Source organism: Natrinema hispanicum (genome assembly GCF_004217335.1).
Taxonomy (GTDB): domain Archaea; phylum Halobacteriota; class Halobacteria; order Halobacteriales; family Natrialbaceae; genus Natrinema; species Natrinema hispanicum.
This window is the reverse complement of record NZ_SHMP01000005.1, coordinates 223,588-279,054: the sequence shown is the minus strand read 5'-3', so window position 1 is coordinate 279,054 and position 55,467 is coordinate 223,588. Positions and strand designations below refer to the sequence as shown.

The 55,467-nt window shown below is 62.9% G+C and carries 60 protein-coding genes and 1 pseudogene (2 of these 61 cut by a window edge); 43 read left to right on the top strand and 18 right to left on the bottom strand.

The annotated features are described in order from the left end of the window. Together BDK88_RS13500 and BDK88_RS13495 are read left to right on the top strand one after the other, a co-directional pair. A protein-coding gene (locus BDK88_RS13500; protein WP_130500878.1) for an HTTM domain-containing protein crosses the window boundary here: on the top strand, positions 1-918 show its 3' portion. The gene continues 678 nt to the left of window position 1, outside the view; the window shows 918 of its 1,596 coding nt (coding positions 679-1,596); its start codon lies beyond the left edge, outside the window; its stop codon occupies positions 916-918. A 3-nt stretch (positions 919-921) separates the two neighbouring features. Continuing rightward, positions 922-1,344, top strand: a complete 423-nt coding sequence (locus BDK88_RS13495) for a thiol-disulfide oxidoreductase DCC family protein (RefSeq protein ID WP_130500877.1) — start codon at positions 922-924, stop codon at positions 1,342-1,344. Between the two features lie 95 nt (positions 1,345-1,439). On the opposite strand, the gene BDK88_RS13490 is transcribed toward BDK88_RS13495, so the two are convergent. Continuing rightward, on the bottom strand, positions 1,440-2,741 hold the full coding sequence (locus tag BDK88_RS13490) for a hypothetical protein (protein ID WP_130500876.1): 1,302 nt from the start codon (positions 2,739-2,741) through the stop codon (positions 1,440-1,442). 134 nt (positions 2,742-2,875) lie between these two features. On the opposite strand from BDK88_RS13490, the gene BDK88_RS13485 reads away from it, so the two are divergent. The 3 genes from BDK88_RS13485 to BDK88_RS13475 all read left to right on the top strand — a co-directional run bounded on the left by BDK88_RS13485 (position 2,876) and on the right by BDK88_RS13475 (position 5,410). After that, on the top strand, positions 2,876-3,610 hold the full coding sequence (locus BDK88_RS13485; RefSeq protein WP_130500875.1) for a hypothetical protein: 735 nt from the start codon (positions 2,876-2,878) through the stop codon (positions 3,608-3,610). 140 nt (positions 3,611-3,750) lie between these two features. Further along, a complete protein-coding gene (locus tag BDK88_RS13480) occupies positions 3,751-4,545 on the top strand; it encodes a class I fructose-bisphosphate aldolase (protein ID WP_130500874.1) in 795 nt (264 codons plus the stop codon). Position 4,546: 1 nt separating this feature from the next. After that, complete coding sequence (locus tag BDK88_RS13475; protein WP_130500873.1) at positions 4,547-5,410, top strand: class 1 fructose-bisphosphatase; 864 nt, start codon at positions 4,547-4,549, stop codon at positions 5,408-5,410. On the opposite strand, the gene ppsA is transcribed toward BDK88_RS13475, so the two are convergent. After that, entirely contained in the window at positions 5,407-7,680 is a 2,274-nt protein-coding gene (gene ppsA / locus BDK88_RS13470) for a pyruvate, water dikinase (protein ID WP_130500872.1), read from the bottom strand. The two genes, BDK88_RS13475 and ppsA, sit on opposite strands and share 4 nt — an antisense overlap. 105 nt (positions 7,681-7,785) lie before the next feature. Between ppsA and BDK88_RS13465 the strand changes: the two genes are divergently transcribed. Further along, positions 7,786-9,159: an ADP-dependent glucokinase/phosphofructokinase gene (locus BDK88_RS13465; RefSeq protein WP_130500871.1), complete on the top strand. Its 1,374-nt coding sequence runs from the start codon at positions 7,786-7,788 to the stop codon at positions 9,157-9,159. A gap of 12 nt (positions 9,160-9,171) precedes the next feature. Here the strand turns inward: BDK88_RS13465 and BDK88_RS13460 are convergent, their stop codons facing one another. Beyond that, complete coding sequence (locus BDK88_RS13460) at positions 9,172-10,065, bottom strand: universal stress protein (protein ID WP_130500870.1); 894 nt, start codon at positions 10,063-10,065, stop codon at positions 9,172-9,174. Positions 10,066-10,137: 72 nt separating this feature from the next. After that, complete coding sequence (locus BDK88_RS13455) at positions 10,138-11,382, bottom strand: glycosyltransferase (RefSeq protein ID WP_130500869.1); 1,245 nt, start codon at positions 11,380-11,382, stop codon at positions 10,138-10,140. Positions 11,383-11,524: 142 nt separating this feature from the next. Between BDK88_RS13455 and gap the strand changes: the two genes are divergently transcribed. Further along, a complete protein-coding gene (gene gap / locus BDK88_RS13450) occupies positions 11,525-12,598 on the top strand; it encodes a type I glyceraldehyde-3-phosphate dehydrogenase (protein WP_130500868.1) in 1,074 nt (357 codons plus the stop codon). Positions 12,599-12,678: 80 nt separating this feature from the next. Then, positions 12,679-13,659, top strand: a complete 981-nt coding sequence (locus BDK88_RS13445; RefSeq protein WP_130500867.1) for a sugar phosphate nucleotidyltransferase — start codon at positions 12,679-12,681, stop codon at positions 13,657-13,659. Positions 13,660-13,757: 98 nt separating this feature from the next. Here BDK88_RS13445 and BDK88_RS13440 read toward each other — a convergent pair whose 3' ends face one another. Both BDK88_RS13440 and BDK88_RS13435 read right to left on the bottom strand, forming a co-directional pair. After that, positions 13,758-13,985 (bottom strand): hypothetical protein, encoded by a 228-nt coding sequence (locus BDK88_RS13440; protein ID WP_130500866.1) that lies wholly within the window; start codon positions 13,983-13,985, stop codon positions 13,758-13,760. Between the two features lie 23 nt (positions 13,986-14,008). Further along, complete coding sequence (locus BDK88_RS13435) at positions 14,009-15,181, bottom strand: hypothetical protein (protein ID WP_130500865.1); 1,173 nt, start codon at positions 15,179-15,181, stop codon at positions 14,009-14,011. A gap of 276 nt (positions 15,182-15,457) precedes the next feature. On the opposite strand from BDK88_RS13435, the gene BDK88_RS13430 reads away from it, so the two are divergent. Further along, positions 15,458-15,808 (top strand): DUF5658 family protein, encoded by a 351-nt coding sequence (locus tag BDK88_RS13430; RefSeq protein WP_130500864.1) that lies wholly within the window; start codon positions 15,458-15,460, stop codon positions 15,806-15,808. 145 nt (positions 15,809-15,953) lie between these two features. After that, complete coding sequence (locus BDK88_RS13425; RefSeq protein WP_130500863.1) at positions 15,954-16,181, top strand: hypothetical protein; 228 nt, start codon at positions 15,954-15,956, stop codon at positions 16,179-16,181. Positions 16,182-16,329: 148 nt separating this feature from the next. Here the strand turns inward: BDK88_RS13425 and BDK88_RS13420 are convergent, their stop codons facing one another. Then, on the bottom strand, positions 16,330-17,616 hold the full coding sequence (locus BDK88_RS13420) for a Cdc6/Cdc18 family protein (protein ID WP_008009794.1): 1,287 nt from the start codon (positions 17,614-17,616) through the stop codon (positions 16,330-16,332). Positions 17,617-18,618: 1,002 nt separating this feature from the next. Between BDK88_RS13420 and BDK88_RS13415 the strand changes: the two genes are divergently transcribed. Together BDK88_RS13415 and BDK88_RS13410 are read left to right on the top strand one after the other, a co-directional pair. Next, complete coding sequence (locus BDK88_RS13415) at positions 18,619-19,875, top strand: Glu/Leu/Phe/Val family dehydrogenase (RefSeq protein WP_130500862.1); 1,257 nt, start codon at positions 18,619-18,621, stop codon at positions 19,873-19,875. 109 nt (positions 19,876-19,984) lie between these two features. Then, the gene (locus BDK88_RS13410; RefSeq protein ID WP_130500861.1) at positions 19,985-20,776 is read left to right on the top strand and encodes a DUF6517 family protein; all 792 of its coding nucleotides are present in this window, start codon (positions 19,985-19,987) and stop codon (positions 20,774-20,776) included. Between the two features lie 24 nt (positions 20,777-20,800). Here the strand turns inward: BDK88_RS13410 and BDK88_RS13405 are convergent, their stop codons facing one another. Next, entirely contained in the window at positions 20,801-21,946 is a 1,146-nt protein-coding gene (locus BDK88_RS13405; protein WP_130500860.1) for a DUF7544 domain-containing protein, read from the bottom strand. Positions 21,947-22,219: 273 nt separating this feature from the next. Between BDK88_RS13405 and BDK88_RS13400 the strand changes: the two genes are divergently transcribed. Both BDK88_RS13400 and BDK88_RS13395 read left to right on the top strand, forming a co-directional pair. Beyond that, positions 22,220-23,029 carry an RIO1 family regulatory kinase/ATPase domain-containing protein gene (locus BDK88_RS13400; protein WP_130501053.1) on the top strand — a complete coding sequence of 270 codons (810 nt, stop codon included), beginning with the start codon at positions 22,220-22,222 and terminating at the stop codon, positions 23,027-23,029. A 212-nt stretch (positions 23,030-23,241) separates the two neighbouring features. Next, complete coding sequence (locus BDK88_RS13395) at positions 23,242-24,882, top strand: aldehyde dehydrogenase family protein (protein ID WP_130500859.1); 1,641 nt, start codon at positions 23,242-23,244, stop codon at positions 24,880-24,882. Positions 24,883-25,024: 142 nt separating this feature from the next. Here BDK88_RS13395 and BDK88_RS21810 read toward each other — a convergent pair whose 3' ends face one another. Further along, entirely contained in the window at positions 25,025-25,609 is a 585-nt protein-coding gene (locus BDK88_RS21810) for a hypothetical protein (protein ID WP_242611672.1), read from the bottom strand. A 55-nt stretch (positions 25,610-25,664) separates the two neighbouring features. Here BDK88_RS21810 and BDK88_RS13385 point away from each other — a divergent pair. Further along, a pseudogene (locus BDK88_RS13385) lies at positions 25,665-26,068 on the top strand (integrase core domain-containing protein); the annotation flags it as partial. Between the two features lie 202 nt (positions 26,069-26,270). Continuing rightward, positions 26,271-27,461 carry a bifunctional sugar-1-phosphate nucleotidylyltransferase/acetyltransferase gene (gene glmU, locus BDK88_RS13380; RefSeq protein WP_130500858.1) on the top strand — a complete coding sequence of 397 codons (1,191 nt, stop codon included), beginning with the start codon at positions 26,271-26,273 and terminating at the stop codon, positions 27,459-27,461. A 333-nt stretch (positions 27,462-27,794) separates the two neighbouring features. On the opposite strand, the gene BDK88_RS13375 is transcribed toward glmU, so the two are convergent. The 4 genes from BDK88_RS13375 to BDK88_RS21235 all read right to left on the bottom strand — a co-directional run bounded on the left by BDK88_RS13375 (position 27,795) and on the right by BDK88_RS21235 (position 29,718). Continuing rightward, positions 27,795-28,640 carry a carbon-nitrogen family hydrolase gene (locus BDK88_RS13375; RefSeq protein WP_130500857.1) on the bottom strand — a complete coding sequence of 282 codons (846 nt, stop codon included), beginning with the start codon at positions 28,638-28,640 and terminating at the stop codon, positions 27,795-27,797. Positions 28,641-28,667: 27 nt separating this feature from the next. Next, the gene (locus tag BDK88_RS13370) at positions 28,668-29,102 is read right to left on the bottom strand and encodes an SRPBCC family protein (protein ID WP_130500856.1); all 435 of its coding nucleotides are present in this window, start codon (positions 29,100-29,102) and stop codon (positions 28,668-28,670) included. 108 nt (positions 29,103-29,210) lie between these two features. Then, complete coding sequence (locus tag BDK88_RS13365) at positions 29,211-29,435, bottom strand: DUF7123 family protein (RefSeq protein WP_008009774.1); 225 nt, start codon at positions 29,433-29,435, stop codon at positions 29,211-29,213. A 106-nt stretch (positions 29,436-29,541) separates the two neighbouring features. Then, positions 29,542-29,718 carry a DUF7525 family protein gene (locus BDK88_RS21235; protein WP_165396967.1) on the bottom strand — a complete coding sequence of 59 codons (177 nt, stop codon included), beginning with the start codon at positions 29,716-29,718 and terminating at the stop codon, positions 29,542-29,544. Positions 29,719-29,850: 132 nt separating this feature from the next. On the opposite strand from BDK88_RS21235, the gene BDK88_RS13360 reads away from it, so the two are divergent. Then, positions 29,851-30,222, top strand: a complete 372-nt coding sequence (locus tag BDK88_RS13360; protein WP_130500855.1) for a hypothetical protein — start codon at positions 29,851-29,853, stop codon at positions 30,220-30,222. Positions 30,223-30,282: 60 nt separating this feature from the next. Here the strand turns inward: BDK88_RS13360 and BDK88_RS13355 are convergent, their stop codons facing one another. After that, the gene (locus BDK88_RS13355; RefSeq protein ID WP_130500854.1) at positions 30,283-31,314 is read right to left on the bottom strand and encodes a phosphate signaling complex PhoU family protein; all 1,032 of its coding nucleotides are present in this window, start codon (positions 31,312-31,314) and stop codon (positions 30,283-30,285) included. Positions 31,315-31,469: 155 nt separating this feature from the next. Further along, positions 31,470-32,690, bottom strand: coding sequence for an ATP-NAD kinase family protein (locus tag BDK88_RS13350; protein ID WP_130500853.1), 1,221 nt, complete (start codon positions 32,688-32,690; stop codon positions 31,470-31,472). Between the two features lie 149 nt (positions 32,691-32,839). Between BDK88_RS13350 and BDK88_RS22115 the strand changes: the two genes are divergently transcribed. Next, the gene (locus BDK88_RS22115; RefSeq protein ID WP_277613481.1) at positions 32,840-32,968 is read left to right on the top strand and encodes a hypothetical protein; all 129 of its coding nucleotides are present in this window, start codon (positions 32,840-32,842) and stop codon (positions 32,966-32,968) included. A gap of 10 nt (positions 32,969-32,978) precedes the next feature. Here BDK88_RS22115 and BDK88_RS13345 read toward each other — a convergent pair whose 3' ends face one another. Continuing rightward, the gene (locus BDK88_RS13345; protein WP_130500852.1) at positions 32,979-33,662 is read right to left on the bottom strand and encodes a competence/damage-inducible protein A; all 684 of its coding nucleotides are present in this window, start codon (positions 33,660-33,662) and stop codon (positions 32,979-32,981) included. A 134-nt stretch (positions 33,663-33,796) separates the two neighbouring features. Here BDK88_RS13345 and BDK88_RS21805 point away from each other — a divergent pair, with 134 nt between their 5' ends. From BDK88_RS21805 to queC, 4 genes are all read left to right on the top strand, one after another. Next, a complete protein-coding gene (locus BDK88_RS21805) occupies positions 33,797-34,153 on the top strand; it encodes a winged helix-turn-helix domain-containing protein (RefSeq protein ID WP_130500851.1) in 357 nt (118 codons plus the stop codon). Positions 34,154-34,277: 124 nt separating this feature from the next. Continuing rightward, positions 34,278-34,757, top strand: a complete 480-nt coding sequence (locus tag BDK88_RS13335; RefSeq protein WP_130500850.1) for a 6-pyruvoyl trahydropterin synthase family protein — start codon at positions 34,278-34,280, stop codon at positions 34,755-34,757. Between the two features lies 1 nt (position 34,758). Then, entirely contained in the window at positions 34,759-35,541 is a 783-nt protein-coding gene (locus BDK88_RS13330; RefSeq protein WP_130500849.1) for a 7-carboxy-7-deazaguanine synthase QueE, read from the top strand. A 15-nt stretch (positions 35,542-35,556) separates the two neighbouring features. Next, positions 35,557-36,288 carry a 7-cyano-7-deazaguanine synthase QueC gene (gene queC, locus BDK88_RS13325; RefSeq protein WP_130500848.1) on the top strand — a complete coding sequence of 244 codons (732 nt, stop codon included), beginning with the start codon at positions 35,557-35,559 and terminating at the stop codon, positions 36,286-36,288. Positions 36,289-36,662: 374 nt separating this feature from the next. Here queC and BDK88_RS21230 read toward each other — a convergent pair whose 3' ends face one another. After that, on the bottom strand, positions 36,663-36,830 hold the full coding sequence (locus tag BDK88_RS21230; RefSeq protein WP_165396966.1) for a hypothetical protein: 168 nt from the start codon (positions 36,828-36,830) through the stop codon (positions 36,663-36,665). Between the two features lie 59 nt (positions 36,831-36,889). Then, positions 36,890-37,450: a DUF1802 family protein gene (locus BDK88_RS13320; RefSeq protein WP_130500847.1), complete on the bottom strand. Its 561-nt coding sequence runs from the start codon at positions 37,448-37,450 to the stop codon at positions 36,890-36,892. Positions 37,451-37,621: 171 nt separating this feature from the next. Here BDK88_RS13320 and BDK88_RS13315 point away from each other — a divergent pair, with 171 nt between their 5' ends. The 21 genes from BDK88_RS13315 to BDK88_RS13215 all read left to right on the top strand — a co-directional run. Continuing rightward, positions 37,622-38,929 (top strand): cobyrinic acid a,c-diamide synthase, encoded by a 1,308-nt coding sequence (locus BDK88_RS13315; RefSeq protein WP_130500846.1) that lies wholly within the window; start codon positions 37,622-37,624, stop codon positions 38,927-38,929. 80 nt (positions 38,930-39,009) lie between these two features. Continuing rightward, entirely contained in the window at positions 39,010-39,792 is a 783-nt protein-coding gene (locus tag BDK88_RS13310) for a beta-ketoacyl-ACP reductase (RefSeq protein WP_130500845.1), read from the top strand. A gap of 226 nt (positions 39,793-40,018) precedes the next feature. Further along, a complete protein-coding gene (gene cbiT / locus BDK88_RS13305; RefSeq protein WP_130500844.1) occupies positions 40,019-40,594 on the top strand; it encodes a precorrin-6Y C5,15-methyltransferase (decarboxylating) subunit CbiT in 576 nt (191 codons plus the stop codon). After that, on the top strand, positions 40,591-41,331 hold the full coding sequence (locus BDK88_RS13300) for a cobalt-factor II C(20)-methyltransferase (RefSeq protein ID WP_130500843.1): 741 nt from the start codon (positions 40,591-40,593) through the stop codon (positions 41,329-41,331). Before cbiT ends, BDK88_RS13300 begins: the two co-directional genes overlap by 4 nt. Further along, positions 41,324-42,211, top strand: coding sequence for a cobalt-precorrin-4/precorrin-4 C(11)-methyltransferase (locus tag BDK88_RS13295; protein WP_130500842.1), 888 nt, complete (start codon positions 41,324-41,326; stop codon positions 42,209-42,211). The genes BDK88_RS13300 and BDK88_RS13295 overlap by 8 nt, the downstream gene beginning before the upstream one ends. 2 nt (positions 42,212-42,213) lie before the next feature. Continuing rightward, a complete protein-coding gene (gene cbiG / locus BDK88_RS13290) occupies positions 42,214-43,191 on the top strand; it encodes a cobalt-precorrin 5A hydrolase (RefSeq protein ID WP_130500841.1) in 978 nt (325 codons plus the stop codon). Then, on the top strand, positions 43,188-44,060 hold the full coding sequence (locus BDK88_RS13285) for a precorrin-3B C(17)-methyltransferase (RefSeq protein ID WP_130500840.1): 873 nt from the start codon (positions 43,188-43,190) through the stop codon (positions 44,058-44,060). The genes cbiG and BDK88_RS13285 overlap by 4 nt, the downstream gene beginning before the upstream one ends. A 5-nt stretch (positions 44,061-44,065) precedes the next feature. Beyond that, positions 44,066-45,040 carry a precorrin-3B C(17)-methyltransferase gene (cobJ, locus tag BDK88_RS13280; protein ID WP_130500839.1) on the top strand — a complete coding sequence of 325 codons (975 nt, stop codon included), beginning with the start codon at positions 44,066-44,068 and terminating at the stop codon, positions 45,038-45,040. A gap of 1 nt (position 45,041) precedes the next feature. Then, a complete protein-coding gene (locus BDK88_RS13275) occupies positions 45,042-45,308 on the top strand; it encodes a ferredoxin (RefSeq protein ID WP_130500838.1) in 267 nt (88 codons plus the stop codon). Then, on the top strand, positions 45,305-46,060 hold the full coding sequence (locus BDK88_RS13270) for a cobalamin biosynthesis protein (RefSeq protein ID WP_130500837.1): 756 nt from the start codon (positions 45,305-45,307) through the stop codon (positions 46,058-46,060). The genes BDK88_RS13275 and BDK88_RS13270 overlap by 4 nt, the downstream gene beginning before the upstream one ends. A gap of 13 nt (positions 46,061-46,073) precedes the next feature. After that, positions 46,074-47,306, top strand: coding sequence for a CbiX/SirB N-terminal domain-containing protein (locus BDK88_RS13265; RefSeq protein ID WP_130500836.1), 1,233 nt, complete (start codon positions 46,074-46,076; stop codon positions 47,304-47,306). A 53-nt stretch (positions 47,307-47,359) separates the two neighbouring features. Further along, a complete protein-coding gene (locus BDK88_RS13260) occupies positions 47,360-47,731 on the top strand; it encodes a DUF3209 family protein (RefSeq protein WP_008009735.1) in 372 nt (123 codons plus the stop codon). Positions 47,732-47,733: 2 nt separating this feature from the next. Next, a complete protein-coding gene (locus tag BDK88_RS13255; RefSeq protein ID WP_130500835.1) occupies positions 47,734-49,008 on the top strand; it encodes an outer membrane protein assembly factor BamB family protein in 1,275 nt (424 codons plus the stop codon). Between the two features lie 116 nt (positions 49,009-49,124). Then, positions 49,125-49,961, top strand: coding sequence for a hypothetical protein (locus tag BDK88_RS13250; protein ID WP_130500834.1), 837 nt, complete (start codon positions 49,125-49,127; stop codon positions 49,959-49,961). Next, entirely contained in the window at positions 49,958-50,431 is a 474-nt protein-coding gene (locus BDK88_RS13245; RefSeq protein WP_130500833.1) for a hypothetical protein, read from the top strand. The genes BDK88_RS13250 and BDK88_RS13245 overlap by 4 nt, the downstream gene beginning before the upstream one ends. Positions 50,432-50,490: 59 nt before the next feature. Next, positions 50,491-51,336: a hypothetical protein gene (locus tag BDK88_RS13240; protein WP_449406707.1), complete on the top strand. Its 846-nt coding sequence runs from the start codon at positions 50,491-50,493 to the stop codon at positions 51,334-51,336. Between the two features lie 80 nt (positions 51,337-51,416). Further along, entirely contained in the window at positions 51,417-52,220 is an 804-nt protein-coding gene (locus BDK88_RS13235) for a hypothetical protein (RefSeq protein WP_130500831.1), read from the top strand. Between the two features lie 199 nt (positions 52,221-52,419). Next, the gene (locus BDK88_RS13230) at positions 52,420-53,343 is read left to right on the top strand and encodes a substrate-binding domain-containing protein (protein WP_130500830.1); all 924 of its coding nucleotides are present in this window, start codon (positions 52,420-52,422) and stop codon (positions 53,341-53,343) included. A gap of 43 nt (positions 53,344-53,386) precedes the next feature. Beyond that, positions 53,387-54,058 (top strand): ABC transporter permease, encoded by a 672-nt coding sequence (locus BDK88_RS13225; protein WP_130500829.1) that lies wholly within the window; start codon positions 53,387-53,389, stop codon positions 54,056-54,058. Positions 54,059-54,125: 67 nt separating this feature from the next. After that, positions 54,126-54,929, top strand: coding sequence for an amino acid ABC transporter ATP-binding protein (locus tag BDK88_RS13220; RefSeq protein WP_130500828.1), 804 nt, complete (start codon positions 54,126-54,128; stop codon positions 54,927-54,929). A gap of 41 nt (positions 54,930-54,970) precedes the next feature. Further along, positions 54,971-55,467, top strand: partial view of a TOBE domain-containing protein gene (locus BDK88_RS13215; RefSeq protein ID WP_130501051.1) — the 5' portion only. The gene runs 241 nt beyond the window's last position; the window shows 497 of its 738 coding nt (coding positions 1-497); its start codon is at positions 54,971-54,973; the stop codon falls past the right edge of the window.

Here is a 55,467-nt window from a genome sequence, read left to right as displayed (position 1 = left end):
CTAGATCACCTGACCATCCTGCTCGGTGATATCGTTGTGAACTATCCGCTCGCGCTCGAGGCCGGCACCTACGTCTGGACGGGGCTGGTGACCGGCGCGCCGCTATTGCTCTTGCTCACTGGTCGTCTCCGGATCGCGTACGTCTCGGCATTCATCGCCGCGGTCATCGGGTTGGCATTCTCGATGGCCGTTGGCCTCTTTCCGGCCGTCTTGGTCGGTGCATTCCTCCTGTTTCTCCCGCCGCGAGTCTGGGACACCCTCGAGCACGCCACTGCTATTGCATTCAACCGGGTTGACGTACTCGAACGCAGCATATCGGTGATTCGAGGCGCGGCCGACCGCGTGAGCCAACCGTCTACTGTCGAGTCAGTACTCTCGCCAGCGACCCGTCGTCGAGCGCAACAATGCTGGTCACTCGTCCTCATCTGTGTGCTGGCTGTCGTCGTTCTGTGGAATGGTGCGCTACTCGGTGAGGTAAACGGGATCGAGCCGGTCGACTCGACGGTGCCCGATGAGTACCAATGGCGGATGTTCGCACCCGACCCGAGTACGAGCTACGGCTGGTACGTGGTCACCGGTCACGTCGGCGACGGGGAGGACATCGACGTGCTTCGCGGATCGACCTACCGGGCCGATCGACCGCCGGATGCGTCCGATGCGTTTCCCGGCTTCCGCTGGCGCAAGTATCTGCATTCGCTGTTCGACAGCGATGTGCGGGCCGAGCGATTCTCCGTCGTCATGTGCGAGCACGCGACCGCACAGACCGATGCGTCCGTCGCGAACGTCACCGTGACCTACACCGAGCAGCCAATCACACTCGAGGGAGAGACGCCACCCCCGGAGACGAGCACAGTAGTCAAGCGGTCGTGTTCACGCGACCGGAACGCTGAACTACGGACGGTTACAACCAGCAGGTGACCGATGAGCGATGCGAACCCGGACGATCACCCAGTCGTCCTCTTCGACGGCGTCTGCAATCTCTGTAACGGGTTCGTCCAGTTTATCCTCCCGCGGGACACGAACGGGCGCTTTCGCTTTGCATCCCTCCAGTCCGCTGTCGGGCAGGAGCTGTTAGCCGAACACGGCCTCCCGACGGACGAACTCGAGTCGGTGATCCTCATCGAGGGTGACGACTGCTACACCAAGTCGGACGCGGTCATCCGCATCGCGGAACTCCTCGGCGGTGTCTACGCTCTGCTCGGCCCGTTTCGATTCCTGCCGCGTCGTCTCCGTGACTGGGCGTACGACTTCGTCGCCGCCCGTCGCTACCGCTGGTTTGGGAAGAAAGACCAGTGTGCGATGCCACCGAGCGACGTCAGCGTCGGCGAGCGATTTCTCGAGTGACGACGTGCTGAGCGGTGAGTGTGTGGCCATACTGTCGGCTTGGAGTCGTCAGTGTTGCTCGGCCGATCAATTTTCGAGTCGTCCTATCGACAGTATTAGTCGTCGAGCGCGAGGTGCCGTCCCAGTAACGCGAGCGGATAGCCGAACGTGGCGACGCTGACTGCCCACGGCAGGAACAATAGACTGAACAAAGCTACCCCGTACCCGGATACCGGATGCGGAGACGTGGCTGCAATCGCGGCAATCGGTGCGAGCGCAGCGACAGTGATGAGCGTGATTGGCGTCCGCCCACGGGCGAACGCATGACCGATCGGCAGACAGAGTGCGGTCGCCAAGCCGAGGAAGAACGGAGACGCGTATACTGGCGGGCCGACGAGTAGCACGGAGACTCCTGCCGTGGTAATCGCTGCGAGCACCGCCAGGCCAGCCAGCCCGCGGGTCCCGAGTCGGCTCCCGAGTCGACGCGCCGCGATTCCCAGCAGCGCATAGCCGGCTCCGAGCGAGGCCAGCGCGACGGCACCCGGTGCGAGGCCAGCGCCGGTTGAAACCGCGCTGGTGACGAGGAGGATACATGCACCGATCACACCGACGGTTACGATTAGCTGCTCGAGCGTCGCCGCATCGAAGCGAGCATACCCGCGTTCAGTACGACCGATCACGACGCCGACGAACGCGATCGACACTGCAGGGATGAGCCCGCCGCGGACCCCGTGTGCGAGCGCCGTCGGCCCGATCTCGAGACCGATCGTGGCGTAGCCTCTTGCAGTATCGAGGAGGCCGTCGCTGCCGTAGGTAATGTACGTCTGATCGTCGAAATCGCTGTCCAATTCGTCTCCGTTTTCGTTCGTCCACGTCGCCGTATTGCCGTCGACCGTGGCAGCGGGGATGTTATTCGTGATTTCCGTTCCGTCGGGCGTATGTACCGTCATGCGGTCGGCCACGAGCTGGTAGCGTGTGGGCGACGTGCCGGTCGCGAAGTACTCGACGATCCAGGTGTCGTCGACGCCGCGTCTGGCGACGCCTTCGACCGTGTAGTTCACGACGACAGTGTCACCCTCGAGCGTCGTCTCGACGGCCTGGACATCACCATCGGTGACGTGGTATCGCGCCCAGGCATCGTTGACTGCGACCTCGAGTGCGGTTGCGTTGGTCCGGTATCGGTCGGCGGCCGCGGCGGTGACGGGAACGCGGGCGTGCCACCGCGAATCGCCGGTCTCGTTGATATATATATCGAGCGTTCCGTGACCTGTCGCACCGTCGATCTGGGCATTGGTCGCGATACCGGGGCCACAGACCCCACAGAGCTGCGACGGTGGTGGCGCGCCAGCAACGGCGGGAACGCTGGCCAAGCCAACGCTGACACAACAGAGGGTGAGGACGAGATAGGCGGTTCGCATTATCTCGATACTCGAGTGTCAATTACAAATAATTTTGCTGTGCAAAGCTGTTTTCTTCCGGCGATTGGCCGTTCGACAGCCGAGGACAAGTTTCAAGACGAGACAGTGTGAGCTATGGATGACTGGTGAACCGCGTGAGCAAGAACGATGTCGTTCCTGACTCGAGTGAGGGGGGAACCGAGAGTGAGGGCGGCGGACCCCACGTCGTCGATATCGGCATCACCGTTGACGTCGGGGCCGCCACCGAGGATGACGGTACGACTGATATCGAACTCGAGTTCGACGAAGACGACCTCCTCGAAGCGGCCGAGTCCGGAGCAGAGACCACTATCGGGACGGAACCGGTGTCTGAAGCCGGACTGGACGCCGCGGAACGCGAGGCGCTCGAGGACGCCGGGATCGACCCCGACACAGTCCTCGAGCGGGAGTGTTCGTACTGTCGATTGCGTGATGAAGGCGTCCCCGAACCGATCGCGGACGCCCTCCGCAGACGGTTGTCGCTGCCGTGGTCGTTCGAGACCGACGGCGATCTCGATCGGCGCTCGACGGCGGTTCGCGGACTCGGCGAGGCCGAACGCGAGTGGATCGAAGTCAGCAGCGACGAGACGTGGCAGGCCTTCGAGTACGACCACACGGAACCGATTTCGGTCGCTCGAGACCAGCCGACGGAGCGACCGTACCCGAAGCCGACGCCGGTGACGGCAGTAACGGGTGTCGGCCCCGCTGACGCCGACACGCTGGCCGAGGCCGGTATCCAGTCGGCAGAGCGGCTCGCGACGATCGACGCGATGACCGTCGCCGATCTGCTGGATCTAAACGTATTACACGTCCGGATGTGGCGACACAACGCCCGGGAACTGCTCGAGTAATCTCGCGGGTGCGCTTTGTTCACCCCAGGCCCGAACCGGCACCCATCCGCCGTTGCCACTATTTTTAACTACGACCGTACTCAACACTCGGTGCATCGGATCATCAGAGATTTATAGCGGCCTGTTGGACCGTCTAACAGATGATTCCGATCGACGACTCTCCGATCGTTCGCGACGGCAAGTCACTGATTCTGGCGATGGACCACGGACTCGAGCACGGCCCCGTCGACTTCGAGGATGTACCGGAGAAACTCGACCCGTCGACGGTCTTCGAGACGGCGACCCACGACGCCGTCACCGCGATGGCAGTCCAGAAGGGGATCGCCGAGGGCTACTACCCCAGCTACGAGGACGACGTCAACCTACTGCTGAAGCTAAACGGCACGTCGAACCTCTGGATGGGCGAGCCCGACTCGGCGGTCAACTGCTCGGTCGACTACGCCGCGGAACTGGGTGCCGACGCGCTCGGCTTTACCGTCTACGGCGGCTCGAATCACGAGATCGAGATGGTCGAGGAGTTCCGCGACGCCCAGGAGAAAGGCCGCGAGTACGACCTCCCGATGGTCATGTGGTCGTACCCACGTGGACAGGGCCTGAAAAACGACACCAAGCCCTCGACGATCTCCTATGCGTCCCGGCTGGCCCTCGAGTTGGGTGCCGACATCGCGAAAGTCAAATACCCCGGCAGCAAGGACGCGATGGCCCACGCCGTCAAGTGTGCCGGCGACATGAAAGTCGTCATGTCCGGCGGCTCGAAGACCTCTGACTACGAGTTCCTCTCGACCGTCGAAGCCGTCATCGACGCCGGTGCGAAAGGTCTGGCCGTCGGCCGCAACGTCTGGCAGCGCGAGGACCCCACCCGGCTGCTTGATGCCCTCGAGAAAGTCATTTACGAGGAAGAGACGGCCGACGCCGCGCTCGAGGCGACCGAATAGGATGACCGCTTCCGATCCCGATCCGGTCGACGACATCGTCGCCACGATCGCCCGCTCGGCGGCCGAGATACGCCAGGGCCTGGTCGGTCGCCGGGGGAAAGCCGACGAGGAGAACCCCAGCGGCGAGACACAGGCCGAGGCCGACATCTGGGCCGACGAACTGCTCGCCGACCGGCTGTCGTCGATCGATGGCGTCGGCCAGTACGCAAGCGAGGAACGGTCCGAGATCATCGATGCCGGCGACGATCAGGTCTACATCGCCGTCGATCCCCTCGATGGCTCGTCGAACCTGAAATCGAACAACACGATGGGGACGGTGTTTGGCATCTACGACGAACCCCTCCCCGCGCCAGGCTCCGCGCTCGTCGCGTCCGGCTGGATCCTTTATGGCCCGATTACGACGATGGCGTGTGCCCGGGACGGCTCGGTCACGAAGTACGAACTCACCGGCGGCGGGCGAACGGTCGTCGAGGAAGACGTCACCTTGCCCGACGAGCCGCTCGTCTACGGCTTCGGCGGCCGGGTTCCCCACTGGCACGACGACTTCCGGGAGTACGTCCGCGAGATCGAGTCAGATCCCGGTCACAAACTCCGGTACGGTGGTGCAATGATCGGCGACGTCAACCAGGTGCTGACCTACGGCGGCATCTTCGCCTACCCCGCCCTCGAGGACAGCCCCCGTGGCAAACTCCGCCTGCAGTTCGAGGGGAACCCGATCGCGTACCTCATCGAATCGGCCGGCGGTCGCTCCTCCGACGGGAGCCAATCGATACTCGAAGTCGAACCCACCGACCTCCACGACAGGGTGCCACTACACGTCGGAAACACCGGGTTTATCGATCAACTCGAGGCCGCGCTCGCTTAGGATTCGAACTCCGCCACCGACAGGATCGTCTCCACCACGACGTCCGGCGAGACCGAGATCGAATCGATATCGGCCTCGAGCAGGAACGCGGTGTACTCCGGAATCGTCGAGGGTGCGTCGCCACAGATTCCGACCGGACGGTCGTGGCGGTGGGCCTCCTCGATCAACGACGTTATCGACCGCGTCACTGACTCGTTGGTCTCGTCGAACAGCGGCGCGAGTTTCTCCGAGTTGCGATCCACGCCGAGGGTGAGCTGTGTGAGGTCGTTCGAGCCGATGGAGAACCCATCGAACAGCTCCGAGAACTGATCTGCGAGCACGATGTTCGCGGGCAGTTCCGCCATCACGTAGACGTCCATCTCCTCGCGCGAGAGGCCGTAGTCGGCCATCAGTTCGAGGACGCGCTCGCCCTCCTCGGGCGTCCGACAGAACGGGACCATCACGATCACGTTGTCCAGTCCGACCTCCTCGCGAACCTGGCGAAGCGCCTCACACTCGAGCCGAAACGCGTCCCGAAACACCTCGTCGTAGTACCGGGAGGCCCCACGCCAGCCGAGCATTGGATTCGCCTCCTCGGGTTCGTACTTCCAGCCGCCCTCGAGATTGCGATACTCGTCGGTCTTGAAGTCACTGAGCCGGAAGATGACCTCGTTCGGGTAGAACGCAGCGCCGATCTTCGCGATTCCCGTCCGGAGGGCGTCGATGAACCGCTCTTCCTCGCCGCGCTCGAGCAACTCGAGCGGGTGGGAGCCGACGTGAGCGGTGACGATGAACTCCTCGCGCGCCAGGCCAACGCCGTCGACGGGGAGGGTCGCAAGCGAAAACGCTCGGCCGGGGTCGCCGAGAATCAGTTTGACGTCGGTGTCGGTCTCGGGAAGGTCGTCGACGACCTCCTCGTCGACCGTGTACTCGAGTTCGCCCTCGTAGACGTGGCCGGTGTCGGCAGCACAGTCGACCGTCACGTGGTCACCGTCGGCCAGCGTTTCGGTCGCCGCCCCTGTACGAACGATCGCGGGAATACCCAGTTCCCGGGCGACGATCGCCGCGTGTGACGTTTTGCCACCTTTGTCGGTGACGATAGCGCTCGCCCGCTTCATGACCGGGACCCAGTCGGGGTCGGTAATCTCGGTGACGAGCACGTCGCCTTCCTCGACCTGCTCCATCTCCCGCTGGTCGGAGAGAACGCGAACGGTCCCGCTCGCGATCGCGTTCCCGATCGCGACGCCCTCGAGCAGTGACTCGGCGGTTTCCGCGAGACTGTACGTGCGAAGGACGGTCCCCTCGGCCGCCCCGTGGACCGTCTCGGGTCTGGCCTGGACGACGAACAACTCATCGAGGTCGCCGTCGACGAGCCACTCGATGTCCTGTGGCGTCTCGAAATGGTCCTCGATCCGGGTCGCGTACGTCGCCAGTTCTTTGATCCGGTCGTCCGAGAGCGCGAACTGCTCTCGATCCGCTTCCGGCACCGCCTCGAGTTTGGTCCCACCGTTTCGGCGGACCATCCGCTGGGACTTCCCGCCGCGTTCCTTCTCGACGATCCCGGTGGTGGGTTTGAAAACGACGTACCGGTCGGGATCGACGACGCCTTGCACGATCGGTTCGCCGAACCCGTAGGCGGCTTCGATCGTGACGACCTTCTCGAACCCGGTATCCGGATCGAGCGTGAACAGGACACCCGAGGATGCCAGGTCCGCCCGCCCCATCTTCTGGACGGTACAGGCCAGTTTGACGTCGAAGTGGTCGAAGTCGTTGTTCTCCCGGTAGGCGATCGCACGGTCGGTAAACAGCGACGCGAAGCAATGTTTGATCGACTTGATCAACGCCGTCTCACCAGCGACGTTCAGGAACGTCTCCTGCTGACCGGCGAACGACGCTTGGGGAAGGTCCTCGGCCGTCGCGGAACTCCTGACGGCAACCTCCGGGTCGTCGATTCCGAGTTCGTCCCCCAGCTCGGCGTACTGCTCGAGGATCGCCGACTCGAGTTGCGACGGCATCGACGCCTCCGAGATCGTGCGCCTGATTCGCTCCCCGCGGCGCTGGAGGTCCGCGACGTCGTCGACATCGAGTCCATCGAGTTCCGACTCGATTGCCGCGTGGATGCCGGTCTCTTCGACGTAGTAGTCGTACGCCGACGCAGTCGTCGTGAAGCCGGGAAGGACGGGCACGTCGAGGTCCGCGAGTTCGCCGAGGTTCGCACTCTTGCCACCGACGGCATCCGTATCGTCGCCGCTTACGGTCTCTAACCGCCGGACGAACGTCTCTCGTGACATCGGTCCGTCACTCGGACGACGCGCACGGCAATAAGTTCGCAGGGGGACGACGGCCGGCACGGGCACCCCAGGATTATCCCGCTGCGGCTGGGAGAGAGCCGTGCCATGCAGGACGCCCACGCCCAACTGGAGGCGGACATCGCCATGCTCGAGGCGCTGCCAGTGTTCATCGCGTACAACGCGAACGTCGACGCGATCGTTCGGGTCAACGAGGAACTGGAGTCGTTTCTCGAGCGACCGGCCGATCCTGGGACGGACGTCCCCCCGAGTCCGCTGGCATCGAAACGAGAGCTCGCGGCGGCGATCGCACACACGATGGCGACCGGCCAGGGCGACGAAATCGCGATGACCGATTCGTTCGCGGCGCTCCTCGAGTCCGAACTTCCCCCGGACAGACAGCAGATGGGCGGCCAGGCAGGGATCATGACCAACCTGCTCACCGCGCTGGGGACAGCGCCGATCACGTACACGTACCTGCTGTCCGAGCGACAGGTGTCGATGTTCGAACACCCCGAGACGGTTCGGTATCCGACCGTCGAGGACGGCCGGGTGAGCTACGTCCCACTGCCCGAGGCCATCAACACGGATCGAACGAAGATCAACTGGGTGTTCGAGTTCAGGGAAGGCGACGAGTGCTTCGGCGTGACTGCGACGGAAGATACCCGCTTTATTGCCGCCTCGAGACCACCGGAGTTCGACCTGACTGCCGGCGATCTCGATGAGACGATCGATCAGGTCGGCGAGGACGTCGACGGAGCCCTCCTCGCAGGGTATCACAACCTCACGCCCGACCACGTCAAAGACGGGTACGAGGAGACACACCGCCACGCACGCGAGGTCATCCGCCGACTCCGGTCAGGAGGCGACGTCGATGTCCACATCGAGTACGCCGTCACCCACGACGACGACCTCAGAGCGAGTATGTACGAGTGGATCTTGCCGGCGGCGAACGTCGTGGGTGCTGACACGCACGAGTTGACGATGCTCCACGACGACGCGAACCTGGGGGTGGTGGCGGATCCACCATCGGAGGCGACGCCGTTCGAAGCGGACGAGATACTCGATCACTACCGGATGCTCGAGGCGGTTCGCGAGGAACTCGGCGTCGACTGCGTTCAGTTACACGCCATGGAGTATCACCTCGCCGTGATGGAGTCATCTCACTCGCCGGAAGCCGTTCGACGGGGGCTCGAGTTCGCCGCCGTCAACGCTGCGGCCAAAGCGGCCCGCGGGGCGATCACGTCGCCCGACGACCTCGAGACCGGGCTGGCGTACGAGCCCTCGACGATTGGCCACGAGGCGATCGAACTGCTGGCGGATCACATAGACGAGGCAGCCGAGGACGGGGTCCTCGAGACCCCCACGGTCGCCGCCTGCCCCAATCGCGTCGTCGACGAGCCCGCGGGGACGGTCGGCATCGGCGATATCGTCTCGTCATCGAGTTTTATCCTGGAACTCGCCGTGGCCACCGACCGGTAGTCGGCGACGACATCACGGCGATTCGGCGCTCACCGGCACGCAAAACACCGGGACATCCGTCTGACGGGCGACGTTTTCGGTGACGCTCCCGAGGAACCACTGTCCGATCCCCGTCCAGCCGTGGGTTCCCATGACGATCAGGTCGACATCGTGCTCGCTCGCGTACGCGGTGATCTCGACCACGGGGGAGCCGGTCACGATCGAGTCGGAGACGCTCACGGCAGCCTCCTCGCCGCGTTCTCGTACTGCATCGATCGCTTCTTCGCCGCTCTGCTCGAGAGCGTCGAGGACCTCGTCACGCTCTCGTGTGTCGATGAACGGACTCGTATCGATCGAGTAGAGTGTGTGGACCGACGACTCGAGCCGGGCCGCGAGTGCGATTCCCCACTCGGTCGCGATCGCCGCTCCGTCGCTACCGTCCGTAGGCAAGAGCAGTCGGTCGAAGCGGACGTCGTCGATCCCGGCTTCGACGGCGTTTGGGGGGACGGCGAGGACGGGTTTTCGTGCCGTTCGGAGGACGTTCTCGGTGACGCTCCCGAGGAAGACATTGTCGAGGTCCGTGTGGCCTTTCGTCCCCATCGCGATGACGTCGATCTCACGCCGGTTGGCATACTCCCTGATCGACTGAAACGGCGTCCCCTCTCTGACCCTCGTCGTGACGTCGAGGTCGTCGTCGTACGCCGCAGCCAGCCCTGCGATTTCCTCGACTGCTTCCGTGGCCCGCTCCTCGAGCGGTGGCTGTTCTACCTCGTCGAAATCCGCAATCGAGAGTCGGGGTTTGACGACCGACAGGACGTGGAGGTCCGCAGCCGTCAGCGATGCGAGCGCGATTCCGCGTTTCGCACCTGCAAGCGCCCCATCGCTGCCGTCGGTCGGTATCAGTATCGATTCGATGAACCGGCTCATTGGAGAGTCCTGTATTGCTTCACCGACTCGGTGGTTAATTGTATGGGGGTGGGTGGCTGGGAGGCGTCGCTATTAGCTGTCACGGTTGAGCGTCTCGGCGAAAACCTCGAGGAGATCGACGAGCTGCCGAGGGAGCAAGAACCGTTTGCGAACGTGTTCGTGGGCGTTCGCGCCGAACGCAGTTCGGCGCTCGTCGTCTTCAAGGAGCGCGACGATCCGGTCGCCGGCGGCTGCCGTGTCGTCCGGCTCGACGAGGTAGCCGTTTCGGCCGTCCTCGACCTGCAGCGGGATCCCGCCAACCGTCGATCCGACGACCGGCGTACGCTTCCAGAGTGCCTCCGAGACGACGATTCCGAACCCCTCGCGCAGGGATTTCTGGACGACAACGTCCGATAGCCGCTGGAGGGCATTCACCGTCGTGTCTGGGAGATCCGTCAGGACGTGGACGTTCGGATCGTCGACCGCCTCGCCGGCGACCTGCTCGTACAGCACCAGCCCCTCCGGATCGTCGCCAGCCATCCCACCAGCAAGCACCAACTGGAGCTCCGGGATGTGCTCCCGGGCACGCCGATACGCCTCGAGCGTTCCGAACTGATCCTTCCAGGGATCGAAACGCGACACCTGCGTTATGACTGGCGCGTCGAACGAGAGCGGATCCAGTCGGTCCTGTTCGGTCGCCAACTCTTCCTCGTCGAGTGATCGGTTCTTCGCCGTTACCGGATCGATCGACGGGTAGACGATGCTCGTCTCCAGACCGTCGATCGCTGCCGCGTACGCAGAGCGGCTGAAAATCCCGTGATCGATCCACTCTGCGTACGCCGAGACGAACGCACGGTACTCCGCAACCGGGTCGGTGAGATCGACGTGACACCGCCAGACGATCGGCGCATCCGGAAACCGCTCCGTGAGCCGCTCGAGCATGCCGAGTGGCTGTGGATCGTGAGCGACGACGAGATCGTATTCGTCCTCGATCTCGGCTGCGTTCCGTGCTGTCACCGCTTGATAAGTTGCTTTCATCTCGTCGGTCAGCGGCTCGCCGCTCCCCTGGAGACCGTTGTGGACTGCCTTCGTGACCTCGAAGAAGTCGTCAGCAGCGTCCATGACGAGCCAGTCGGTGTCGATACCGAGATCGTTGCAGACCGGCACGATCGAACGGAGCAGTTCCGCGACCCCGCCGCCGGTCGCCGTCGAATTGACGTGGAGGACCCGGACGTCCGAAAGCGCCTCGGCGATCGAACGAAGTCGCTCGAGGCGGTCGCGTTCCGTCACACCGGCGTACGCGTCGATCGAGCGGTTCGGTAACGAGGGAGCGTGCATCGTCCGTACCCGTTCTGACGACGACGACGCTCGTATCAGTTGGGGATGTCTTCGGAGCTGAACAGTAGTTAGAAGCCCCGTAACTCTCGATTCTTGACGTTCCGAGGGGAACAAATTTACCCCGACGTGGTGACATCCAATCATGAGATTTGCTACCAATAGCGGCGGTTCAGGAGGCGAGGAACCGCTTCGGATCGGGCTCAACGGCTTCGGACGAGTCGGCCGGAGCCTCCTGCGTGCGTCACTGACCCACGACGATGTCGACATCGTGGCGATCAACGACGTGATGGACGACGACGACATGGCGTATCTGCTCCGATACGACTCGGTCCACGGCCGGCTCGATGGGGTGTCCCGTCGCGGCGACACCCTCTTGATCAATGATCAGGAGTTCCAGCTTCTCTCCGAGCACGAGCCGTCGGAGATTCCTTGGGACGACCTCGAGGTCGACGTCGCCGTCGAAGCGACCGGGCTGTTCCGGACCCGCGACGAGGCCGCCCAGCACCTCGAGGCCGGTGCCGACACGGTGATCATCTCGGCACCGCCGAAAGGCGAGACGGAGGTCCCGATGTTCGTCTACGGCGTCAACCACGAGGAGTACGACGGGGACGACGTCATCTCGAACGCCTCCTGTACGACGAACTCCGTCGCACCGGTTCTGCAGGTCCTCGACGACGAGTTCAACGTCGTCTCCGGCCTCCTGATGACCGTCCACGCCTACACCGGCAGTCAGGGTCTCGTGGACGGCCCGATGGACAAACGACGGCGCGGCCGTGCCGCCGCCGAGAACATCGTCCCGACGACGACCGGAGCCGCGGGCGCGACAAGCAAGGTCCTGCCCGCCTTCGAAGGGAAACTCGAGGGGATGGCGATGCGGGTTCCAGTTCCGAACGGCTCGATCACCGACATCACCGTCAACATCGAAGAGGAGATCGAGCGAGACGACGTACTCGACGCGATCCGAGCAGCGGCCGATGGGAGGCTGGCCGGCGTCCTCGGCTACACCGACGACGAGATCGTCTCACGCGACATCGTCGGCCTGCCGTTTGCCTCGTACGTCGATCTCGAGTCTGTGATGGTCGCGGCCAACGATACGGTGAAAGTGCTGGCCTGGTACGACAACGAGTACGGCTTCTCGAATCAGTTGCTCGAACTCGCAAAGCACGTCGCGAGAGAATCAGAGAACATCGACGCCGGACGGACCGTCGTCCACTGACGGAACCGAGACACGTGAGCCCCAGCACTCCACCATGACCATGTTTCGACCCATCGACGTACTCGAAGGCAATCACTGAGATGACTGGACCCACTACAGCCGTCGTCCTGGCCGGCGGCTACGCGACCCGACTGTGGCCGATCACGCGGTATCGACCCAAGATGTTCCTTCCGCTCGGTGAGACGACCGTTATCGATCGGATCTACGCCGAACTCGAGGGCATCGATCGGATCGACGAGGTCTATGTGAGTACGAACGAACGGTTCGCCGCCGATTTCGAGGCCCACCTCGAGGACACGGCATACGACAAGCCCCGTCTGTCTGTCGAGGAAACGACACACGAGGACGAGAAACTCGGCGTCGTCGGGGCGCTCGCGCAGTTGATCGACCGGGAAGGGCTCGACGAGGAGCTGCTGGTGATCGCGGGGGACAACCGCTTCGACTTCGCCATCGAGGACTTCCTCCACTATTTCGACCGACGAGATGGGCCGGCGATCGCCGCCTACGACGTCGGCTCCCGAGAGCGGGCAACGTCATACGGCGTGATCGAACTGGACGACGAGCGTGTCGTCGACTTTCAGGAAAAGCCCGCCGAACCGGAGAGTTCCCTCGTCTCGATCGGCTGCTATGCGTTCCCCCGGGAGACGCTGTCACTGTTCACCCCATACCTCGACGCGGGGAACGATCCGGACGAACCCGGCTGGTTCGTCCAGTGGCTCCAGGACCGGGAATCGACCTACGCCTACACATTCGAAACCGCGTGGTTCGACATCGGCACCAGGGAGAGCTACCTCGACGCCGTTTCTTGGTCTCTCGACGGCGACTCGCTGATCGCCGATTCGGCGACCGTTCGGGAGAGCGCCATCGGCGATGACGTCCACGTGATGCCAGGTGCGACCCTTATTGACGCTGACGTCGAACGGTCGGTGATCTTCCCGGACGCGGACCTCGAGTCGACGACCGTTCGCGACTCTCTCGTCGATGAAGGAGCCAGAATCAGCGGCTTCGACCTCGAGCGCGCCCTGATCGGTGCCTACACTCGGATTCCGGACGATCGGTGAGGGTCGAGGTCCCAGTTATGACTTCTGGGGACTGCTCTTTCCGCGTCACCGTCGGCGGTCGTCGACGCCTGCCTTCAACAGCGAGAGAGTCCCGCCGTTCACGACCAGCCGCTTGTGATCGACACGTAGACGCCGACGCCGAGTAGCAGTGCTCCGTAAAACGCCCAGCGTGGCCAGGCGGTCTCGAGGAACAACACCGTCAGAAACAGGACCCACAGCGAAATGACGAGGACGTCACCGAGCACTCGGAGGGTGCCGCTTGTGACGGCGCTGAACGTGGGTCGAGCACGGTCGGTTCGTGAACTGCGGGGGGGATCGTTACTCATGTGAATGTGTGGTCAGCCGGTGGTTAGAAGTGATAGCCGTGTTGTTCTGTCAGTCGATAGGCACTGACGCCCCAGACGTAGCTTTGGCCGGGCCACCACGTCCGGGCGTTGTTAAAGCCCGCAATGAGGACATCGTTGTCGTCACCGTCGGGGTCGCGGTGATAGCTCACGGAGCCGCTGTCGCCGTCCGTGAGATCCATTTCGCCACCCCAGCGAATCTGTCCACGGCGACAGAAGTCATCGGTAAAGCAGGTCACTGCGTCGATCCCCTGAATCTTTCCAGTCGTATGACCAGTCAGTGCGCCGACTTTCTCGAGTTCGGCGTCCTGTGCGACGAGCGTCGCGAGGCCGAACTTGGTGAACTGGCCGCGAACCCGGGGTCGTGACGGTGCGTCGATGCGGCTCGCGGGTTCGATCTCACCAGTGGGTTCGATGGCCGCAACGTCCTCGATAGGATGGTAGTCGGCGACGGTTCCCACCTCGACCGTGTCACTGTCCTCGCGTGGAAGCAGCAGGGTCCCGTCGGTCGCGTCGTGATTTTCCATGAACGCGTGCTCGGCCGTCACGAAGAACCGTCGCTTCCCATCGGGATGATACAGCGCCGGGCCGAGCGTCGCCATACTCGAGGGGGTTTCGCAGGCGACGCCGCTGGGGACCCGTTCGTTCACAAGCGCGTCGACGAGCTGGGGCTCTCGGTGTACCGGCCCGTTCTGGATCTCGTCGACATCGATGATCGTCTCCGAATTGAGATCGATGCCCTCTGCGAATTCGTTGACCATCTCGGGGATCGAGTGGCCGTCGCTCGAGAGGCCGACGGAGATGGAAGCGGTCCCACTTTTCTGGTCGCCGGGGACGACTGCGCTGCCGAGATAGCCGGTAAAGCCGAGTTGGGCCAGCCGCTCGTTTACTTCGAGGGCCTCCTTGACCGCGGCGTACCACTCGGCGGGGACCGTTCGCGTTCGTTTCTGGATCGACCACGGATCGGCAGGATCGTCCCTGACGAGCGCGGTGACGACGGGGACCTCGTCGTCGTCAGCTGCGAGAAAGTCGTCGACACCGAGCCAGGCGGCCATTCCAACGGCGTAGCCGCCGCTGACGAGCGTTCGCAGGAACGCACGCCGGTCCATTCCCTGCTCGAGCCGGTCTCGAAGCATCGCGAGTCGGTGGGCTGATTGTTCAGTCTCTGTCTCCGGCATGTCGAACTCCTGCCAGCGCTGGCTCCCGTTTCGCCACTGTCTCCCGCCGCGAAACGGTGTCGGTAACCGTCGAATTGAACGTCGAAATCGACAAAAGGGGTTCTGCCTGCAGGTGCCGCGGGGGACGAGTTCGATCGGTAGCACCCCGTTTCGAGCTGTTAGACGTGGTTACTGTGACCTGCCACCACGCTACGCCTGTCATAACAATACCTCGCGTGATGGAATCGGCGCGTGCTCCCGGTGGCACGATGCTGGTTCGACTCCGGCGGGGAGGCTATGAGGTCCGAGGGCGCGGTTCCATATCGCCACCTGCCGGGTGATGTCACACCCGGGACGCTCGAGCGACTGCTCTGGGTCGTCGTCGTGCTTGCCCTGATTGCGGACGTCGCGACGACGTTCGTCGGCCTTGAACTGGGGCTCTCCGAGTCGAACCCGGCTGCACGTGGCGCGATCGAGGGCTACGGAATGGCCGGTATGCTCGCCCTGAAGGCGGTTGCAGTCACCGTCGGCTTCGTCTGTCGGCCGCTTCTCGAGCGGCCATATCGCCCGATCGTCCCGGTCGGACTCGCGGTGCCGTGGCTGGTGGCTGCGGCCCTAAATGCCTACATAATTTTGACCGTTCTCTAGACGACAGTCACACAGAGAGACTATGTGAAAAGTTCGTTGTCAAATTTCATTATAGCGCTGTCACACTCCCTTAGAGACGCGTTCGATCCATCACGAACGATCGTGTCGCACAATCCCTATTTCGCTCGAGTGGCTAGCCAGCGTAATGACAACGCCTCCAACACACGACGATTCGCCACCCCCTCTCGAAACGCAAAAGACGGTCCTCTTCTGTCCGGACTGTGGCCACCGAAGTCCGATCACCGGCGACTGGGATGTCACGACGACCGGCGGCGAACGATTGCTCGTCTGTACTGACTGTGGGTCCGTTATCGACCGCCGCTCAGTCCGCCGGTCAGATTCCATCGAAACACCAGAAGGCCTGCCGACATGATCACGTCACTGTCGGTTGTCCAGCACTGACACTCATAGCGTTTGCCCCTGTCGATCGGCCGGTCTCACGGGCACCCACACCCCTCGTTCAGAGTGAAATGCGATTCGAGCGAGGAGGGGGTCGCAGCAAATATCAGAAAGCAGACGATTCACGAAAAGGAATCGAGATCGAGCTCTCGGTTCGTCGCCGACGGGCTGGTTTCGTGGAGTTGGTCGTACGTCGGGAGTTCCTCGAGCGAGGAATCGCGCCGAACGGCCTTGACGATGTGTTTCGGATCGGTAACGAGCCGATGCAGGAGATAACTTCCCTGTGATCGGCCGCCGCCAGTCTTCTCGGACTCGATAACGCCGAGAAACGCCTGTTCTTTGAGTTGGCGATAGAGTCCGTTTTCGGTGATCGGATCGTTCGCGACCAGTTCACAGATCCCGACGTAGCGCTCGTAGATCTCCCGTGTCTTGTACGTCTCTCGTCCGCCCGTAATGATGCGGCTCGCGAGCGCGTAGAGGGCGAGTTTCGCGTGGACGGTTGCCCCGCTTGTGAGTTCTTCGATCCGGTTAATCTCGGCAACCTCCTGTGCTTGCTTGATGTGGGCTTCGGAGACAGTCTCACTGCCGGTCCGGCGTGCGAGTTCGCCGGCCTCTTTGAGGATTTCGATCGCCTTCCGGGCGTCGCCGTGTTTCTTGGCCGCGAGGGCTGCACAGAGTTCGATCGTCCCACCTTCCAAGACCTCCGGCTGGAACGCGTCCTCACGATTGCGCATGATTTCACGGAGTTGCGAGGCGTCGTAGGGATGAAAGAACAGTTCGCGGTGGCCGAAACTACTGTCGATCCGTTCGTCGAGGGTCTCCCGATACTGGACCTTGTTACTGATCCCGATGACGCCAATGTAGGTGTCGGTCTTCTGTGCCTCACGCGCACGCGAGAGTTGCATTAATATATTGCTGTTGTCCAGTTTGTCGATCTCGTCTAAAATGACGATGACCGCGTCGAAACAATCCTCGAGAATCTCCCAGATGTGCTGGTAATACTCCATCGTCCCGACGCCCCGAAGCGGGATGTTTTGCTGATACCCAGTCTGCTCTTTCAAATTGAGCGCCAACTGTCGCGTGGCGCGGGTCTCAGTGTTCGCTTCCGAACAGTCGACATAGAGCACGGCACAGTCGATCTCATTGCTTCGGGCGGCGTCTTGGGCTCGAGTCGCAACGTGCCGGGAGATGAGACTCTTTCCGGTACCGGTTTTGCCGTAGATCATGACGTTGTTCGGCGGATCACCGCGTGTGATCGCCCCGACCTCGGCGGCAACGGATTGGATCTCGTCGTCACGCCCGACGATCCGGTCCTCGTCCGGGACGTGGCCGACATGGAGGAGTTCCTTCCGATTAAAGATAGGATCGTGAGATCGGAAAAGTGGGTCCCCACTGGTCTGCTCAGCCATAGTTCCGTTCTGGAAGACAGTACGTATAAATCTATGGAAGGTAGTTCAGACTGATAGACTTGGCGTAGAGAATCTGTATCTATTGTTTGGTGGCTTGTATGAGGAGTATCCAACAGACCGGATGCAGACTGAACACCGAAACGCACAATCGACTCTGTTCCGATCGCCAACTCGATTGGAGACGTAACCGCAGTACGGCCTCATGCTGACCCACCCTCCCCTCGTTCAGACTGAAACCGACAGAGATGTGATGGGCAAACCTCCGCGATGAGAACATCAGCGGCAAACGATTTCATAACTCAAATGATCTACGTATTGTCATTATATAATGTGTTTAATGTACACTTATATTATATAGTCTATACTAGTCTGTCTAGATATAGTATTGAATGTTACGGTAGAGGCAATATCTAGCCACTCAATTACGAGCTCCGGCCGAAATCCGAGAAGTCCGATTTTACCGCAGTAAAACGGGGTTTAACCGATCGAATCGAACCGATCACGATACCCCTCCCCACCCCTTTGATCCGTTTTCACTCTGAATAGGGGGTGTGGGTCCCGTCACTTCCCATATCCGATCGGTCCCGCACAGACCAGACGGACACCCGATTCAGAGTGAACGTCTGCTGCCTCAACAGGACGCCGTTTCACTCTGAAATGAGGGGTGTGAACGATCAACAGTCTTCCATCGGTCCTCCAGTCACGCCGAATTCGTCTCCGCTTGCCCGCTCGATCGGCCTTTCACTCTGAAAGAGGGGTGTCTCTCATCGAAACGGACCGTCGTCACTGCTCTCGGCCATTCTCGAAGACATAGAGAGTCAACCGCCTTCCAAAACCGATGTAATCGAACTGTACCATCCGATTGCTATTCGGGACGACTGCTTACTTCGTCAGTCTCGCTCTTGCCAATATATAATTATCTTTCAATCCCTTATATTGTCTTTTATGCACTATGAGGAGCATTCGCCACGTTTATTTTGATTACCTCGGAAGCTACTGTCAATGTCAGACGAAGCCAACCCGTTCGAAAGTCTGCAAGCGCAGATTGACGAGGCTGCAGCGTACCTCGATGTCAGCGACGACGTGATCGAGCGGCTCAAACACCCCGAGCGCGTTCTCGAGACGAACCTGACGATCGAGCGTGACGACGGCGAACTCGAGCGCTTCAAGGCGTTCCGTTCGCAGTTCAACGGCGACCGTGGCCCGTACAAGGGCGGTATCCGCTATCACCCAGGCGTCTCCCGCGACGAGGTCAAAGCGCTGTCCGGCTGGATGACCTACAAGACGTCGATCGTCGACATCCCGCTCGGCGGCGGCAAGGGTGGCATCATCATCGACCCCGACGAGTACTCCGAAGCGGAACTCGAGCGACTCACCCGCGCGTTCGCGAAGGAACTGACGCCGATGATCGGCGAGGACCGCGACGTCCCCGCGCCTGACGTGAACACGGGCCAGCGGGAGATGAACTGGATCAAAGACACCTACGAGACTATCGAGAACACGACCGAGCCCGGCGTCATCACGGGTAAGGCGCTCGACTCGGGCGGCAGCGAGGGTCGCGTCGAAGCAACCGGTCGCTCGACGGTCATCGCCGCACGCGAAGCCTTCGATTACCTCGACAAGGACCTCGAGGGCGCGACTGTGGCCGTCCAGGGCTACGGGAACGCAGGCTGGATCGCAGCCAAGCTGATCGACGAGATGGGCGCGACTGTCGTCGCCGCCAGCGACTCGAGCGGTGGCATCTACAACCCCGACGGCTTCGATCCCGTCGCGGCGAAAGATCACAAGAACGAGACCGGAAGCGTCGTCGGCTTCGCGGGGAGCGAAGAAGAGATCACCAACGAGGACGTGCTCACGCTCGATGTCGACCTGCTGATCCCCGCCGCACTCGAGAACGCAGTCGACGCCGATCTCGCCGAAGACGTGAAGGCAGACGTCATCTCGGAGGCCGCAAACGGGCCGCTCACGCCTGCTGCCGACGAAGTGCTCGAAGGCAAGGACGTCTTCGTTATCCCGGATATTCTCGCGAACGCGGGCGGTGTCACCGTCTCGTACTTCGAGTGGGTCCAGAACCGCCAGCGCTTCGCCTGGTCCGAAGAGCGCGTCAACGAGGAACTCGAAGAGGTCATCGTCGACGCCTTCGATGCACTGGTCGAGACCTACGAGGAACACGACCTCGACAATCCACGGACGGCCACCTACGTCGTCGCGATCCAGCGCGTCGCCGACGCCTTCGAGGAAGCCGGCACCTGGCCCTGAATTCGGGCTCGCTGGTCGCTACGCGAGTTACACGACGATCTTTTTTCGGCTTGACAGACAGTCGTTGTTTCAACAAACACTTAGCGACTGCCGAGGGAGTGGCAGAACGATGAACCGACGAACCGTTCTCGCAGGACTCGGTGTCACTGGACTCGCTAGTCTCTCGGGCTGTCTGGGACTGGTCGGACTGGACAAACACGAGTCGTCACCCGCCGGTGTTACGGCCGCCGCTCGCGAGGAGACAGGCTACGAACAGACCGCCATCGAACCGCTCACCGTCGAACGGGAGGTCGGGCCGACGAACGAGGCTGTGACCGTCACCAACTACATGACCACCCACGAGAAGGCAGTGGACATGGGACTACTGGGCAGGCAACGCGGTGCCGTCTTCAACGTCTTGACGACCCCGCAGGTCTCGATTCTCGGTCGTGAACTCAACCCCATCAAGGAGATGTCGACACAGGAACTCGTCACGCTCGTCAGACAGAACTACGACGGGATTGGGAACATCGAGCATCAAGCCGATACCGACGTTACGCTTCTCGATCAGTCAACGACGCAGTCGCGGTTTACTGCCGACGCGGAATTCAGCGGCCAAGATGTCTCGGTCAACGTCCACATCACCGAAGCCGTCGAAGCCAACGAGGACCTGCTCGTGACCATCGGCGTCTACCCCGAGTACATCCAGCGATTTGAGGAGTCGAACATTACGGCCCTCACGGAAGCGGTGACGACCGATGTCGACGAGAACCCCTCGAGTGCTGGCTCCGATTCCGACCCGAGCGATACCGAAAGCATCACCGATTCCACGAGCGTTGACGAACTCAATAACACGACGAGTGTTAATGGAACCGTCAACGTGAGCGTCAAAACCGAAAGCGGCGACGACCTCCTCGGCTAATCCTGCCGAGTGGTGGCCGGTCCCCTATTTCCAGCGGTCATCTTCGTCGTCTCCGTCGTCCCAGCCGTTCGAGTCCCCCCAGCCGGTATCGTCGTCCCGATCGCTCGAGTCGGTGTCGTTCCCGTTCTGGGACTCATCGCGTCCCCATGGATCGGACGTGTCGCCTTGTCCGTAATCGCCCCCGTCAGGACCATCGCTGTCCGTGTTCCAGCCACCGCCTGGCTCGTCGGTTCGGTCGGGACCGCCGCCCCGAACCGCCGCTCGCTGGTCGGGGATCAGATCGAGGTCTGTGTCCGTGTCACCAAGCACCAATAGCGCGTAGTAACGGAGGTAGGTGACGATCGGGACCTGGATCAGCAGCACACCCAGCAGAATCACTGGGAGGCCGAGTAGGAGCACGAGAATGCCGAGAACCGGGATGAGTAAGAGGAGCAGAAACGGGATCAGCAGAATGACAAAGAGGATACCAGTCACGAAGGTAAACACCAGCTGTAGGACCCAGACGAGCAGGAGATAGACGACGTACTCGGTCCAGTGTCCTCGCAGCGTCGGCCAGAACCGCTTCCAAGCAGCGACGACGCCGAGATTGTGCTTGAGCATCGTCGGCGCGACGAAGACGGTTGTGAGCCGATCGACGATGGCGAAGGCGATGCCGATCGGAATCGCAAGGAGGACCAGCAGGCCGATCAGCCCTAGCGAGACGGTTTCAGACGTCGAGAAGACGATCGCAAGCACGGGGACACCGAGCAAAACGAGACCGACGAGTCCGAGTGCGACGCGAAAGCCGAAGAGTCGGGTGCCATGGCCGACGTTGCGTTTCGTGTACCGGCGGACGTGGACCTCGCCCGAACGCAGCGACTCGAGGAGCGTAAATTCGAACAGCGAGCCGACGAAGAGAAAGGTGAGTCCGACGACGAGGACGACGGCCACGACCGCGATCACGACCGGTAGTACCTCTCCAACGTTGACGCTTGTCCCTAGGTCGGCCCCTGGTCCTGGTGTCGGCTCGCCACCGAAGCCACCGCCGCCGAACGACGTCGGTGACCCGAAGCCAGCACCGCCGACAAAGAACACGAGGAGTGCCAACTTGAGCCACATCCAGAGCCGAACCGGCGTTAGGAACTCTCGGGTCACGTCGATCGCGTCACTCAGGTCGTCGATCGCAAACATCGTTGTCAATTACGGGTTGCTCGAGTGATAGTATTGTTGCTCTGTTATAATATCAGTCACAGACTATCACGACATACTAGATGGCATACCAGCTGTGCGACGAGTAGCGTCGGTACAGGAGCGATTCTCACCGTGATCCGATCTCAGTCACTGCTTTCGTGATGGCCGCTGCCTCGACCTCGAGTTTTGTCAGCATGTGATTCCAAGACAAGGGACACGTTTCGTTGGTAATAGGTCGAGACGCATTTAACGTCGACAGCCGTGATGAGTGATATGGACATCCGCCGGCTCGCACGAGGAACCGTCGAGTGGAGCCGCATCGAGCGCGTCGTTCAGACGCTGGCGGACCGCTACGACCGCGAGTGCGTTCGCGTCGAGTTCCTCGAGGCCGACAACTGGCTCTCGACGCCGTGTGTAATCGACGACGAGTGGTTCGTCAAGATCGTCTCCCGGCAAAACGCGCTGGTGCATGCGGTGTTGACGACCGGTCGGAACGTCGGCGCGTTCTCCTCGGGCACTGAGGGGTTTTTCGACCGGTTCGACACCCCCCGAGAGATGGTCGAACACGAGCACGAGGCGACCGAGCGGATGCGCGAAATCGGCGTCAACGCCCCACGACCGATCGACGCCTTCGAGGTCAACGGGCTGGGCGTACTCGTCCTTGAGTACCTTCCCGAATTCGAATCGCTCGATGACGTCTCCGACGCCGTGATCGCCGACCGGGCAGCGGAACTGTTCGAGATGCTATCGAGTCTGCACGAACACGGACTCGCCCACGGCGACCTGCGAGCCGAAAACATCCTCCTTAGCGATGGTGAGTTCTACTTCATCGACGCGACCAGCGTTCACGACGATCGCGCCGACGAGACGACGGCATACGATCTGGCCTGTGCGCTGGCCGTCCTCGAGCCCCGGATCGGCCCGCGTAAGGCCGTCGACGCGGCAACAACGGCCTACGCCCCCTCGACACTGCTCTCGGCGCGGGCGTTTCTCGATTTCGTCCGGCTGCGTCCCGACCACGAATTCGATTCGACGACACTCCGGAGCGAACTCGAGAAGGCAGCGGATCTCAGCAGTGGATAAGCGTCGGTTAGCCGAAGACAACCGTCGCGCTCGTGGCCAACCGACTGCTGATCGCCGGTGACCAGGGAGAACAGTCGTATTCATCCCATCTGTCTACTGAATTGATCGTATAACTGCACGAATCGATGCACACGGCATCATGAATTCGGCACATAGTTCGGTATATGTGAACAACCATCAGGACTTTCACCGCACGCGCCGTTCTCTCTGGTATGAGCCAGCAAGCCACAGAACAGGTACACGGACACTACATCGGTGGCGAGTGGACTACCGGGGACGAATCGACGTTCGAGAGTGAAAACCCCGCGACCGGCGAGACGCTGGCAACCTTCCAGCGCGGAACCGAGGCCGACGTCGATGCGGCACTCGAGGCCGCCGAATCGGCCGTCGACGAGTGGCGTGACCTGTCGTATATCGACCGCGCCGAGTATCTGTGGGACATCTACCACGAACTGCGCGACCGCCACGAGGAACTCGGCGAGATCGTCACGAAGGAGTGTGGCAAGGAGATCTCAGAAGGAAAAGCCGACGTGACCGAGGCCTGGCATATGGTCGAGTGGGCGGCGGGAAACGCACGCCACCCCCACGGCGACGTGGTCCCTTCCGAGGTCGCGGGCAAAGACTCCTATATGCGGCGCAAACCGCGGGGTGTCGTCGGCTGTATCACGCCGTGGAACTTCCCGGTCGCGATCCCCTTCTGGCACATGGCCATCGCCCTAGTCGAGGGTAACACGGTCGTCTGGAAGCCCGCCGAACAGACCCCATGGTGTGGCCAGATCGTCGCCGAGATGTTCGAAGACGCGGGGATTCCCGACGGCGTCTTCAACATGATTCAGGGTTTCGGCGACGCCGGCGCGGCCATCACCGACGACGAGCGCGTCGACACAGTCCTCTTTACCGGCTCGGCCGAAGTCGGCCACGAAATCGCCGACAAAGTCGGCGGCGAGCCCGGCAAGCTCGCCGCCTGCGAGATGGGTGGCAAGAACGGGATCGTGATCACCGAACACGCCGACATGGACACTGCGATTCATGCGGCGATCATGTCCTCGTTCAAAACCACCGGCCAGCGCTGCGTCTCGAGCGAGCGACTGATCGTCCACGAAGACGTCTACGACGAGTTCAAAGCTCGATTCGTCGACGTCGCCGAGAACATCGCGGTCGGCGATCCGCTCGCAGAAGACACGTTCATGGGACCGGCGATCGAGGCCGACCACGTCGAGAAGATCCGGAGCTACAACGACCTCGCACGCGAGGAGGGTGCAAACGTTCTCGTCGACCGCTTCGAACTCGAGGACAGCGAGATCCCCGACGGTCACGAGGGTGGGGCGGCTACTGCCGTCCCAGAATCGCAACGCGATTCTGTGGGCACATCAGAAGCACACCGTGCTTCTGAGGACGCCGATGGTGAGCGGAGCGGCAGCTACGCGAACGGCCACTGGGTCGGCCCGTTCGTCTACGAGATCGATTACGACCCCGACCTACGCTGTCTGAACGAGGAGTGTTTCGGTCCCCACGTCGCCGTCCTCGAGTATTCGGGTGACATCGAACGCGCAGTCGAGATGCACAACGCCACCCCCTACGGACTGGCGGGCGCGATCATCTCGGAGGACTACCGCCAGCTCAACTACTTCCGGGATCACGCCGAGGTGGGCCTCGCCTACGCGAACCTGCCGTGTATCGGCGCGGAGGTGCAACTGCCCTTCGGCGGCATCAAGAAGTCTGGCAACGGCTACCCGAGCGCCCGCGAGGCCATCGAAGCCGTCACCGAGCGCACCGCGTGGACGATGAACAACGCCGAGGAGATCGAAATGGCACAGGGACTGTCGGCCGATATCAAGACTTCCGAGGACTGAGACAGTCTGTTGGAAGGCACTGCCTAGTTAGGCCGATTTGAGAAGAGAGCAGGTCGTAAAGTTGGTTTCGATCAATACTCACAGACCTGCTTAGCGAGAGCTACGCGGCAGAATTTGGTGCTACTATAAGTGCCTCTGACGGTCAGTTATCGAGTTCGGGGTACGTTAACTGGAGCGCTCCATTGAGTGTGTAGTTACTTTCGAGGATGTCACTACTTGTGAGTTCGATCGTCGTGTGAATATTGAGCTTGGTGGCGGTTTCTGCTACCGGCTTGACGATCAGGTTGAGGATACTGATAGACTCGTCTGCAAGGTCATCCAAATCAGAGACCTCTATGACTGTTCCGAGAGTACGGTCAGGAGTGTAGAGTGCCACTGAGGGCGGTGGCGAACGATCACCTTCTACTGGCGAGACGAGAGCGACCTTCGGGGGCGATTCTCTCGCTACTTCAGGCATCCATATTCTGAATGTAATGGACGTCACAACCGTCCCTTCGCGGTGCCAAATTTCGATTGGTGCATCGATTATCCCAGAGTCAACACGGCCATTTACCCCAAATTTCCCGACTTCCTCGTTGGTGGTCGCGAAGATGAGCGTCTTTCGCCTGCTGGAGTCTGCATGAACGGTCGGGTCAGAGAGCGTCTGTTCACTTCTTATTGCGCTACACCCCGCCGTTGCGACGACTCCAGTACTACATACTGCTGCGAGACACTCACGCCTATTCACACTGCTGCCAACCCTACGATTAGTGAATTGCTTTTTGATATTCAATGGCCTTCGGCACAGCGAGTGGTTTTGGTTGCATGCTGCAATAGATCTGGAGACGAAACTAATCTCCGATATCGCGTTGGGTGGTCGGATGGACCGATCCGGCGGCTACGGTCTCCATTGTCTTGAGGAGAAACAAGATCTATCCGAGGCTGAGTTTCTCGTCGATCAATTTGGCTATCGGACTGCCCTCTTTCGGTTAGAATTGAGCGGTCGGGCCAACTATACTAAACGAAACCTCATCGAAAAGTGGTTTCATACCTTCAAAATGCGGATCGACTGCTTCCATAATACGTGGGTGGGGAGAGTCAATCGAGTGCCCGTGCGTAGCTTGAACAGTTCGTGCATTACTACAACTGTCAGAGACCACATCAAGTTCTCGACGGAAAGACGCCGATTGAGGTGGTGCAGAACTAGACCGTACCTGTTGTACGATTTGCCGATGCAACCGCGACCGTCCTGCGGTTGCGGAAATTACTTACACCAGTCCGTACGACTGACTCGAGCCTCGCGAGGGGACCCTCGTTCCGACCCCCCGTCCTATCAACGGACCGGCCCCCTCTCAGTTCCCACCGGCAAACGAACCGCTTATCCGACGATTCATGGAAGGGGCCAGTACATGAAGGCAGTCGTCCTCGCTGCAGGCCAGGGTACGCGCATGCGACCGCTCTCCGAATCGATTCCGAAGCCGATGCTGCCGGTCGCCGACCGCCCGCTTGCGGCCCATACCGTCGATGCGGCGATCGACGCCGGTGCAACCGAAGTCGTGCTGGTAATCGGCTACGAGGCCGAGACGGTCCGGGAGTACTTCGGTCCCGAATACCGCGGCGTGCCGATCTCGTATGCGATCCAGGAAGAACAGGCCGGGACCGCCGACGCCGTCAACGCCGCCCGCGACCATCTCGAGGGGCCCTTTGCCGTCCTCAACGGTGACAACCTCTACGATCCGGCCGCGATCGACCGGCTGTTCGACGCCTGTCCGGCCATCTGTGCGATCGAAGTCGCCGACCCGAGCAACTACGGCGTTCTCAGCACCGAACCCGGGCAGGATGGCTCCGTGACGGGGATCGTCGAGAAACCAGCCGATCCGCCGACGAATCTCGCCAACGCGGGGGCCTACGCCTTCCCAGCCAAAGCCCGCGAGTGGCTCGAGGTCCCCGAAAGCGAACGTGGTGAACGCGAGATCACCGACGTCGTCGCGCAGGTGATCGACGAGTACGATGTCACGCCCGTCACCCTCGAGCGGTGGCTCGACGTTGGCCGCCCGTGGGAACTGCTCGAGGCAAACGAGTGGAAACTCGCAGATCTCGAGCGCCGCGTCGACGGCGATGTCAGCGAGGACGCCACGCTCGAAGGCGCAGTCGTCGTCGAGGAGGGTGCGACGGTCGAACCCGGCGTCGTGATCGAGGGACCGGCGCTGATCCGCGAGGGTGCAGAGGTCGGACCGAACGCCTACGTCCGTGGTGCGACGCTCATCGAAGCCGACGCCGAAGTCGGCCACGCCGTCGAGATCAAAAACAGCGTCATCTCTCGGGGGACGTCGGTCAGTCACCTCTCCTACGTCGGTGACAGCGTCCTCGGCCGGAACGTCAACTTCGGCGCGGGGACGAACGTCGCGAACCTGCGCCACGACGACGACGACATCCGGTTTACCGTCAAAGGCGAGCGCGTCTCGACCGACCGGCGGAAGTTCGGCGTCGTCGCCGGCGACGGGGCCAAAACCGGGATTAACACCAGCCTTACGCCTGGCCTGAAGCTCACGACCGGTGCAACGACCATGCCCGGCGAAACCGTCGAGCGGGACCGATAGCCACAGTCACTCGAGATCGAGTCTGCTCGCCGAATCCGGCTCTCGGGAGAGTTCGATCTCCGCGACGGCGGCTTTCCGTTTTAGCTACCGCAGTGAGCGAAACGAAGCGGCGAAAGGTGGGATGTAGAGGCGAAAGGTGGACGCGGAAGACGAGGAGACGGGAGTGCGCTCGGTCCCGGGATCCGAGCGCATGCGACGGGCCGGAGCGACGCGCAGTGCCGGTTTCGACGTGAAAAGCGTCTGTGCCGGCATCCGTACCGAAGGCGTGCCCAACCAAAAAGTCAGCGGTCGAGTCGCCACTCATCGCCAGCGACACGTGGTGATGCTGTCGGCCTACAACCGGCGATCCCGAAGCGCCGGGAAGTCCGCGCGGACGTCTGCGACCGTTTCCGGGTCCACGGTGGCCGTCACCAGCGTTGGCCCGTCGCCGCTCGAGGCCAGCGTGACGCCCCACGGGTCGTAGACGGTCGAGCGACCCAGCAACGTGGCAGCCTCGAATTCGCCGGCTCCGTTGATCGCAGCGACGTAACACTGGTTTTCGATCGCACGCGCCCGCGACAGCGTCTGCCAGTGTTCGATGCGGGGATAGGGCCACGCACTCGGAACGAGTATCAGCTCGGCACCGGCATCGACCAGCTGCCGGTAGAGTTCCGGGAATCGGAGATCGTAACAGGTCGTCACGCCGACGGTCACGCCGCCGATCGTCGCCGTCTCGAGTCGCTCGCCGGGAACGAGCAGTTCCGACTCCGCGGACTCGTAGCCAAACAGGTGGTGTTTCCGGTAGACGAGTTGGCGAGTACCGTCGGCGTCGAACAGCACTGCGGTATTCGCCAGACCCTCGTCGGCGGGTGTCTCGACTGCATCGGTCGCCGCCAGATCCTCGACGATAGTTCCCGCGAGGACGGCGATATCGTAGTCGATCGCGGCCTGCTGTAGCCGGGTGACAGTCTCGCCGGTGATCGGTTCGGCATCACGCGCGTAGCAATCGAACGCGAAGTACCCTACGTTGAACAGTTCCGGCAGGGCGACCAGATCCACACCGCGAGCGGCGGCCCGTTCGACCGCCTCGAGTGCGCGATCGACGTTCGCCTCGACGTGGCCGGCCTCGATCTCGAGCTGTGCGAGCGCGATCGTCAGCCCCTCCGCAGATACCTCGCTTGCAGCGTTCGGGGGAGTCATTGTCACACCATCTCTGTTCGAGTACCGTTACTGTGTCGTCTGTAGGTCTCGCTCGAGTGCGCGCCGGAGGTTCTCGAGTTCCGAATCGAGGTTGCGCTTGAAGAACTTCTCGACGCCGGGGAGTTTGCCGTCGACGACGAAGTGATTCTCGAGCCGAGTACCGTCATCGGTGGCGACGATCTCGTGTTCGCCAGTGACGCGCATCACTTTCGATTTGCCGACGAATTTGACGTACTCTGGCGGTCGGCGCGTGACGTCTTCGGTGTCGACCCTGACGGTTCTGCGAACGAGGGGTATCGGCAGCGAGACCTGCCACGTCACGCGCCGTCCCTCTTGGTCTTCGACCGTGTACGTCTCGACGACGCTGATGGCTTGCGCCCGGTTTGCCGGATCAGCGATAAACTCCCAGACGCGTTCCGGCGACGCCGCCACGTCGAACGACCGATTGACCCGTACAGTCATGCCCGTACGTGTGGCGTAGACGGATAAAAATCCGTGGACCGGCGGGCGACCGCCCCATCGATGATGGCAGCCGACATCGGGGCTGGTCTGCAAGCGGTGGCGAGACGCTTAGCTAATGGTGACTCGCCAGGTCGTCGAGCGGGCGCGACCCCATTTCTCGATATCGACGTCGTCCGTTTTCTCCGCGAGATGTGGCAGCCGAGCGCCTACTTGCTTCGACGAGAGTCCGATCGCGTCCGCAATGTTTTTGGCTCGGAAGTATTGCTCGCCGCGAGCGGCGCTCTCGCGGAGGTACGAGATGATTCGCCGCTCTTCGTCGGAGTAGTCGTTCATCGTCCGTACATGGTACTAGGTGTTCGTCGGTCTTAACTCTTAACGGCCCGAACGGCACGGAGCCAACGCTGCGTGCTGTTCGACCCGTCGGTGTACCCTCGAGTCGTCAGGAGAGGTGAATACCGACGACCGCCAGCGAGCTAAAGAGCACGGCCCCTGCGAATCCCCAGGCCGCCGTCACGTCCGGTGCACCAACGAGCATGACCAGAGCGCCGATCACTGCGAGTGCGCCCAGTGCGAGCCCCAGTCCGATACCCTTGTCCGTCTCGGTTTGCGTAGCCATGCTCGGGCGTTGTGTGTGGGGTCTCTTAACTTCACTCATTGCTGAGCGAGTTTCATCGTCAATGCCTGCCCGCGAGCACCGCGTATCGCAGAGCGACACCTTCTTTTTGAAAAATGTTGTGGGACTTATGTAATGAAGGGGAACAGTAACCCCCAATACGGATTGAAATTGGGATTGGGAACCCTGCTTGCTGGAATCGGCGTGGTGACTGCACTCGAGACCAACGCAGGGCTCGAGTCGGTCTCCGTTCTTTGGCTCGGGCTCAGCGCCGGGTTCGGTCTCGTTGCGGCAGTTGCGGATGCTGTCGAACCACTCCGGCGCGCGCTCGAGCGTGGTCTGCCGTTGATAACTGGCAGCGCAGTCTTCGTGGTCTTTGCCATCATGGTGGTCGATCCTCCACTCTCGCTCCTGCTCGGGGCCCTGTTCGGTCTCAGTGGAGGAGTCATCGTAGGGTCGATCGGGGCGAGTGTGCTGAAGCCGACCGTTCAGCAGTGCAAAGAGTGATCTGTGGCTTCACCCGACTGCAGAAAGTTGCCGGAAGCCCCGACACACCTGCCGGCCCGACTACTTGATCGTGGTGTGTTCGGATTCCTCGTTGAGCGCGAGGTTCGCCGCGATTTCTGCGTTTCGCATCGCATACTGGGCGGTTTGCTGGAGGCTGACGAGCACTTCACGGACGCGAAGCAGATCCTCGTTTGGCATCTCCGGGAGTTCGGCCAGGATTTCCTGTTCTTGATTGGCGATCTCGTGGAACAGCTTCCGGACCTCGTTGGATTTGTTGTAATCGCGTTCGACGGCTGCCTCGACAGCTCGAGAGGTGATTTCGTCGACCATCTCGTTCAGTTCGCGAATCTCACGCATCACCGAGCTGTCGACGTTTAACGTGTGGCCTTCGGTCTCCATGACGATATCGCCGATGTCCTCGGCGTTGTCCGCCGTGAGCTCGAGGTTCTTCGCGATCGAGCGGTAGCCGATCAGCGGGAAACCGCTGTTCAGCCCAACCGCTCGCGCGAGATTCGGGTTCTGGTAGGCCGTAAAGATCAGGCGCAACAGGAGCACGAAGATCTTGTTCGCCTGTCGTTCTCGGTTTAAGGCGCGCTGGGCCAGATCGGGGTTGCCGTGGGCCAGTGCCTTGATCGACTCGCCGCGCATCGTCTGGCCCGTTCGCTCGAGGCGCTCGAGAAGATTGTCGAGCGTGAAGTCTTCGGGATCGACCGAACAGCGGATCGAGATGCTCTCGGGCGTCTCCTCGATGACGCCAAGCCCCATGAGCTGTGTTTCGGCCTGATAGACCGCGTTGATGTGATCCGAGTCGAGCGCGCCGTCTTCGCGCTCGATGCGGATGATACGCCGTCCGAGCACGTACTGGGCGACGATCGCACGCTCGACAGCGCTTGCGTCTAAGTTGTCGGTGTGGATGATCGCTTCCGTCTCCTCCGTGCTTGCGGACTCGGGCATCACGGTCAGGGTCCCCTTGCCGCTGGTCCGCAACGACACCTCATCGCCCTTCTCGACGTCGTGTTCGGATGCCCACTCCGCTGGAAGGGTCATCGCGAGTGTCGACGGGCCGAGTCGTTGCACTTTCCGCGTTTCCATATCACACCGTAGGCTTGACCCGACCTTAATCTTGACTATATGGTCATTATCTCGAGTGCGATCGTTATATGGTTGTGATTGATGGCCGTTATGAATCGCCCCTTAAATCATTCACACAGTAACCCTACAAAACAGCCAGTAAGCAGCGCGACACGTCAGGACACGGGCATCATTCGCGTTGTGAACCGCCCGGTCCGCACCTGTTGCCACCCTCGGAGATCATCGTCGAGTTCCTCGTCGTCGGTGTCGACGTGAAGCGAGTCGATCCCGTCTAGCTTCTCGTCCGAGGCGACGACGGCGATCTCGTCGGCCTGACGGATCACTGGCGGTGAGATCTGGTGGTTCCCGCGACCGAAAAGAAAGCCCTGTCCGCCGATCGGCGAGACGACGATCGTCACCGGATCCTCGAGGACCTCGAGGAGATCCGTTTCCGCAGCGTCGCGGGCGAGTACCGTCCCCTCGCGCCCGTCGGAGTCGCGTTCGGAGTCAGTTTTGTCCGGTTCGGTATCGGCTGCGGCCCGCCAGACGTCGACGCCCAACGGCGAGGCATCGATGCCCAGTGCCGCCTCGATCGCGCCGACGGTGCTGCCGGGGCCGAAGACGTAGGTCCGACCGGGTTCGACCTCGCGGGCGAACCCCGTCGCCAGCGAGTCGACACTCCCGCTCGAGACCTGCTTGCTCGATTGGAGATCCGGCGCGACGGGGACCGGCACGATCGCCCGTAGCGCCGTCCTGACCTCACCCTCGCGGTAGGCGTCCTCGTCGATGTCGTTGACTTCGCGGGGTTCGACGCGATCGAACTCGGCAGCGATCCGGCCGGCATCGGCCGGCGTCACCCCGAAGACCGACGAGTAAATCTTGACCCCGGCCGGGACGCCGAGCATCGGCGTTTCGGCGGCGTCTCGCGGTGTCGCTGCAACTCGCTCTGCCTCCGCGGTGGTCGTGTCTTCGAGCACGTCGGCGACATCGACGGCGGTGCCGTCGCCACCAACGAACAGGATCAACTCGACATCGTGCTCGAGTACCGCACGGACGGCGCGCCGGGTATCGGCTGCCGTCGTCTCGGCGTTCGCAGGGTCGCCGGGCCGTGCCGGATCGGTCGCGTCGTCCTCACGGACTGTTGCTGGATCGTAGACGACCGTCGGCTCGTAGCCAGCGTCTCGAGCTGCCCGTTCACCCATCACGCCGGCGGCGGTGTAGACGGTGAGGCCGGGTGCCCGCCGATGGAGCGAGCGCAACGCTTCGCGTGCCCGCTCCGGCGCTCGCGGCTCGGCACCGCGACGGCGCGCCTCCTCGAGTTTCCCGTCGGTCCCCTTCAGCCCGACCCGACCACCCATCCCGGCGATCGGGTTGACGACGACGCCGATGGATTCCATACTCGAGCGTCGCACGCCAGCCAGAAAGCGATATCGTGTCGCCGACCGGAGACATCACCGTCGTCGCGGATCTGCGAGCAGGCGGCGACGGAGCGAGCGACGCGCACGATTTCTGAAGGATTAAGAGGGATGCGGTCCGAGCGCCAACCATGACCACACTGACCGATGCCGCTGTTCTTGCGACGGAAACGCAGCTCCCGATGAACATTGTCGGCTGGGGCGCACTCGCGCTGGGCCTGTTCGTCGTCATCGCTTGGACGCTCTATCTGTACCGCTGACGGCACCGGGTTACGGTGATTCGACCCGCTCACGCAGCCACGCGGCCGCGTCGGCAACGGTCGTTTCGTCAGTCCCTTTGAGTTCGATCCGGACCGAATCGCCCGGATAGCTCCCGACGGAGACGTCGAACCGGTCCCGCAGTTCGGCAATCCGATCGAGGAGTGCGCTTTCTGGTTCGTCGGCGACGATCGCCTCGCGGTAGGTCGCCGTCCCGGCGAACTCGTCTGCAATCGTCTCGAACATCGCCTTCATTTCGCCGGGGACGCCGGGAAGCACATAGACACCCTCGAGTGCGGCACCGGGGGCGACGCCCGCGTCATTGTGAAGCGCCCGCGCCCCCGCCGGCAGTTCGGCGGTCCCGGCCACGAGATCGTCGCGGCTGTACCCGTCCGCCTCGAGCCAGGCGAGGGCCTCGTCGTGGTCCTCGAGGTCGCGCCCGAGGGCGGCAGCGACGCCCTCCATCGTGAGGTCGTCGTGGGTCGGCCCGAGCCCGCCCGTGACGATGACGGCGTCGTACTCGGCGCGATGCTCGTTGATGACGCGAGCGATGTCGCTCACTCGATCCGGAACCGTCGTGACGCGCTCGACGTCGACGCCACGATCGTCGAGTTGCTCGCAGAGCCACGTAGCGTTCGTATCCGTCGTTCGTCCAGCAAGCAGTTCGTCTCCGACCGTCACGACCGCGACATTCATACCGGGGCGTTTGCACCCGTGGTTCAAATGCATCTCGCCCACCTCTTGTTCCGAATACTGTCATATCGTTATGATTTTCGATAAAGTGGTAGTAACCACAAGATTCAATTCTGATAATTAGTAACGAACGGAGTATGTCTCGGAGTCAGATAAAACAAACCGAGGGGGACTCGGCTGCAGTGCTCTCCGCATTGGGGAGTAAATATAGCGTAGAGATACTCTGTGCAGCAGGTACACCGAAATCAGCACAAGCGCTCAGCGAAGATATCGAAATTCCGATCGCAACCTGTTATCGTCGGATCGAAGAACTCGTTAATGCTGGACTATTGATATGTGAGGGGCGGCGACTATCCGATGAAGGAAGACGAACGAACATCTATCGCCGAACGTTAGACGAGATCGAGATCGATTTCTCGGACGAGACACCCGAATTCTCGCGCAAGCGTCGTACCGAGGCGAAAAACAGGCTTCAAGACCAACTCGAGAGCTGAGGCGGCCGCCGCCAGTCAGCGACCGCTCGCGTACAGTTTCTCCCGTCGACACACGACGACCACGTTCGGGAGTGGGTCGGCCCCAAGCGGCCATCCTTAAGTATTCTCGAAAGAATACCGAAGTATGACCACTCCCGCTGAGACACGCGACGCCGGACCGGCCACAACGACGGATGACAGTGTCGTCGGACACCGTCGTGTCCTCCATGTCGGCCGTGATCGGCCGATCAGAATCAGCACCGGCCACCGGATTCGACATCATGACGGCAAGTGTTCGCGGCCGCATGGCCACAACTACGAAATATCCGTCACCGTCGCGGGACAGCTGACCGAGGAGGGCTGGATCGCCGACAAAGGTGATATTACCGACGTCATCGACGAGTGGGATCACATGTTCCTGCTCGAGGCCGGCGATCCCCTTATCGAGGCCTTCGAGGCGGCCGGCGACGATGATGCGGTCGTCGTCCTCGAACACCCGCCGACGGCCGAGGTGATGAGCGTCGTCTTAGAGCGGAAACTCGCGGCAGCCTTACCCGAGACGGTGACCGATGTCGCGGTACAAGTTAACGAGACGAACGAACTCTGTGGGGGGAGCACGCTCTGAGATGCCAGTTTCCGATTCCGCCGGCCGTGTGACCGACGCCAAGCCCAGTGGCGACGAGTCAGCCGACGGCTTGCCGATCAACGAGTTGTTTTACTCGCTGCAGGGGGAGGGAACGCTCGCCGGCGTCCCGTCGGTGTTCGTTCGCACGAGCGGCTGTAACCTGCGGTGTTGGTTCTGTGATTCCTATCACACCTCCTGGGAGCCGACCCACGCCTGGATGAGCCTCGAGGAGATCGTCGCCGAGATCGACTCGTATGACGCCGACCACGTCGTCCTCACCGGCGGCGAACCACTGCTCCACGAGAACAGCGTCGCCTTGCTCGAGGCGCTTGACGACCGGGGCTATCACACTACCGTCGAGACCAACGGGACGATCTACCGGGACGCGCCGATCGATCTCGTCTCCGTGAGCCCGAAACTCGCAAGCAGCACGCCGACGCCCGAGCGCGATCCGTCGGGGGAGGGTGAGTGGGCCGAGCGCCACGAAGCCGATCGGATCGACCTCGAGGTACTTGCACGGCTGGTCGCCGAGTACAACGTCCAGCTCAAATTCGTCGTGACCGACGCCGACGACATGCCGGAGATTCTCGAGTTGCTCGCGGACCTGCGAGCGGCTGCTGATGTCCCGATCTCCGACGAGGACGTCCTCCTGATGCCCGAGGGAGCGACCCGCGAGCGACTCGCCGACACGCGTAGTCGGGTTGCCGACCTGGCGATGGAGTATGGCTTCCGGTATACGCCGCGGCTCCACGTCGACCTCTGGAACGATGCGCCCGAAACGTAACCGCTCGCTCTCACGATGACTGATACACCACGCGACTCCGCAGCCGACGAATCGACCACGAAACGCGCCGTTGTCCTCCTCTCTGGCGGCATGGACAGCGCCACCGCCGCCTACGAGGCTTGCGAACGGGGCTACGAGATCTACGCGTTGCACACGTCCTACGGCCAGCGCACCGAGGATCGCGAACTCGAGTGTGCCCGCCGGCTGGCCGACGACCTCGATGCGGCCGACTTCTTGCGGATCGAGACCGGCCACCTCGCGGCGATCGGGGCCTCGAGTCTCACCGATGACGACCTCGCCGTCGAAGACGCCGACTTGGAGAGCGACGAAATCCCATCGTCGTACGTCCCCTTCCGAAACGCGAACTTGCTCGCAATGGCAGTCTCGTATGCGGAGGCAAACGACTGTGATGCGGTGTTCATGGGTGCTCACAGCGAGGACTTCTCGGGGTACCCCGACTGCCGGCCTGCGTTCTTCGAGGCCTTCGAGCAGGTGGTCGACGTCGGCACGAAACCCGAGACCGAGATCGCGATCGAAGTGCCGTTCGTCGAGCACTCGAAGACCGACATTGCCGCACGCGGCGTCGAACTCGAGGTCCCCTACGAACACACCTGGAGTTGCTACCGCGAGAACGAACCCGCCTGTGGGACCTGCGACGCGTGTGCGTTCCGGCTGCAGGCGTTCCAGCGGATCGGCGTTCGCGACCCGATCGAGTACGCCGAGCGGCCATCGTACGTCGACGAATAATGGTTGCGCCGTGATACTATTGGACAGCAGTCAATACGAAGCCGGTCGCGAATTTGCGGCCGGCTTCACATCGTTCTGTCCGGCAGTATGAAAATCGGTACCGCGTCCGGTACCGAGTGCCCCCAAACGGCCACGCGAAATGGTGCTCAGATCCTCGTTCGTGCTTTTCTCTCTCCGTTCCCCGAGGACGCGTGGCCCGTCTCATCGATACCTGACACGCGAGACAGCCGTCCAATCACCGGACTTGCTATCGCCCAGTGACAGGGTTGACTCCGCGCTGCGCTATTATAAGTGATCTGCTTGTGAATGTCATGCATTGATGTCTCGGCTCGAGGGTGCCACGCATTGGACTCGCGGCGAAAACCGGCCGACTGCTACCTGTCGCCTTCGTATTCCCGAAGCACCGTCGACACGGTATTCGACACGTTCTCGAGCGCGACGGCGTTGGTCTTACGCAAGTCTTCTTGCTGGCGGGCCGCCTCTAAGTGGCGAAGCGCCGCACGAAGATGCTCGCCGGTCTCGGTGTCGGTCGTGTCGGTCATGGTGTCTCGAGGGAGCGGGCATAACGGACTCGAGCGGTTAAATTCGTCGGTGGTGTCGGTCACTCGAGCGCGTCGCGAACCGCCGCCCGGCGTTCGGCGAACGTCGCGTCATCCAGCACCTGTGTGGCTGATTCGCGGTCGATCGCGACGTCCTCGGCTAAGTCGATCCAGGCCCGACAGCCCCGGTAGCTGCCGCGTTCTTCGATCAGTCGGGGCGACTCGAGTTCTGATACCCGGAGCAACAGTACCCGCAGCTCGTCGTCCGGCCCGTACTTGTCGCGCAGACCATCCGGCGTGTAGACGTAGTGGCGGGCCAGTGCCTCGAGCTCGTCGCTCGAGACGGTATACTCCTCGCGGACGTCGGCGATCGCACGGATCGGCACGCCGGCATCTGGTTTGGCGCTCGCTCGGTGGTAGTAGCTCTCGAAGTCGGACTCATAGCGGTCCGGGTTCTGGTGGCTGTACGCCGGGTAGAGGATGAACGGCTCATCGATCTCGCCGGGATCGAGCGTCGGGTGGCGAACGAGGACGGTCTGTGCGCCGTCGATCAGGGCGTTGACGACGCCGGCGCGCTCTTTCAACGCAGGCATCGAGTCACTCGTGGATTCGATGGAACTCATATTTCCGGCCAATGCAAACGACGTACAAGTATCCTGTCGGTTGGCAGTGGGTGTCGACGGATTCAAGTCGACTTGTACTAACGCAAGTACAATGATGCTAGTGGGACCTGTCGCGCTCGCGCGGACACGGACTGCAACTGCAGGGATGGCTGTCGTCCCGGTGTGGAGCCGATGAAGGGGTTCGTCCTCGGCGGCGTCAGCTCCGGCGTCGGGAAGACGGTCGCGACGCTGTCGATTATCCAGGCGCTCGAAGACGCCGGCCACGCGGTCCAGCCGGCCAAAGCGGGCCCGGATTTCATCGATCCGAGCCACCACGAGGCGATCGCGGGCCGGCCCTCTCGGACGCTGGACCTCTGGCTCGAGGGTGCAGACGGCCTCCGTCGGAACCTCCAGCGCGGCGCGGGTGACATCTGCGTCGTCGAGGGCGTCATGGGCCTGTACGACGGCGACGGCTCGAGCACCGCCATGGTCGCCGAAGCCCTCGACCTTCCTGTGGTCCTCGTGGTCGACGCCAAAGCAGGTATGGAAAGCGTCGCGGCGACCGCCCTCGGCTTCCGAGAGTATGCCGACGCGATCGGCCGTGACATCGAGGTTGCGGGTGTCGTCGCCCAGCGTGCCCACGGCGGCCGCCACGAAGAGGGGATTCGCGACGCCTTGCCCGATTCCCTCGAGTACTTTGGCCGGATTCCACCCTCGAGCGACCTCGAGATCCCCGACCGGCATCTCGGGCTCGAGATGGGCGACGAGGCTGCGCTTCCACGCGAGGCGCTCGCGGACGCCGCGGAGTCGCTGCGGGCCGACCAACTGGCGGCCGTCGCGAGCGAGCCACGTGCGCCGGAGACGCCGATCGCGCCTGCCGAGCTGGTCGACACGACGATCGCCGTCGCCAGCGATGCGGCCTTCTGCTTCCGGTATCCGGCGACGATCGAACGGTTCCGCGAGCGAGCCGATCTGGTCACGTTCTCGCCGGTCGCGGGCGATCCCGTTCCTGAGTGTGACGCGGTCTATCTCCCCGGTGGCTATCCCGAACTCCACGCCGCCGAACTCGAGGACGCGGGCACCCTCACTGACCTGGGCGAGTTGGCCGCCGAGGGGCTGCCAGTGCTCGGCGAGTGCGGCGGTCTGATGGCTATGACTCAATCGCTGACGACGGCCGAGGGCGAGACGAGCGAGATGGCCGGTATCCTGCCCGCGGACGTGACCATGTGCGACCGCTACCAGGCGCTCGATCACGTCGAACTCGAGGCCATCGAGGGAACGCTGACGGCAGCCGCCGGCGAGACGATTCGGGGCCACGAGTTCCACTACTCGAGTGCCGACGTCGCCGGCGACGCCCGATTCGCGTTCGAGACGGTCCGTGGTGATGGCATCGACGGCGGCCACGACGGCCTGACCGAGTACGGCTCGCTTGGCACGTACGTCCACGTTCATCCCGAGAGTGGGGCGTTCGATCGGTTCCTCGAGCGCGTCGGTCGATGACGACGTAACATTCACACAGCCATTCACGGATTTTGAAACTCGGTCGAATAGTTAACACGTGGGAGCGCATATCATATGTCATGGCTGAAACAGTCCAGCGCCTCGAGCCCCTCGCGCGCAAGCCACTGACCGACCGCACCTGTCTCGTCACCGGCTCCTCGCGCGGGATCGGCCGCGAGATCGCGTTCGAACTCGCCCGCTGTGGGGCCGACGTGGCAGTCAACTATCGTTCCTCGGACGAACTGGCCCGTGAAGTCACCGAGACGATCGAAGAAAACGGCGAGACGGCAGTTCCCGTTCAGGCGGACGTCTCCGATCCAGCACAGGTCGAGCGGATGGCCGAGGAAGTCCGGGCTGAACTCGACGAAGTCGACGTCCTCGTCAACAACGCGGGCATCACCGTCGATCGAACGTTCGAGAACATGACCTACGAGGACTGGCGGACGGTCATCGACGTCAACCTCAATGGAACGTTCAACTGCACCAACGCGTTCTACGAGGACATCAAGACGTCCGATCACGGCCGGTTGATCAACATCTCGAGCGTCGTCGGCCAACAGGGCAACTACGGGCAAGCCAACTACGCGACCTCGAAAGGCGGCCTCTTTGCGTTTACACGGACGCTCGCGCTGGAACTCGCCGCGCACGACTCGACGGCCAACTGCGTTGCACCCGGCTTTACCGAGACGGATATGCTCGAGAAGGTTCCCGAACGCGTCCAGGAGAAGATCCGCGAGGACATCCCGCTGGATCGGTTCGCCGAACCCGAGGATATCGTCGGCATGGTTCGGTTCCTCGCCGGCGATCAGGCCCAGTACATGACCGGCCAGGTGCTTGGCATCAACGGCGGCATGGAGTGGTAATCGCGCGGTAGTCGCGTTTGCTCGGGTCGCTGGAGTTGACTCGAGTTTCGTTTTGAAGTTCGGCTCGAGCTCCTGCTGGTGGCCTCTCAGCTGACCGTTCTCGTTGGGCTGACTGTCCGATCGCATTTGACAACGGGAGTTGTGCTACTCCAAGTATAGCTGGGCAACCGCAGTTGGTCTACTCCAAACAAAATTGTTTTAGGGTCGGGCTTACTTCCCACGGATGATGCCACCCATCGCGCTTCCACACGACGCGAAGGCCGGACCGACCAAGCCGGAGGTCCGGGCCGTCGTCGGCTCGAAGCTCGCACTCGAGCCCGACGACCACTTCGCGGAAGTCGGCTCCTGTACTGGAGCCATCACGATCGAAGCCGCACAGCGAGCCGGGCGGGTGACCGCCATCGAGCGCAAACCCGACCGCCTCGAGACGACGGAGCAGAACATCGCCGCTAACGAGGATGCGATTCAAGCAGACATCGAACTACGCAACGCGGAAGCGCCCGAGGGATTGCCCGACGATGCCGACGCGCTCTTTCTGGGCGGGAGTCGCAACTTCGAAGCAGTGCTCGACCACGCCGTCGACACCGAAATCGACCGCGTGGTCATGAACGTCTCGCGACTCGAGGTCGCCGGCAGAGCGACCGAGGCCTTCCGCGAGCGCGACCTGCTCGAGGAAGTCGTCCAGTTCCAGGTGAGCCACGGCTACGAACTCGCCGGCGCGACGAGTTTCGACTCGGACAACCCGGTCTACATGCTGGTCGGGAGCGCAACTGACGAGACGGACGACGAGGTGAGCCGATGACGCTGTACGGCATCGGACTCGGCCCCGGCGAGGCCGATCTCGTGACGGTTCGCGGGAAAGAAGTCCTCGAGTCGGCCGACGTGGTCTACTCGCCGGGCCGCCTCTCGCGGACGGTTGCACTGAACCACGTCGACGAGTCGAAGATCGGGGACCTGGACTTCCCGATGACGAAAGACGAGGAAAAGCTGCGCCGGGCGTGGAAGGAAGCCGCGGCGGAGATCGCCCCGAACGCTCGCGACGGCGACGTCGCGTTCGTGACGCTGGGCGATCCGAACGTCTACTCGACCTTTGGTCACCTGCGCCGGACGATCGACGCGTTCCACTCCGACGTGGACCTCGAGATCGTCCCCGGCGTCAGTGCCGTCACCGCGTTTGCGACCGCGATGGGAGTCGAAATCGAAGCCGGCGCGGGGCTCTCGCTACGAGAGGCCGCCGCCGGCGTGAGCCCGACGGGACCGGACCGGATGATCCTGTTCAAAGTCACCGACGCACCCGCGACCCACGAGGGCCTCGTTGAGGCCGGCTACGACGTGACCTACGGTCGCCGGCTCTTCATGGAACAGGGCGAGACGATCATCACCGACGACCCTGAGGAAATCGACGAGCGCGACTACTACACGCTCGCCTACGCCGAGAAAGAAGACCTCGAGGTCGAACAGGCGACGGCTGCCTTCGAAACCGAGGCGAGCGACGCTGGAAGCCGTTCTGCGACAGCCGCGGAGGAAACCGATGACTGACGAGACACCCAACGACCCGCAGGACGCGATCGACTCACAGAGCGACCGCCGCCGTGAGGAACTGGACGACCGGATCTTCGAGCACAGCGCCGGCGACGACCAGGAGGGCGTTCCCTTCGTCGGGGCCGGCCCCGGCAACCCGCGACTGCTGACCGTCGCGGGCAAGGAACTGCTCGAGGACGCCGACCTCGTCGTCCACGCGGGCTCGCTGGTCAACAGCGAACTCCTCGACGAGTACTGTGCCCACGCCGAGTTGGTGAACTCGGTCGGGAAGGACCTCGAGGAACTGATCCCGCTGATGCGGGACGCCTACGAGGACGGCGACAACGTCGTTCGGCTCCACAGCGGCGATCCCGCCATCTACGGGGCCGCACTCGAGCAAATGGACGCGTTAGAACACGAGGGCGTCCCGACCTACTTCGTGCCGGGCGTCACGTCGGCCTTTGCCGCGAGCGCGACGCTGCGAACCCAACTGACGCTCAACGAGGTCTCGAATCACGTCGCCTTCACCCGACCGCAGGGCAAAACCCTGACCGAGGAGGAAGACCACATCTCCGACTTCGTGGAGATGGGCGACGTGACGACCTGCATCTATCTGGGAACGCACGCGGTTCGCGATACGATGGATCGGTTGCTCGAGGACGACCACGATCCCGAGACGCCGGTCGCGGTGATTTATCATGCGTCGTGGCCGGACGAGGACGTGATTATCGGCGATATCGGGACGATCGCGGACAAGGTCGAGGAGGCGGGCTATCGCGCCTCGGCGCTGGTCGTCATCGGCGACGCCGTGACCGGCGCGGGCTACGAGCGATCCTTCCTCTACGGTGACTGGGCGAATCGCGGTTCAAACGACGCTGACGAAGCCGAGAGTGACTAATCATGAGCACTGACGACGACAACTCGAGTACGGACTCCGGCGGCCACTGTTCGACGCCGGATTCGGACGGTGAAGTCGCCGAGGAGATCGCGATCATCTCCTTCGGGCGGAAGATGGACACCGCCGAGGAGATCAAAGCGGAGATCGGCGATCGCTACGAGACGATCGACATCATCGAATACCACGGCGACGTCTTCGAGGAGCACTGGGGCGAGTACGACTGCTTTATCGGCCTGATGGCGTCGGGCATCGCGATGCGCAAGACGGCCCACCTGCTCGACGACAAGTGGGAGGACCCCGCGATCTGTGTCGTCGACGAGGAACTGACGTGGGCCATCCCGATCACGGGCGGCCACCACGGCGCGAACCAGGTCGCACAGGACCTGGCGACGATGGGTGCCGTCCCAGCCATGACGACGGCTTCGGAGGCCGCGGGCAAACAGGGCGTCGAGTCGAAGGCGAAGGCGATGGACGCCCACGTCGTCAACGGCGACTCGACGGTCAAAACCAACCTCGCCGTCCTCGACGACAACCTCGGTCCCGTCGCCCGCCTCGAGGGCCCGAAGGCCGTCCTCGTCGGCGACGACGTCACCGTCCTCAAGCGCAACAAGGACGACGGCGTCGTCATCGGCACTGGCAGCGTCTCCGGCGCGAGCAAGGAGTCGTTCCTCGCCGCGTGGGAAGAGGCACTCGAGCAGACCGACTACGACTTCGACGACGTCGAGTTCGTCGCGACCGCGACCCGGAAAGAAGATGAAGAGGGGCTGCTCGCAGCGGCCCAGGAACTCGATCTGGGCGTCGTCGCTTTCGACAAGGAAACCTTGCTCTCCCACGAGGGACCAACCCCCTCGAAATCGAAGGAACTGATCGGTTGGCCGGGCGTCTCCGAGGCCTCCGCGATCGCCGGCGGCGCTGAACAGGAACTCGTCCTCGAGAAAATCGGCTACGAAAACGAGGTTACGGTGGCGATCGGCCGATGAGTTCCGACACTGACTCAACTCCTGCCGATGGCACGCCCGACGACCACGGGACCCTCTACGTCGTCGGCATTGGCCCCGGACTGCCCGAGCATATGACCCTCCGGGCCAAGGAGGTCATCGAATCGGCGGACGTCGTCATCGCCTCGAGCCTCTATCAGGAGTTCCTGCGCAACGACGGGACGCTCCCGCCGGAGGATGCCGTCGACGATGACGGCGTTGCGACTCGCGAGGACGGCTTCGAGCAGGAGATCGTCCGCTCGACGATGGGACGGCAGATCGAACTCGCTCGCGCGGCGTTCGACCACGTCCGAGAAGGAAAGGACGTGGCTCACGTCTCAGGCGGCGATCCGTCGGTCTACGGCAAGTCCGACCTCATCTTCAAGATGGCCGAGGAGGACGACGCGACGGACGTGCCGATCGAGATCGTCCCCGGGCTGACGGCGGCACTCGGCGGCTCGGCGAACGTCGGCGCGCCGCTTTGCAACGACTTCTGTACCGTCTCGCTGTCTGACAAGTGGCGCGGCTGGGACGAGATCGAGGAGAAACTGCGCGCGGCTGCCATTTCGGACTTCGTGATCGTCCTCTACAACTGCTGGCGCAACTACGAGGAGGCCGTCGAGATCGTCCGCGAGGAGCGGACCGACGACGCCTACGTTGCGATCGTCAACGACGCCGGCCGCGAAGACGCCGGCCGAAATGGCGAGAGCCACTTCATTACGACGCTCGGCGAGGCCGCCGACCACGACGACAAGGTCTCCGGAATGGGAACCTCGCTGATCATCGGCAACCACGAGACCGAAACCTGGCGTAACGACGACCGAACGTACCTCGTCACCCCGCGCGGCGGGCGTGACGTCGACGATTTCTAATATTCATGAGCACGGACACCAACGCAGACGCTGACGACGAATCGACTTCCAAGTGTGGCGCATCGAGCAGCAGCACCGACGACTCGAGTTCGAAATGCGGCGGCTCCTCGAGTTCTTCCTCGTCCTCGAGCAAGTGCGGGGCCTCGAGTTCCGACGACGACTCTAACGAGCAGGAAGTCGGCGCGACGGTCGATGACTTCGACGCCGAGCCCGGCCAGCTGATCGCCGTCGGCCTTGGCCCCGGTCACCCGGAGGGGATGACCGAGCGCGCGAAAGAGGCCTTACTCGAGGCCGAGCACATCGTCGGCTACACGACCTACATCGAGCTGATTCCCGACGAGATCACCGAACAGGCCGACGACATCTACGACACGCCGATGTGCGGCGAAGTCTCCCGGACCGAGGAGTCGATCGACCGCGCGCTCGCGGGCAACGACGTGGCGATCGTCGGCAGCGGCGACCCCAACGTCTACGCACTTGCGGGCTTGGCACTCGAGATCCTCGAATCGAAGGGCGCAACGGCCTCGATGGTCGACTTCGAGGTCGTGCCCGGCGTCCCGGCGGCCCAGTCCTGTGCGGCCCGGCTGGGTGCCCCACTCGTCAACGACACCGTCTCGGTCTCGCTGTCGGATCACCTCGTCCCGATGCCGGAAATCGAGTCGCGGCTGCACGCAGTCGCGAGCGAGAACTTCACGATCACGATCTACAACCCCTGGAGCCGCAAGCGCCGGGAGAACTTCGAGAAGGCCTGCGAGATCCTGCTGACCCACCGCGATCCCGACACGCCAGTCGGCATCGTCCACGGTGCCGGCCGCGAGGACGAACAGGTGATGATCACCGAACTCAGCGAACTCGAGGACCTAGGTGAAAGCGAGATCATCGACATGACGACGACGATCGTCGTCGGCACCGAGGACACCTACGTCTGGGACGACCGGATGGTCACGCCGCGTGGCTACGAGACGAAATACGACTACTGACATGCCACGATACGAAGTCACCATCGAGAAAGACGCCTGCGACGGCATCTTCGCCTGCCTGACCCGTGACCCGCGATTTATCGAGGGCGCGGACGGCCTCGCGACGGTTGATCCGGACGCCGATCCGGTCTACGACTGCGAGGGCGAGGTCACCGACACCGCCGAGCGGGTCGTCGCGACGTTCGACGACGACCGCATCGAGGAAGCCCAGCAGGCCGCAGCAGCCTGCCCGACGGACGCGATCATCGTCGAGGAGGTGGGCGAATGAGCGACACCGACCCGACGGCTGACGGCGACGCCCTCGAGATTGCGGTCCCCTCGGACCCGCTCGCGGGACACGCCGCCACGGCGTACTTCTGGGGCCACGTTGCCGGGAGCGGGCGCGTGGTTCGGAGCGAAGCGAGAACCACGGACGGCGAACGGCGAAGCCGTGAGCATCTCGAGGTCGTCACCAACGACGAGGAGTCCGCCCAGGTGCTCGCTGCGATCGCGGGCGGGGATGTCGCACACGAGACGACGACCCGCGAGTACGCCCACGACACCTCGATCACGCGCACGGAAGACGAGTACACGCTGTCGATCGGCGACGGGGATGATAGACGGCTGTTAGGTCGAAACAGCACGCTCTCGCTCCCCGTCGACGGCCGCGGAAACTACCGATTCGGTGCGTTCTCGAGTCACGATCGGGAGCTCCTTCGGGGCCTGCTCGAGGGCAGTGGCACGATCTGCTTTAAGTCCTCGAGTGGCACAGTTGGCATTTCCTTCGTCCACGACGACCGAGAACTGCTCGAGGCGACACAAGAGCTGATTGCCGACTGTCCAATCGACGCCCCCACGGGCGACCTTTCGGCGACCTCGTCGGGTGGCTACTGGTTCGGCGTCGACGACGACGCTGTGCCCGCGTTCGGCACCTGGCTCTACGAGAACTGCGAGGAAACCGGCCTGTTCGCGCCGAGTCGCCGCCGCAAGCTCGAGCGGAGCATCGAGCAAGCGTCGGCGTACGACGGCGACCAGCCGTAGCTTACCCAGATCGATGAGCACACCTGACGACTCCACGCCCGCGACGGTGGCTGGCTTCGATGACGAAGCCGTCCTCCTGATCGGCCACGGCTCCAGACGCGAGAAATCGAACGAACAGGTCCGCGAACTGGCCGCTGGCCTCGAGTCACGGCTCGGGATTCCGGTCGACGCCGCGTTCCTCGAGCTCGCGGAGCCGTCGATTGACGAGGCCTTCGCAGGACTTGCACCCGTCGCCGATCAGGTGACGGTCGTCCACTGCTCGCTTTTTGCCGCGAGCCACGTCAAAAACGACGTGCCGCTGGCGATCGAGCAGGCCCGCGCTGAACATGAGATCGCGATCAACAACGGCGCACATCTGGGGGTTCATCCCGCCATCTTGGATCTGCTGGACGACCGCGCCGCTGCCGTCGAACGCGAACTGGGCGTCGATCGCACCGAAGATGACGTCGCTGTCGTCGTCTGTGGGCGGGGCTCGAGCGATCCAGACGCCAACGGCGACGTGCACAAACTCGCCCGCTTGCTGTTCGAGGGCCGGGACTTCGACCGCGTGGAGGCGACGTTCATCGGTGTCACGGAGCCGACGCTCGAGGACACCTTGCATGGGCTCTCGAAACACCGCCCCGACGCGGTCGTCGTGCTCCCCTATATGCTCGGCGACGGCGTCCTCACCCAGCGGGTCCGCGACTGGACCGCCGAGTTCGACGAGGACTATCCCTACGTCGACGCGCTGGCCGGCGACCCGCTCGGGACGGACTCACGGCTGCTCGATGTCTTCGCCGATCGCTGGCAGGAGGCGCGATCGGGCAGCGTCGAGATGTCCTGTGACACCTGCAAGTACAAGGTCGACCTCGAGGGCTACGAGGAAGACGTCGGCGGCGCACGCGCTATGTTGCGTGCGCTGGCCCACCAGGAGGCCCACGCCGACCGCGAGGATATCGACGACGAGCCCCACAGCCACGACGCGCCCGCAAAGCACGTCGCGGTTTGTACCAACCAGACCTGCGCGAAAATGGGCTCGCCGGCGGTGCTCGAACGACTCCGTCAGGAGGTCCGGGACTCCGAACACGCCGACGCCCGCATCACGCGGTCGTCCTGTCTCGGCCGCTGTGGCGACGGGCCGATGGTCGCGGTCTACCCCGATGGAATCTGGTACGGCGACGTCGCGGACGACGATGCCGAGCGGATCGTCGCCGACCACCTTGATCGAGACCGCATCGTCAGCGATCTCGTCGATCAAACGCTGTAGCGGAGTTGTATCGACCACTGAGACGACACACGATTTACCACTACCATTCACCCATGAGCTGCCACGAAATCGAAGCACTACGACTCGGATTGATGAACGTCCTCGGTGTCGGGGACGACAGCGCCCGCGAGCACGCGGAGAAAGAACTCGAGGGCCACCTCGAGGGCCCGATTCAGGGCCTCGTAGAGGCCGACAGCCTCACCGAGCTGCAGCGCCATCTCGACGCGGCGCTGGTCGATTTAGAGGAGGAGGTCGCCACGATGGACAGCGACGACCCGGAATACGATTACACGCGAGGGCGACTGCTGGCGGTTCGTGACGCCGAGCGAGCGGTCGGACGGCTGGCCACGCAAGGCGAGAGCATCGTCGAGGGGCTCGGCGATGCCCACGACACCCTCCACGAGACGTTTCCGGTAGAGGAGTGACGATGGCTGAACCTGCACCCGAACACGACAGCGAGATCGATCTCCGACGGGAACCGCTCGGCGAGATCGAGCCAGCACGGAGCCGGCACATGTGGACCCGATCCGCGGTCGGCGTTGCCGAGTCGGGCGACCTCGTCGTCACCGGCGAGTGGGACGGCACCGTCACCGCCCGTGACGCCGATTCGCTCGAGACCCGCTGGACGGTCGATCATCCGGACCACGCGGTCGGCATCGCGTCGCTCGAGGACGACGAAACGATCGTCGTCGCTGGCCGCGGCGACACCGGCGCGATCGTCGCCTACGACGCCGAGACGGGCGAGCAGCGCTGGCGCTACGACACCGCTGACGATGTCGGCGAGGCAGTCAAGGACACCGTCTTCTACCTGCCCTACGTCGTCGCGCTCGAGACCGGCACGGACGCCGACGGAAACGAGCGGCTCTATGCTGCTGCGCGACGCTACGAACGCGACGGCGAGACTCGCCAGTGGCACAGCACGGTCTATGCGTTCGATGCCGACGGTGACGTCTGCTGGACCTACGAGACCGACGCCTCGCCGATCGCGCTCGACCTCGATGCCGACGGCGAGCAACTCGCGGTGGGCTACAACCGCTGTATGGGCGATCACGACACCGGACTGGTCGTCCTCGAGGCCGAGTCGGGCGAGCTCGCGTGGACCTGGGACCCCGGCACCGACGGCGACCGCCGCGTCGGCGACGTCTCATTCGATGGCGAGGCGATCGCCGTCTCGAGTCACGGTGACAAACGCGGCTATCTGCTTGGCCCCGGCGGTGCCGAGCGCTGGCACGTCGACCTCGCGGTCGAAACCGAGATCGACGGCGAGACGCTGTATGCCTATCCGAACCACGCCTACGCGAACGACGGCCGGGTGGCGTTCGTGACAGGCAACACCTATGCCGCGGAGAGTCGCGAAACCGAGAGCCGGCATCCAAACGAACACCGGGTCGCCGCGTTCGACGCCAACGGCGACCTCGTCTGGGACGATGCGGTTCGCGGGTTCGTCCACGGGCTGGCGACCGACGGCGATCGGCTCGTCGCGCCCTGTGCGCAGAACTTCCGGGTTCGCGATCCCGACACCCACGCCGCCCGCTGGTTCGATCTCGAGTCCGGCGCGGAGGGAGTCGAACGCATCGATGGAATCGCTACGGCAGCTGCCGTCGCCGACGACACCGTCGCTGCGATCGAAGAACCTGTCGAGTACCACGACGAGGGAGCGACGCGCGGCGAATACGCGCTTTGTGTCGGCTCGCTCGAGTAGCGCCGATCAGGTCGGTCGGCCAAGCGTGTACAGTTATTTTCCGTTAGCGGGTGACTGATAGCCGCATACGCAAGGCCAACCGCCACAACTGCCCTTGCCTTCTGCTTTTCCGGACAATGACCAGTGAGTTCGCAGATGGCGGACTCGAGGAACGCTTGGATTTCAGGCGGGACGAGCGGTCCTCGAGCCGTCCTGACAGCGCCGTACATGCGGCAGGGCCGCCACGCCGAGTGGTGACTGATGGCGGACAGGCGGAGGTGGAAGAACCGGAAGACGAAACGACCGACAGTGAGACCGGGGGAGAAGTCGAAGACGCACCCGAAAGCGAAGAAACCGAGGGCGAAGACGAGGACGAGATAGAAGAGCCGGAAGTCGAGGAAGAAGCAGCGGAACCGGAAGCGGAAGAGGAGACAGCGGAAGAAGACGAATACCACATCGAAGACGCCGACGACGTCTATCAGGACGAGGCGGTTGCAGGCGTCCTCCATCTCGACCTCGAGGGTCTGTTCCTCGATTTACTCGGCCTCGAGGTGAACCTGAATCCGGTCACACTCGATGTCTCAGCGCGACCGGGCGAGAACAACCTGCTCGGGAACCTCCTTGCAACAGTCTCGGGGCTCTTCGACGGGTCGAGTGGCATGCTCGAGACGGTGGAATCACTGCTGAACAAGCCAAGTGAATTTCTTGATGCCCTGTTCGGGGGTCGTGGTGCCGACGGTGAGACGGAAGGCGAAGACGCAGAACCGGGTGATGACTCCCCCGGCCGCATCTCCAGCGCAGTCGGCTGGCTCAAAGCGAAGCTGGCCGCGCTGGTTCCTAGCTTCCCCACCGAGGAGGTCGTGGCAGCGATCGTCAGTGAAGTAATCGAGCAGGTAGTCGAACGACTCGAGCCCGAGCGCACTGATGCGCCCGGCGAACGGACGGAACCGTCACAAGCGGAGGTACCGTCATGAGCGACAGCACACTGACCCAGCGGATCGATACCGAGAAGATTAGCGACAACGTCGATGTCGACGAACTAGTCGAAGGAACCCAGTGGGAGGACGAAATTGACGGGGACAAGCCGCTCGGCGAAGCGCTGGGCGGACAGATCGGTGCGATCCTCGGACGAGCGATCGGTGAATCCCTCGGGCGGACGATCGGGGACATGGTCGTCGACGAACTGCTCAGTTCCAGCGCTGGAGAGCACGCCCAAGCGGACGAAGAGCCAGCCGACACGGTCGATGAAGCTACAGACGAAGAGCCCACCGCGGAGGAAGCGGAAGCAGCCGGGGACGACGAGGGAGAAGCCGAGCCTGACGGAGACGAATCTGAAGCTGGCGCTGACACGGAACCCGAGTCGGAGGGCGATGCCGAGACGGGCACGGAGGCCGAAGCATCGGCTGACGAAGAACCGGACCAGGCGTCCGAAGCGGAGGAGTAACCCCATGCGACTCGAATACTATGCGCTCCATCGCCGCGGACTAACTCGAGGTGAGAGACGTGAGTGACGGACCGGGACTGAAAGGCATGGTTGCCGAGGAAGTCTCGAATCAGATCGATGTCACCGAGGTACTCGGTGATGGGGGCCTCGAGGACAGCATCGATGGCGGCGACGTCGGCGCAGCGGTCGGCCGCCAGTTCGGCGAGCAGTTCGGACGCGACGTCGGCGCGTCGGTCGGCCGGACTGTCCACGAGACGATCGCCGCGGATGTCGAGGACGGGAAGGAACTCGGCGAGATCCGGGCTGACCTCTCGACGGCGATTCGAGACACCCTCCAGGAGTCGTTCTCGGAACTCGAGGGACGCGATTCGCTCGCGTCGATGGCCAAAGACGTCACTGACGGGAGCAGTGTCGAGGGACTTCTGGACGGTATCGGTGGCGACGAGAGTGGGGGACAGACTGAACCACAGGACGAGAAACCGGCGGACGAAGCGGAAGAACAGGAAGACGAAGGCAAAGAGCGCGACGAACCGGACGCCAAAGCGGCGGTCAAAGAAGCTGCCGACAAAGCAGGAGCGGCAGTCGAGGGAACTGCTGACAACGCAAAAGAGACAGCCGAAGATGTCACGAGCGAATCCAAGGAGACGACCGAGGAAGCCGACTCGTCCGGCAATGGCAAAGACGAGTCGTCGATGGAGCACCTCGAGGACCGCCGGAAGGACACGCTCGAGGATTTCCTCGGCGTGCTGTCCGACAGCGATCTGCAGTCGATCGCGAAAGACGTCGGCGTGAAAGCGAACCGCAGCCGCGAGGAGATGACCGCCGAAATCATCGAGGCAGTGATGGACGATGAGCCGGACTCGGACTCGAACGAGGAGTTGGAACCGGCGGCGGAAGCCGAATGATGGAGTGAAACACACCGTCCCAGCGTCGAACGGGGGACGAACGACACGACGAGCAGCGCAGCGAGATCGGGAGATCACGCATGACCGACTCGAAACTCCAGGACCGAGTGCAGGAGGTACTGACCGAGGCCGACGCCTCGAGTGGCTCGCTCGTCGCCGGCGATGGCGACGACGGGGCAGCCGAGACAGCGTTGCTCGAGACCGCAACCGAGGCGAGCGACCTCCTCGAGTCGGCCGACCCCGACGAGTTGCTTACAGCAGTCGGCTTAGACACACTCGACGATGGAACCGAACCGGGTTCGATCCCCGAGGCTATCGCCCTGGGTAAGCAGGAGCACGTCGCGGACCTCCAGCGGTTGCTCCGACTCGCAACCCTTGCCGATCGTGCCGACGAGGACTGCCTTGAAGTGGCAGTCAGCGACCTCCGGGAGACGATCGGCGAACGGACAGCATCGGCTGCCGAAGCCGAAGAACATGGTGTCGGCGGGGATCGATCGGACGAGTTAGCGGCCGACGAAAGTGACGATGCGGAGGAGACGGCCGCCGATCTCGAGGATCGCCTTCGATCGTCGATGCAGCCCTCGTTCGAGCAGTTCGGCGACGACATTCGGCAGCTCAAAGCGCGACTCGAGACGGCGAATGCCGGCACACCCAGTCGTGAAGGTTCCGACGCCGACGCTGCGGACGATGCTACGGCCGAAGCAGACGACGCCGACGCTGCGGACGACGGGGATCTCGTGGAAACCGGACGTGGCGGCGATCGGAACCGCGGAACGGCGTCGGGCAGTCCGACGCGCCACTCCACGATGGCACCGCCGCCGTCGGAGCGAGCGGACATGCGGGGGACTGGGCGATACTCGACGATGCCGGACAAACACGAGTAGCTGGTGTGGGGATTCGAGACGAACGCCGTCGTGGCGGTCGCACAGGTCGGGTAGCGCTCTGCCGGTGGCTTCCGGCCGTGTCGGTCAGCGTGCGTAACCAGAAGCCGTTATCTTTCTCCTCAAATCGGGCGCTCGAGCGAACGACGTAACCATTTGTGCCCCAACATTTATACAACTGCGATTCATCGTTGTTTCCGGTATGGAATATCGACGGCGAGAGTTTTTAGGGGCAGGTGCGACTGGGCTCACGGCGGCCATCGCGGGCTGTCTGAATAGCAGCAACGACGGCAACGAGGGGTCGATCGCTGGAGCGGAACTCGCGCTTGCAACGACCACGAGTACGTACGACACGGGACTGCTCGACGAGATCAACGCCGAGTTTCAGGACCGGTTCGGGGTGCAAGTCGCGGCAAACGCACAAGGGACGGGGCAAGCGATCGAGTCCGCTCGGAACGGAAACGCAGACGTGATCCTCGTCCACGCGCGCTCACAAGAAGACGAGTTCATGCGGGACGGCTACGGTGTCAATCGTCGGGACCTGATGTTCAACGACTTCGTGGTCGTCGGTCCGAGCGACGACCCAGCTGGCGTGGGCAATACCGAACAGGCGACGGCCGCATTCGAGGCCATCGCCAACACACAAGCGACGTTCGCCTCCCGCGGCGACGACTCGGGGACTCACACCAAAGAAAAAGTGATCTGGTCCGAAACCGGTATCGAGCCAAGCGGCGAGTGGTACCAGGAAACCGGCAGCGGCATGGGGAATACGTTGACTGTCGCGGATGAATCGAGCGCGTATACGCTCGCCGACCGGGGCACCTATCTCTCGATGCAGGATAACATCGATCTCGAGATTCTGCTTCAGGGCCCGATCGAGGGTGGACCGGAACTGCTCTCGAACCCCTACGGGATCATGGCGGTCAACCCCGAGATCCACGACAACGTCAACTACCAGCTCGCGATGGCCTACATCGGCTTCTTTACTAGCCCCGAGGGACAGGAGCTCATCGCGAACTACACTGCGAACGACCAGCAGTTGTTCTTCCCGGAGGCGCTGTCGGAAGATCCGGACTTCCAGCAGTACGTCCCGGAGGACTGGCAGCCGGATTCGGGCGGCGAGTGATCGCCGGGTTCACAGACCAGCCACACGGACAGATCACCAACTGATGCCATTCGAACCGATCGCCGAACCGAACTATCTCCGGAGTGTCATTCGCGTCTCGCTGACGGTGAGTCTGACGGCCATCTTCGTGAGTACGCTGGTGAGCCTGCCGGTCGCGTTCCTCATCGGCTTTGCCGACTTCCGTGGGAAGCGCCTCGTGACGGCGATCATCAATACGGGAATGGGCTTTCCAAGCGTTGCCGTCGGACTGTTCGTCCTGCTATTTATTTCGACCGACGGCCCGCTCGGATCGCTGGACCTCGTCTACACGCCGGAGGCGATGATCATCTCGCAGTGTATCCTCGCCGCGCCGGTGATCACGGGCGTCGCGCTTTCGGCAGTCGAGAGTGTCGACGACGCGGTTCGCGATACCGCCTACGGCGTGGGTGGGACCCGGACGGACGTGGCGCTTATCACACTCAAAGAGGCGCGCTACGGCGTTATAACTGGAATTCTCGCCGGCTTCGGACGGGCAATCAGCGAAGTCGGGTCAGTCCTCATCGTCGGCGGGAACATCGCCTACGCCGACGGTACGTCGAAGACCCGTACCATCACGACCGCAATCACGTTCGAGACGCGGCGAGGCGAGTTCGAGACGGCGCTGGCGCTCGGTGCCGTCTTGATCGTCCTCGTCTTGCTCGTCAACGGAATCGTCATGCGACTCGGTGGTCGATAATCATGAGACGGACGAACGACCGCTCCTCGAGACGACTGTGGCCGATCGACACAGAGGTGACCAGCCAATGAACCTCGAACTCGAGGACGTCTCCTACGGCGTCGACGGCACCGACATCCTGACGGAGATCTCGCTTGCGCTCGAGTCAGGCGAAATCATGACGATTATCGGCCCCTCGGGGGCCGGCAAGACGACGCTGTTGCGGCTGGCTGCCCTGTTCGAGCAGCCGACCGGCGGCACGATTCGCTACGACGGGACCGACCCCTGGGCGCTGTCACGGGACGACCGGCTCGTGATCCGTCGCCGGATCGGCATGGTCTTCCAGCAGGCAAGCCTGTTCGATGCGCCGGTTGCGCGTAACGTCGATATCGGGCGACGGGTTCGGTGGCCGTGGCCGCGGCGGATTCGAGGATTCCTCGAACGACTCCTCCCTCGCCGGGTTACTGGCTCGCCGGCCGTCGATGAACGGACGCTCGAGGCCCTCGAACTGGTCGGGCTCCGTGATGCGTGGGATCGCGATCCGGCGTCGCTGTCCGGCGGCGAAGCACAGCGGGTGTCGTTTGCCCGCGCGATCGCAGCGGAGCCCGAAGTGCTGGTGCTTGACGAACCGACATCGGATCTCGACCCGCGGAACACGGCCATCCTCGAGCGGGCGATCGAGCGCTCTCGCGAGCGCGATCACGGGGTCTTGCTCGCGACCCACGACATGCATCAGGCCAAGCGGGTTTCGGATCGCGTCGCCTTCCTGCTCGAGGGGGAACTGGTCGAGGTCGGCCCGCCGGGCCAGGTCTTCGAGAACCCGCGAGACGAGCGAACCGCGCGGTTCGTCCGCGGCGATCTGTTGTACGATGATAACGAACTTCCCGCCTGACCGCGAACACCTCCGTGAGCGGAGCGCCGCCGACTGAGATCATGGAAAAAGCGTTCGACCCCTACCTACGGATCGACGACGTGACCGTCGATCGAAGCGACATCGAGATGTTGCGCGCGATCGACGATTGTGGCTCGCTGTCGGGTGCGGCAGACACCCTCGAGCGATCCTATCCGCGCCTCCAGCAGCGGGTGGTGGCGCTCGAGGAGTCGATCGGCCCGCTGGTCGAGCGGACTCGCGGGGGTGCCGACGGTGGTGGGAGTTCCCTGACGGAGACGGCACGAGAGCTGCTGGTGCGGTTCGATCGGCTGGTCGCGGCCTACGAGGGCGTCGCGCGCGTCGACGAGACGGTCTTGTCGGGATCGGTGGTCGACCGCGACGGCGAACTCGCGACCGTCGAGACGTCCGTCGGTGCGGTACTGGCGGTCGCCCCGGCCGACGCCGCACGCGTGGCCGTGACGATCCGTTCCGATGCGGTCAGTCTGCATGCACCCAGTGAGGTGCCACGGGCCGAGGGAACCAGCGTCCGCAACCGGTT

Excerpts from the sequence above, each read along its gene's own strand:
- BDK88_RS13495 (WP_130500877.1), top strand. The coding sequence starts at position 922 with ATGAGCGATGCGAACCCGGACGATCACCCAGTCGTCCTCTTCGACGGC.
- BDK88_RS13490 (WP_130500876.1), bottom strand. The coding sequence starts at position 2,741 with ATGCGAACCGCCTATCTCGTCCTCACCCTCTGTTGTGTCAGCGTTGGC.
- BDK88_RS13480 (WP_130500874.1), top strand. The coding sequence starts at position 3,751 with ATGATTCCGATCGACGACTCTCCGATCGTTCGCGACGGCAAGTCACTG.
- BDK88_RS13475 (WP_130500873.1), top strand. The coding sequence starts at position 4,547 with ATGACCGCTTCCGATCCCGATCCGGTCGACGACATCGTCGCCACGATC.
- ppsA (WP_130500872.1), bottom strand. The coding sequence starts at position 7,680 with ATGTCACGAGAGACGTTCGTCCGGCGGTTAGAGACCGTAAGCGGCGAC.
- BDK88_RS13465 (WP_130500871.1), top strand. The coding sequence starts at position 7,786 with ATGCAGGACGCCCACGCCCAACTGGAGGCGGACATCGCCATGCTCGAG.
- BDK88_RS13460 (WP_130500870.1), bottom strand. The coding sequence starts at position 10,065 with ATGAGCCGGTTCATCGAATCGATACTGATACCGACCGACGGCAGCGAT.
- BDK88_RS13455 (WP_130500869.1), bottom strand. The coding sequence starts at position 11,382 with ATGCACGCTCCCTCGTTACCGAACCGCTCGATCGACGCGTACGCCGGT.
- gap (WP_130500868.1), top strand. The coding sequence starts at position 11,525 with ATGAGATTTGCTACCAATAGCGGCGGTTCAGGAGGCGAGGAACCGCTT.
- BDK88_RS13445 (WP_130500867.1), top strand. The coding sequence starts at position 12,679 with ATGACTGGACCCACTACAGCCGTCGTCCTGGCCGGCGGCTACGCGACC.
- BDK88_RS13440 (WP_130500866.1), bottom strand. The coding sequence starts at position 13,985 with ATGAGTAACGATCCCCCCCGCAGTTCACGAACCGACCGTGCTCGACCC.
- BDK88_RS13435 (WP_130500865.1), bottom strand. The coding sequence starts at position 15,181 with ATGCCGGAGACAGAGACTGAACAATCAGCCCACCGACTCGCGATGCTT.
- BDK88_RS13430 (WP_130500864.1), top strand. The coding sequence starts at position 15,458 with ATGAGGTCCGAGGGCGCGGTTCCATATCGCCACCTGCCGGGTGATGTC.
- BDK88_RS13425 (WP_130500863.1), top strand. The coding sequence starts at position 15,954 with ATGACAACGCCTCCAACACACGACGATTCGCCACCCCCTCTCGAAACG.
- BDK88_RS13420 (WP_008009794.1), bottom strand. The coding sequence starts at position 17,616 with ATGGCTGAGCAGACCAGTGGGGACCCACTTTTCCGATCTCACGATCCT.
- BDK88_RS13415 (WP_130500862.1), top strand. The coding sequence starts at position 18,619 with ATGTCAGACGAAGCCAACCCGTTCGAAAGTCTGCAAGCGCAGATTGAC.
- BDK88_RS13410 (WP_130500861.1), top strand. The coding sequence starts at position 19,985 with ATGAACCGACGAACCGTTCTCGCAGGACTCGGTGTCACTGGACTCGCT.
- BDK88_RS13405 (WP_130500860.1), bottom strand. The coding sequence starts at position 21,946 with ATGTTTGCGATCGACGACCTGAGTGACGCGATCGACGTGACCCGAGAG.
- BDK88_RS13400 (WP_130501053.1), top strand. The coding sequence starts at position 22,220 with ATGGACATCCGCCGGCTCGCACGAGGAACCGTCGAGTGGAGCCGCATC.
- BDK88_RS13395 (WP_130500859.1), top strand. The coding sequence starts at position 23,242 with ATGAGCCAGCAAGCCACAGAACAGGTACACGGACACTACATCGGTGGC.
- glmU (WP_130500858.1), top strand. The coding sequence starts at position 26,271 with ATGAAGGCAGTCGTCCTCGCTGCAGGCCAGGGTACGCGCATGCGACCG.
- BDK88_RS13375 (WP_130500857.1), bottom strand. The coding sequence starts at position 28,640 with ATGACTCCCCCGAACGCTGCAAGCGAGGTATCTGCGGAGGGGCTGACG.
- BDK88_RS13370 (WP_130500856.1), bottom strand. The coding sequence starts at position 29,102 with ATGACTGTACGGGTCAATCGGTCGTTCGACGTGGCGGCGTCGCCGGAA.
- BDK88_RS13365 (WP_008009774.1), bottom strand. The coding sequence starts at position 29,435 with ATGAACGACTACTCCGACGAAGAGCGGCGAATCATCTCGTACCTCCGC.
- BDK88_RS21235 (WP_165396967.1), bottom strand. The coding sequence starts at position 29,718 with ATGGCTACGCAAACCGAGACGGACAAGGGTATCGGACTGGGGCTCGCA.
- BDK88_RS13360 (WP_130500855.1), top strand. The coding sequence starts at position 29,851 with ATGAAGGGGAACAGTAACCCCCAATACGGATTGAAATTGGGATTGGGA.
- BDK88_RS13355 (WP_130500854.1), bottom strand. The coding sequence starts at position 31,314 with ATGGAAACGCGGAAAGTGCAACGACTCGGCCCGTCGACACTCGCGATG.
- BDK88_RS13350 (WP_130500853.1), bottom strand. The coding sequence starts at position 32,690 with ATGGAATCCATCGGCGTCGTCGTCAACCCGATCGCCGGGATGGGTGGT.
- BDK88_RS22115 (WP_277613481.1), top strand. The coding sequence starts at position 32,840 with ATGACCACACTGACCGATGCCGCTGTTCTTGCGACGGAAACGCAGCTC.
- BDK88_RS13345 (WP_130500852.1), bottom strand. The coding sequence starts at position 33,662 with ATGAATGTCGCGGTCGTGACGGTCGGAGACGAACTGCTTGCTGGACGA.
- BDK88_RS21805 (WP_130500851.1), top strand. The coding sequence starts at position 33,797 with ATGTCTCGGAGTCAGATAAAACAAACCGAGGGGGACTCGGCTGCAGTG.
- BDK88_RS13335 (WP_130500850.1), top strand. The coding sequence starts at position 34,278 with ATGACCACTCCCGCTGAGACACGCGACGCCGGACCGGCCACAACGACG.
- BDK88_RS13330 (WP_130500849.1), top strand. The coding sequence starts at position 34,759 with ATGCCAGTTTCCGATTCCGCCGGCCGTGTGACCGACGCCAAGCCCAGT.
- queC (WP_130500848.1), top strand. The coding sequence starts at position 35,557 with ATGACTGATACACCACGCGACTCCGCAGCCGACGAATCGACCACGAAA.
- BDK88_RS21230 (WP_165396966.1), bottom strand. The coding sequence starts at position 36,830 with ATGACCGACACGACCGACACCGAGACCGGCGAGCATCTTCGTGCGGCG.
- BDK88_RS13320 (WP_130500847.1), bottom strand. The coding sequence starts at position 37,450 with ATGAGTTCCATCGAATCCACGAGTGACTCGATGCCTGCGTTGAAAGAG.
- BDK88_RS13315 (WP_130500846.1), top strand. The coding sequence starts at position 37,622 with ATGAAGGGGTTCGTCCTCGGCGGCGTCAGCTCCGGCGTCGGGAAGACG.
- BDK88_RS13310 (WP_130500845.1), top strand. The coding sequence starts at position 39,010 with ATGGCTGAAACAGTCCAGCGCCTCGAGCCCCTCGCGCGCAAGCCACTG.
- cbiT (WP_130500844.1), top strand. The coding sequence starts at position 40,019 with ATGCCACCCATCGCGCTTCCACACGACGCGAAGGCCGGACCGACCAAG.
- BDK88_RS13300 (WP_130500843.1), top strand. The coding sequence starts at position 40,591 with ATGACGCTGTACGGCATCGGACTCGGCCCCGGCGAGGCCGATCTCGTG.
- BDK88_RS13295 (WP_130500842.1), top strand. The coding sequence starts at position 41,324 with ATGACTGACGAGACACCCAACGACCCGCAGGACGCGATCGACTCACAG.
- cbiG (WP_130500841.1), top strand. The coding sequence starts at position 42,214 with ATGAGCACTGACGACGACAACTCGAGTACGGACTCCGGCGGCCACTGT.
- BDK88_RS13285 (WP_130500840.1), top strand. The coding sequence starts at position 43,188 with ATGAGTTCCGACACTGACTCAACTCCTGCCGATGGCACGCCCGACGAC.
- cobJ (WP_130500839.1), top strand. The coding sequence starts at position 44,066 with ATGAGCACGGACACCAACGCAGACGCTGACGACGAATCGACTTCCAAG.
- BDK88_RS13275 (WP_130500838.1), top strand. The coding sequence starts at position 45,042 with ATGCCACGATACGAAGTCACCATCGAGAAAGACGCCTGCGACGGCATC.
- BDK88_RS13270 (WP_130500837.1), top strand. The coding sequence starts at position 45,305 with ATGAGCGACACCGACCCGACGGCTGACGGCGACGCCCTCGAGATTGCG.
- BDK88_RS13265 (WP_130500836.1), top strand. The coding sequence starts at position 46,074 with ATGAGCACACCTGACGACTCCACGCCCGCGACGGTGGCTGGCTTCGAT.
- BDK88_RS13260 (WP_008009735.1), top strand. The coding sequence starts at position 47,360 with ATGAGCTGCCACGAAATCGAAGCACTACGACTCGGATTGATGAACGTC.
- BDK88_RS13255 (WP_130500835.1), top strand. The coding sequence starts at position 47,734 with ATGGCTGAACCTGCACCCGAACACGACAGCGAGATCGATCTCCGACGG.
- BDK88_RS13250 (WP_130500834.1), top strand. The coding sequence starts at position 49,125 with ATGACCAGTGAGTTCGCAGATGGCGGACTCGAGGAACGCTTGGATTTC.
- BDK88_RS13245 (WP_130500833.1), top strand. The coding sequence starts at position 49,958 with ATGAGCGACAGCACACTGACCCAGCGGATCGATACCGAGAAGATTAGC.
- BDK88_RS13235 (WP_130500831.1), top strand. The coding sequence starts at position 51,417 with ATGACCGACTCGAAACTCCAGGACCGAGTGCAGGAGGTACTGACCGAG.
- BDK88_RS13230 (WP_130500830.1), top strand. The coding sequence starts at position 52,420 with ATGGAATATCGACGGCGAGAGTTTTTAGGGGCAGGTGCGACTGGGCTC.
- BDK88_RS13225 (WP_130500829.1), top strand. The coding sequence starts at position 53,387 with ATGCCATTCGAACCGATCGCCGAACCGAACTATCTCCGGAGTGTCATT.
- BDK88_RS13220 (WP_130500828.1), top strand. The coding sequence starts at position 54,126 with ATGAACCTCGAACTCGAGGACGTCTCCTACGGCGTCGACGGCACCGAC.